Source organism: Photobacterium pectinilyticum (assembly GCF_024357955.1).
Taxonomy (GTDB): domain Bacteria; phylum Pseudomonadota; class Gammaproteobacteria; order Enterobacterales; family Vibrionaceae; genus Photobacterium; species Photobacterium pectinilyticum.
Window position 1 is genome coordinate 1 of the sequence record NZ_JANEYT010000029.1, and the last position, 57,671, is coordinate 57,671.

Below are 57,671 nucleotides of genomic sequence, written 5' to 3' on the forward strand. Positions count from 1 at the left end.
GTGGTGCTCTTTGCAAAGCCAGGTATCGATAGCCGCTTCGTCCATCCAGAACGTCAATGAGCCCCGGTTGACCAGTGCTTGATTGTACTGCTTCCAGTTAGTGATCTTGCGTTTTGACTTACCCATCGGTCTGCTCCCTTCACTGTGTCGAGGGATCAGATCATCGCGCTACCAAAAGGTTCCCAGGATTTGTTCAACAACGCCATACCATTTTGCCGTCATTTTCATATAAAAGACGTTATGAATTGGCCTCGGAAATATACTTTTCCTGCGATTGGTAAAGGTAACATTAATTATTTTGAAATATTACCACACCTTTTGAGTAAAGATATTCCTTTCAGTTTTGAAATCCCCTTGAGGATGTCTAGACAGCTGGATGCAACACCAAGCCGTTCAGAAAATTCTGTACCACTCTCTGAAATACATAGCACTTTAAAACAATCAATTGAATACTTTCGACAGTCTGTAAGTGATATAGCTGAGTGCTAATACCTGATAGTGCGTACTTTAATAAAAATTAATAAAGATTAAACGTAAACTTGTCATATATAGAGAGGCGAGAATGAAACGTTATTTAAATACCAAAATAATAATTCCATTTATAACCTTAATGTTAGGTGTTATTTGGGTTTATTTTGGTATCACCCAATTTGGTTTTTGGAAAGGTACTTCACCGGGTAGTGGATTTTTTCCTGCAATAGTCGGTGTGCTAATTTCTTTGTTAAGTATATCCACGCTGTATTATGGTTTTAGTGAAAAGTTAGCTGAATATAATAAAACCAGCTTTTACCCCGTAATAGGTATGCTAATTGCTATTGCATTTGCTTTTATGTTTGGTTTTTTTCCATCATTGTTTCTATTTGTTTTGTTATGGCTAAAAATAGTTGAGAGTAAAAGTTTATCAAAATGTGCAGTAATTGCAGCGACAAATACAGCCGCGCTTTATTGTATTTTTTCACTATGGCTATCAGTTCCTTTCCCAATAGGCTTGGCCGTTGAAATGATGTGGGGTTATTAGTATGGATACGCTAACGTTACTTTTAGGTGGATTAAATAATGCGTTAACTTTTCATAATTTGTTGGCGGCTGCCGCTGGTGCTTTGCTAGGTCTAATGGTTGGAGCTATGCCCGGTATAGGATCGTTGGCTGGAGTTGCGTTATTACTACCCATTACGTTTCAGTTCGAGCCAGTAACTGGCATTATCATGTTATCTGCAGTTTATTACTCCAACATGTATGGTGGTTCGTACAGCGCAATTTTGCTAAATATTCCTGGTGATAGTCCTGCAGTAATGACTTCGTTAGATGGTTATCCCATGGCGCAAAAAGGGCGTCCTGGTAAGGCTTTATTTACCTCTAATATCTCTTCGTTCATCGGTGGAACGGTCGGGATAATCTTCCTTACCCTGTTGGGGCCTGCAATGGCGAGGTTTGGCTTACGGTTTGGTCCTGTGGAAATGGCTGCGTTGCTGATGGTTGCGATGACATCGTTGAGCTGGCTAATGGGTGACAGCCCAACGAAAGGAGTGATCACTACGTTAATCGGGATCATGCTAGCGACGGTCGGTTTTGATATTGTTGTCGGCACACCGAGGTACCACTTTGATTCGCTTTATTTTCTTGGTGGTGTCCCCTTTATTCCGCTAGTAATTGGTATGTTTGGCTTCTCACAGGTGATGGACCTGATGGAGAAGAAAGATCAAAAGGTTGAATTTGATAAAAAGCTGACTTTAAAGGACAGTATACTCAGCGCAAGCGAAATCAAGCGAATTGTACCAACAAGCCTGCGTTCTAGTTTGCTGGGTACTTCCGTTGGCGTATTGCCGGGAGCTGGAGCAACAACTGGCTCGTTTCTTGGTTATATTGCCGAAAAAAAACTGGGTAAAAATCAGAAGGAAATGGGCAAGGGGGCCATTGAGGGTGTGGCTGCTGCTGAGGCAGCCAATAACTCGGCAGCAGCATCTGCATTTGCACCATTGCTCTCGCTAGGGATCCCCGGTTCGGGCACCGGCGCTGTGCTACTCGGCGGACTGCTTATGTACGGATTAAACCCTGGACCACTGCTATTTACCAATGAGCCAGAATTTACTTGGAGCCTTATTGCCTCTCTGTACTTAGCAAATATTATTACGCTGCTAGTGGCACTTTCAATTATTCCATTCTTGGTGAAAATATTAAAAGTGCCAGTTAATATTTTAATCCCAATTATTTCTTCAATCTGTGTTGTAGGTGCTTATTGTGCCAGTAATTCATTTTTTGGTGTCTTTGTGATGCTCGCAGCTGGTGTCGTAGGCTATTTTTTGAAGAAAAATGATTATCCAATAGCACCGCTGTTATTGGCTTTTGTCCTGGCCCCAACACTCGAAACCAATATCAGAAGGTCTTTCCTTATGTCAGAAGGAAGTCCGATGATATTTTTTGAAAAGCCGATTTCAGCAGTATTAATGACTTTCCTGCTCATAACAATCATTACACCAATGATCAGGAAATACTTGAAGAGAAGAAAAGAAAAACTCTCGGTCGTTTAAGCGTGAAACAAGAGGAACAATATAATGAGAAACATGATGAAAGCAGCATCAGCTTCGCTTCTAGTTCTACTATCAGGTGCCGCCGTTGCATCTGACTGGTCACCATCAAGGAATGTTGAGTGGGTCAATACTTCAAGCGCCGGAGGGGGAACATCTATTTTTACTCAGTCGGCTATTGAGGTAATGCGCACTAATGAGCTGGTAGAGCGAAATGTTATTGTGAACTACAAAACAGATGGTGGTGGTGCGATTGGTCGGCGTGAGGTGGCAAATGATCGCCGCAGTAGAGGCCATATGTTGTTGACATTGAACTATGGAGATCTTGAACCTTATGTCAACATTGAAGGCGGTGATATCGGTAATTTTACACCGCTGGCAGTATTGGCTTTTGATAGTCAGGTCCTATTGGCCAGAGCGGATACTAAGTATAAAGATATCGACAAGTTACTGGCGGCCATGGATGCAAATGAAAGGCTCATGGTTGGTGGGTCTAAATCAGATGATGAAGCGATATATCAAGACCTGAAAAATATTGTTGGCGGAAATGTTGAATATATCCGTTCTAGTTCAACGTCAGAAGCCTTGACTTTATTATTGGGTGGACATGTTGATATTGCCATTGCTAAACCTGCCGCTTCTTTGGATCTTGTCGCCAGTGGCGAATTGATTCCATTGGTTTCATTCGGTGAAAAGCGCTTTGATAAACCTTTTGATACGCCAACGATGAAAGAAAAGGGTTATGACATTTCTTACAATATATGGCGTGGTGTTGTTGGTCCAAAAAATATGACTGATGAAGCCGCTAAATATTGGTCAGAGATTTTGGTGAAAGTTGCTCAAAGTGATGAGTGGCGTAATAACTACATTCGTAAATTCATGTTGCAACCTGTTGCGATGGACCATCAGGAAGCGTTGGAATATATGAAGGCACAGCAGAAGGTAATGGTTCAAAACCGTTAATATGTAGGGGGAGTCGTTACCCCTAAACGACTACGTGTTAATTCAAATGAACACTGTGCCTACAGAAGCAGCCTTATTTAAGGTTGCTTCTTTTTACTCTTTATATCCAGTAAATACCTCTCTTTACCAGCTTCTTACTACTATTTTGCCTGTTCATCTGTTCATCTGTTCATCTGTTCATCTGTGTTTCGGTTCTTTGCTTATCGAGCATTCGTGTGTTTATTGGTTGTAACCCAAGGCTGTGGCTGGAATTTGGTCGTTGTCGGGTTTATTGTGATCTATATAGCGTGTTCATAAGTTTTGTGTTGTTCATATGTACACCCCTGCTATTATTCATGTGTACACTGTGTGAACAAATGTTGGAGGCGATATGAAAATTGCAATTGGCTGTGATGATGCCGCGACTGAGTTAAAAACAATCATCACACAACACCTTGAATCATTACAAATTGACGTTACTGACTATAACGAAGGTCATGAAGCGTCAGAGCCTTACGCTGATATTGCAGCGCGTGTTGCGCTGGCGGTACGAGACGGTGATCCTGAACGAGGCATTATCTTGTGCGGAACAGGTATTGGTGTTTGCATTATGGCTAATAAGATCAGTGGTATCCGTGCTGCACTTTGCCACGATACGTTTTCTGCCGAACGAGCTCAACTTAGCAACAACGCTCAGATTATTACGATGGGGTCGCGTGTCATCGGTCCGGAATTGGCGAAAAGAATTGTATCTACATGGTTATCTTGTGAATTTGTTGATGGACCGTCGACCCATAAAGTCAATCGAATCGATGAATTGGAACGAGAAAATGCCGTTAACTTAACAGAAAAAGCATGAAGTTAAGTTAGGTTTGATTATGAAATAGGCTGTCACGGTTTTTTGTACATATGAGTGATATTAATCATATGTACAGAGCATAACGATAAGGAAGTAGCAATGCGGAAGCCAAAGAAACTGATCAACGAACCACTAAACGTTGCCAAGGAACAACTTGAAGGGTTAGTCGAAGCCACTCATGGCCAGTTGGAATATGTTGAAGGTGTCAGTGCCGTAATTCGTAGCGATATGCCGCAAGGTAAAGTTGCGATCGTCACAGGTGGTGGCAGTGGCCATGAACCACTTTTTGCCGGTTATGTCGGTCATGGCCTTGCAGATGCCGCTGCATTGGGGGATATATTTGCTGCGCCTGCTCCCAATATCATCTTGAAAGCGACAGAAGTCGCTGATCAAGGCAAGGGGGTCATTTATATCTATGGTAATTATGCTGGCGATAATATGAATTTTGATATTGCTGCTGAACTTGCTGATGATGATGATATTCGTACGCACACAGTTCGCGTATGGGACGATATTGCCTCTGCGCCATTAGAGAACATAAAAGAGCGACGTGGTGTTGCGGGTGATGTGTTCGTACTTAAGATTGCTGGTGCAGCCTCTGAGTGTTATGACGACTTCGATAAAGTGGTTGCAGTAACAGAGAAGGCTAGAGATAACACTCGCTCTATCGGGGTTGCACTTTCTGCGGGTTCGGTTCCGCAAACAAATACTTTCACATTTGAACTACCAGCCGATGAGATTGAAATCGGAATGGGCCTCCATGGTGAGCCAGGTGTTGCACGACGTAAAATGAAATCGGCAGATCTTGTTGTCGATGAATTGATGCAACAGCTGCTCGATGATTTACCTTTCTCCTCTGGTGATGAAGTTTGCTTGCTTATTAATAATCTAGGTGCATCAACATATATGGAAATGCTGATCGCCAATCGCCGAGTGGCTGAGATTTGTCGCAATCAGGGTATCAAAGTTTATGACACTCTCATTGGTGGTTATTGTACGTCTCAAGAAATGTCAGGTTTGTCTATTACCATGCTCAAGCTAGACGATGAACTAAAAGCCCTTTATGACCAGCCTTGTCATTCATTTGCTTTAAGGAAATAAGTTATGAACGTGACGCAATTAGTAGAAATGATGAAATTTGTCGCCAGCGAGATGGTGAAAAGTGAGCCAATGTTGACTAAGTTCGATCAGGCTATCGGTGATGGTGATCATGGAATTGGTATGGAAAGGGGGTTTGTTGCCGTCGAGGAGCTGCTAGCATCTTCACCGGAATACGCTGATGTTTCGGAAGCGTTTAAGGCTATCGGTACAACCATGATGGCATCAATGGGGGGCGCATCAGGCGCTATCTTCGGTACGCTTTTCCGTTCTGGTGCTAAGGCGATTAAAGGCGAGAAGACGCTAACAACACCGGTGCTATTAGCATTCCTGGATGCTGGCTTGGAAGCCATCTACAAGCGTGGCGGCGCGAACCCTGGTGATAAGACCATGATTGATGCCTTGGTTCCTGCGATTGAATCACTGCGCCAGACCCAGCCTGCTGACTTTGAACAAGATCTCCAAAATGCAGCAGATGCCTCTTATCGAGGTATGCTGTCAACCAAAGATATGATTGCGACAACCGGTAAGGCAAAAACGCTGGGTGAGCGTTCCCTTGGTCACCCTGACCCTGGTGCGATGTCAATGTCCTTGATCCTGAAGTTCATGGCTGATCATTGCAATGAGGCTGTGGCAGTATGAAGAAAGTTTGGATTGGTACAAGTTGGAAAATGAACGGTAATGCTGCCCATACGGCAGCTTATCTCGAGACACTGTTAGCAAAGGTTGAGCAGTACACAGATACTATCCAACCCTTTATCATTCCGCCATTCCCATATTTACAACAGGCCAGTCAGCAAGTACAGGGATCGGCAGTAAAACTTGGTTCACAGAACGTGGCCCACCTCTCATCGGGTGCTTTTACTGGTGAAGTCGCTGCACCAATGCTGAAAGAGTTTGGTGTTAGTGTCGTGGAGATGGGTCACTCAGAGCGGCGAAGTTTATTTGGTGAAACAGATGATTTTGTCAATAAAAAAGTCCATCAGGTACTCAACCAGGGTATGCAGCCTTTAGTATGTGTTGGCGATACTGCTGATGAGAAGCGCTGGAGTGTCTCTTCCGAATCAGTTGTAAGGCAAGTTAAAATTGCGCTTCATGGTGTATCAGATGCGGATGTTAGCAAGGTGCTCATCGCCTATGAGCCGGTATGGGCCATTGGTGAGCATGGGGTACCAGCCAGCGCAGAAGAGGCCGCTGTCATTCACACCGAAATTAAGAATAGGCTCGTTGAGCAACGTCCGGGTTTATCACGCGATGCCATCACCGTGATTTATGGGGGAAGTGTCAATCATAGTAACGCCGCGGAGTTGCTGGCTAAGGATGATGTTGACGGTCTCTTTATTGGCCGCTCTGCCTGGCAAGTTGAAGGTTATCTTCAAATTTTAGATATCGCCCACCAGCGATAAGGGGGATGTATGAATACGTTTTGTGTTAGTACAGCGTCGTATTCGGGTTACTCACTACCAGAAGCCCTAGCTTCTATTGAGCGGCTAGGGGAGAGAAATGTTGAGTTTGTGGCAGATCAGCTGTTAGCCCATGGCGAGCTAGATGTGTCAGCTGATTTTGTAAAAGAGGCTTTTCTCACAACAGATCTACATTGTCACTCTGTAGCAATAACCAATGAAACATTAGATTTTAGTGGCCACGCTGAAATTCAATCTTTGGTTACTTTCAGTCAACACGTTGGTGCCAAAGTTTTAGTACTCCCAGTCCCTGCGAATGATGTCATGCCTGATCTACTTGCTAATATTCAGTTCGTTAGCGAGCAATTTCCTAATAGCATTAAAATCTTGCTTGAAAATCGCGGGGATCAAATTGAGTGCGTTGTTCGTGGCGAGCTTGAATTCGAGCGTGTTGTTGCAATGCTGGAGAAAAAGGGGGTGGCCTTTGCTTATAATCCAGCGAATCTATTCTCTAATCAGCCGGGAGTAGATCTATTGCGTCATGCTTATTCATTGGTAAAAAATGCTGATTACCTTGTTGCTCAAGATAGTGTGATCAAAAATCGCCACTACTTACCTGTGCCTGTAGGAAAAGGGATCTGTCGATATGACGAGCTATTTGAACGCTTCCCATCAATGATAGAAAGTCGTTCAATCTCTATTAGGTATCCACATCGGCTTTACCGAAATTGTCATGGTGAGTATGGTTATCGGAACGTGAATATGTCGATTCCTGAGTTGGAAAAGCAGTTAATGCAGTCTATTTCTGATATCCGAATGGATATTAGTGAGAGCAAATTGCGACATTAATACCCATCATCCTCAACACCGGGGATAGTCTACCACGACATTGTTTGTTGACTCCCCGGCGGTTGAGTTACTTATTATTGCTGTCTTTAGGACTATTTTTAAGTTCGGCTTCTTTTATACTTTCGTCACTCTCTTTTTTATCCAGTTCCTCTTTTTCTTTTTGAGCTTCTTGCTCTTCTAGAATGGCTTTAGGCGTCGACTTCTCTTTTTTTGCTATGCGGTATGCCATAGCGAGACCAAAAGAGGAATTTTCATCTGTCACCAGTTCTTCGAGTGCTTTGCTATCTACTTGATCGAATTGTCCCATATCACTGGCTGTGCGATTGGATTTTCCTATTACTTCATCGTCAGGCAGATCAATCATGATGGTGGCCGCCTCTGTAAGAGCGGTGGCATATTCTTCAGGATCGTTGAGGTCATAATCGGAGATTTCCATATGCTGGCGAATTTCAAGAGCCCAATTTAACGCCAGGAATGGAATGGTAGCTGTTTTATTGTCCTTGCCATTGGGTTTTGGTGGCGTATAGCTAATTCCATTGAGAAAATGAACCAATGAGAGGTATTTGTCGTGCTTAAGCTGTTTCATACCTATGTATTCGGGTAGGTCTTTAGTTTTTATTTTTTCGCCTTTCTCATTGACTAACCATACTTCGTTATCATTGTTCATTTCTGCCCAGAAGTCCTCACCAGAGCCGAGCAGGTTATGGTTTACTTTCACCGTAATTGGAACGCTGGTGCCGCCATTTGGCATCCCCCAGAATGTCGACAGCATGGTCAACCCTTCTGTGAGGTAGAGAATACCTTCATTAGGGCCGACGACAACGGCGCTTAGCGCATCTTTGTCCTGCGCCGTTTTACCTGAACATTGATAAGTCTCAGGGTCTGTCGGCATGGAATTTTCATCCCATTTCTGTACCGCTTTAGCACCATTTAACCGACAGAGATCGTTGTACATATTTTTCAAGTCGGCTTTGTAGCGCTGGAGGTTGGCATAGATTTGGTCATAGTCTAGGACTGCTTGGGTTGGTAGCAATTGATCAAGAGTGACAGTAATGGTGTCACCGTTTTCAAGCTCGCTGTAATTGACCTTTTCGGCGTACGTTGGAAAAGGGGTACAAATAATTGCACTAAGAATAAGAGAGCAAAAACGCTGACGATACATAAACACAGCCTCTGACCATTTTTACAACAGTTTAGCAAAGCTAAGCCGATCTATTTGTTTCATCAATGAGTGGGATAGGCACAGCAGGCGAAGTTGCCTGCTGGTATGTCGTCAATAATCTTGAGGGAACCGGTTATATGCCAAGCTCATCGAGCAGGTCTAGATCGACCTGAGCAGTTGTTGATACTTGTTTGGACGGTGTACGAGAGCTATGTTGTGTAGCCTCGATGATGAGATCGGGGTCGCACACTTCATGTTGGTCAAACTCTTCCAGTTGGATGAATTCCGTTTTGTCCATGGCCAACTCTAAGTAGAAAATATTGTTCTTCTCGGTTGTGAAGCTTACTCGTCGCGCTTGTGGACGATCAAGATTCGTATCGACTGATAACAGTACTTGTTTGTTCAGAGCCAACATTTTGGGTTGATTCTGGGTAATTGATACCTGTAATTCACGGCGGATTTTTCCGGTAAAATCACCAACAACTTGGTTCATTAGCTCACCAAGTATATCTGCAACCTCGTCTGAAGAGTGGTGGATTGCGAGATCATCCGCCGACATGCCCATTTTCAGCATATAGTCTTGATACAGTTCTAAAGCAGCCTGATGCGAAAAGTTGGTTACAACAAGCCCGGTGAAGCCACCATCAAATAGAACAAAACACCCGATATCAGGTTTTAGGCTCGTTTTATTGATCTTTTGAACCATTGCCGAGTAACTGACTGGGCTATCGGTTGCCGCTGTCAGTACGGAGGAAAAGGACTGGCAAAGTTTTAGGAGGATATCGTCGGTGGTGATGACTTTGGTTTTTTTCATTGAGCTTTCGTGTTCTTAGAGAAAGAACGAAAGTGTGACATTTAAAGCGGAGAGTTGCACTGTAAATGGCTTAAGGATTGACGTAGTTCACTTTTTTACCCATAAGCCATTAACTTTTGTGTTGTTGGAGAATGCAAATCGGTTAAGCGAAGCGCTTTTCTAGATATTGGATAATATCATTTGATTCATACATCCATGTCACTTCACCTGATTTGTTCTCAATACGCAAGCAAGGCACTTTGCGCTTACCACCACCGTTGAGTAATGTCTGCTCGTTGTCTGGCTGTTTTGCATCAACGGTTTCTAGCGGCAGGTTCATCTTTTTCGCTGCGCGGCGTACTTTGACACAAAATGGGCAAGATTCGAATTGGTATAGAGCCATTGATTCTAGTTCTTTATTTATTCGTCGCTGATCGTCATGAGCGCGTTGTTGGGGTTTCGGAGAGAAAACAGCGTTGAGCAATAGAATGAGCTTGCCAAGAAGTAGGCGAATAAATTTCATTATAATAATGTCCTTTTGAGATATCGTCCTTTTTATCATACCCGTTAATCAAAATGCAGAAAACCACACGAATGATGAGGCTAATCTGTAATGCGTTATGATTTCGCTAAATTACTGAATTTATATATATCTATCAATTTTTATAAAGTAGATCCCTGTCACTAAGTGAATAATTTAATTCAGCTAAAAAATTTAAAGTTTAGATAAAAGCGTTATCATTATCGCTGTTGGTTAGTAATCTAGGTTATATCTTTGTGTCGCATAACAAAACAGTATTAATCTGTGATGACTCACGGCTCGTACACAGAGCAATTCAGAAGTTTTTCGGTGAATTCATCGACGTTACGTTGTATTTTGCAGATAACGGGAAACAAGCATTAGATTGTTTGGCTGAGAACGATATTGATGTGATGTTTCTTGATTTGACTATGCCAGTATTGGATGGTTTTGGTGTATTACAGCAACTCCCCGTCAATCAATATCCGACAAGAACGATTGTGCTTTCTGCTGATGTACAGCAACAGGCTATAGAACGTTGTGTTGATGCCGGGGCGAATTACTTTCTGGCTAAACCATTTTCGAAACAACAGCTATCCGCCACCTTAAAGAAATTAGGGGTTGTGCTTAATAATAAAGAGCAGCCCGTGTCTTTAGCCGTTGATCAGAATTCAAACAAAACTCCCGATGAAAGTGATTACCTCTATCAGTTTAAAGAAGTCGCTAACATTGCCTTAGGTAAAGGAGCGGCCATTATTTCTGATCACTGTGGAGAGTTCATCACTATGCCATTGCCTAATGTTGCGATGTTAGGGGCTGGAGATTTGGAAATGATGATCAGCAATCAGATTCAACGCCCAGACTCAACGCCGATTGCACAGCGTTTTGTGGGGGGGGGCATTCATGGTGAAGCATTGGTGTGCCTATATGGTCAAGATATCACTTTGTTTGGCAATCGACTGGGATTTAGCACATTCAACGGCAAACACAGTGAAGTCATGACAGATATTGCTAATTTGATGGTATCTTCCTTTTTGGTTTCCTTGTCTGAGCAGATGAATATTCCTTTTTCTATTCGTCAGCCCATCTGCCTTGAAGAGTATATGGTTAGAGGGTGCAGTGAAACGGCAAATAACGATCTCTTTACCATAGAGTACAGCTATCAATCTGAAAATCTGGATATGGCCTGCGATGTATTGTTTATGATGGAGAATGAATCGACACGAGTTATTAAGCGTTTTATGGAGACCCTATCGTGAATTATCCCGAGAGTTTATCTGATTTTCATCTTACTGTGCAGCTGATAGATAATATCGATGCGGGAGTCGTGATGCTTGATAGGGAGTACCGAGTAATGACTTGGAATACTTTCATGCAGGCTTATAGTGGGATCAGTGCTGATCAAATTATGGGAGAAAGCCTTTTTGAGGCAATGCCGGATTTACCGCAGGAATGGCTACAGAATAAAATCCAGTCCACATTTAAGCTCGGCACGCGCTCATTCAGTTGTTGGGAAGATAGACCTTACATTTTTAACTTCACCAATTTCAGCCCTGTGACGGGAGGAATGGAAGCCATGTACCAAAACATGACGCTGACTCCGCTTAAGGCGCTAGACGGTGAATACCGCCATATGTGTTTAACGATTACCGATGTATCGGATATTGCGAAAAGTAAGACGCATCTAAGGGAAAGCAATGCACAGCTGACTCATTTGAGCATTACAGATAAGCTGACCCAGTTGTATAACCGTGGGTATTGGGATTCATGTTTGGCTAATGAGTTTGACCGTTGCCGCCATACTCAGAGTGCGGCGAGTTTGGTGATGTTCGATATTGATCACTTTAAAAAGGTTAATGATACCTTTGGCCATATCGCCGGTGATGCGGTGATTAAGTCTATATCCAGCTTATTGAAAAAAGCAAAACGTCAATCTGATATTGCGGGTCGATACGGTGGTGAGGAGTTTGGTGTGATCCTCCCTGGAACGACGGCTGATTTAGCTCAGTACTTTACCGACCGATTGCGAAAGCGAATAGAAGAGTCGCTAGTGAAGGTAGATGTCCGAGATATCCGAGTAACTATCAGCTTGGGTGTCTGTGAGTGGGCTCCTTGGATGAGTTCTTACGAACAGTGGCTGGAATGTGCTGATAGTGCTCTGTATCAATCAAAGCGGCAAGGGCGAAACCGCTGTACACTCTACCAGCCAACAACGGAACAATGTGCTGCTATTCGCGAAATGTCGTAGAAAATTAAGGTGAAAATCATAATTCCAGCTATATTATCAGGCTGCTTTGTCATAAGATAATCTACAAAATTTCCTTTAAGCTATTACCGATAACAAGCGTATGCTGCTTAAACGATAATTGTGAATTTTAGTCAAGAATCAATGGAAGAGTAGATAGGATTATGGTTGTAGAATCTGAGGGTTATCACGCGCTTATTGAGTACTTTACAGAACACCTTTCTTTGTTTGAAAATGCAGAAGCAGAAGGGTGTGAAGAGACGGTTGAAGACGTAGTAACAGATATGATCGCAACCAATTTAATGACCGTTTTTTCGCAAAATCCAGATCTCGACGCTGACTTCCGCTTCAAACTAATGCAAGAAGCCGATGCGGTAATGGAAGACTTAAGTGAGGTGCTTGCTGGTGCTTGGAGCCGCTGTCCAACTAATGAGCAAGTACGCTTTCTTGAAGATTATGTTGGGCTGGTCAAAAACCTTTTTGACAGTGCGATAAGCCGATAAGCCGATAAGCCGATAAGCCGATAAGTCTAAAAAAGCAGTGCCTCGCTGCTTTTTTGTGTTTTACGCCGCTGCAATTATATCCCTCCCCAGTATTAAGCGGCCTATACGGTAATGTTTACTGTTATGTCCATTGATTTTATTGACGAAACTGACAATTGAAATCTAACTGTCATATTTGTTAAGTAAGTTTGTCATCAAAATGGTTAACCCCTAGTGACATGAAATTATTACGTTTCTGTTTTGCGGTTGACATATAACACCATGATACTGGCTGAACTCAATCAGGGATATGATCAGAATGAAAAACCAGCTGCGGGGCAAATCGCGTCTCTCCATCGTTGCCTCAATTCAAATTGTCTTTGTGTTGTTGGTCGCAACTGGCGGCTTACTTTCCTACTTTGGGAATAACGGCCTAAAAAATGTCGCACGAGAATTTGAGGTGCTGAGTCATCAAGCGTTACCTGTAACAATGAATAGCAGTGTTATTGTTCGGGCCTCTTTGCAGTCAGCTCAACGACTTGGTGAAATGATCAATAGCTCATCAGTTGAAGAGCTTGATATTGCTCATCAGGCATTCAATGAAGAGCAACAAGTGATGAGCATCGCCTTGAGTGAGCTGCAGCGATTAGCCGAAGAAAATCAACTCGGTTGGTTGATCAATGATATTCGAACACTGAGTTCTCAAGCTGAGCTGACCGGGGCTGCTGCGGCCACTCTTTACCAATCTCAACAAGATATCTTAGTCAATCAAAGTAAGATTGAGTCAGACAAGGCTATGATGAACTATGCTGTGTCATCGGTAAGGGCAGAGATGAACCGTGTTGGTTCGGAGATCTTTGCCACAAATCTTGACGGCATCAATCATGTCTCCAATTTTGTCAATCATTCGTTGGAAATGGCCAGTCACTTAATGGCGTTGATGATGGAGCGAGATCTGTCGAAGGCCGAAGGGCTTGTTCATAGCCTGCAAAGTACCAATTTATCGGGTATGAATTATGCCTGGCGAGAAATGAACCGCCTTGATGCGAGTATTTCTGAGTACACCAGTATCGTTGTACCGTTCACCATGGTGAAAGCGTTGTATGAAGATTCTGGTATTGTCGCCTTGCAGCTTAATACCCTGGCCCTGCAGGAAGAGCAAGCTGCCAAAGTACAAAATGCCCAGCAACAAATAGCATCAATGGCTAACCAGATTAATACGCTAACTGATGGTGCCAATAGCTTGGTGGAACAAGGAGAAAACGGAGTAATACAAGCCAGCGAAAATGCGATGACATTGTTCATTACTTTCAGCATCGCGGGCTTGGTGGTTGCTGTGCTTTCCAGTGCTTGGATTAGTCAATCTGTGAAACGTTCACTACAAAAAATTGACCGAGTGGTTGAGGCAACGAGTAAGGGGGATCTAACCGCTAAGGCAACGCAGGATGCACCTAAAGAGTTTGCTGTATTGGGTGGCTTGCTTAATCAATCTAACTTCAACAACAGCCAAACAATCGGCCAGTTGGTCGAGAACAGCCACCAGCTAAGTACGGCCTCGGAAACCAGCCAGAAAGCAGCGTCTCAATCCCGAATTGCGATTAAAGAACAAAGTGACGAGCTGGCAGCTATCGCGACTGCTATCACTCAGCTTGAGGTATCAATTAAAGAAATTGTTGCTAGTACCCAAGAGTCAGAGCATGAAGCCAAGCAAGCTAACGATATGGCCCAGCAGGGGGTGGATATTATCGATGAAAGTACGTCTCGTCTGCGCATGCTGGATGAACGGTTTGCTGTTAACGAAACACGCATGAAAGAATTAGATAGCCACGTTGATAAAATTACCGAAGTCGTGGCGTTGATCAGTGCTATTGCAGACAATACCAATTTACTGGCGTTGAATGCTGCGATAGAAGCAGCCCGTGCGGGTGAACAGGGCAGGGGATTTGCTGTTGTTGCCGATGAAGTTCGTAAACTCGCCAGTGAAACCAATATGCAAACCGCTTCAATCCGAAACACCATTAGCGAGCTTCACCGAGCAGCGAAAGATGTAAACGATGCAATGGTCGTCAGCCGGGAAGAGATGACATCATCAATTGATTTAAGCAGTGAGGTTCAGGCTTCAATCCACCAAATAAAATCAATTGTTGCGAGTATCAGTGACAAGGTCATTGCGATTTCGGCCGCCACGCAGCAGCAAGAAAATGCATCCATTGAAGTAGGATACAGTGTTGAGCAGGTGTCGTTGCAAGCTCAAACCAATAGCCGAGAACTCAAGACGCTGGTGGAACAGGCTGGTAGGGTATCGGATGTTGCGCACAAGCAGCAGGACTTGCTATCTAAGTACCGATTACAGTCCTGAAAGTGAATTTTGAGCTAGCTTGGGTATACAAACGCCAGTAGAATGATGGCGTTTTTGGTTTTTAGGTGAAGCTTTCTATGCGTATCCATGCTGTTCATAAGTTATATGATGAGCGCCTTGCTCGTTCTACTCGTCCGTTCCTAGCCCGCGGCGGTAAAGTAGAGCGCTGCTTATTCTGTATGTTACGCAAGCATTTGTGTATTTGCTCCAGCAAGCCGGAAATTTCATCCAACGCCGCCTTTTTGTTGGTGATGTATGACGACGAGGTTCTCAAGCCAAGCAACACAGGCCGCTTGATAGCCGACTTGTTTGAAGATACCTATGCCTTCATTTGGTCACGGACTGAGCCGAACTCTGAGATGCTTGCCTTAGTGGAAGACCCACAGTGGCAGCCATATGTCGTTTTTCCTGCTGAGTATGCGGCTCCTGAGCGTGTTGCTGAGCGAGTTGAGATTGAGTCAGATAAGCGACCACTGTTTATCATGCTCGACGGCAGCTGGGCTGAAGCTAAGAAGATGTTTCGCAAGAGCCCTTACTTGAACCAGTTCCCGGTACTGTCTATCAATCCGGAGAAGCCCTCTCGCTACAAGGTACGTGAAGCCTCTAAAGAAAATCAGTTAGGGACCGCTGAAGTCGCAGCTCGTATTGTTGATCTCTATGGTGAGCAGAAAAATGCCGATGTATTGGATTTGTGGTTCGATGTGTTTCGCGAGAGCTACATGATTGGCAAGATGAACCGTGTATTACCAGACGACAATGCAATCAGCCAGTTACATGAGTACATGGGAACCTATGCATAACTGCACGTCGAATGTAAAAGAGTATTGCATTGTCTTCTAATTATGACATTTATTGATGTTTCTTTCAGCAAACGCGATAGGTAGCACCATACCACCCTGCTAAATCTGCACCTCGTCACAGTCTGTAGGTGTAGTTATGTGGATAATTTTTTCAGTTTCGTTTTTTTACTATTTTTTGGAGTGCAGGATGTACTACGGCTTTGATGTGGGTGGAACCAAAATTGAGTTTGGCGCGTTTAACGAAAAACTTGAGCGAGTAGCCACAGAGCGTGTGCCAACCCCGACTGGCGACTATGAGCTGTTAGTTGAGACTATCGCAAGTCTGGTCAATAAATACGATGCAGAGTATGGTTGCGAGGGCACTATCGGTTTAGGTCTACCAGGAATGGAAGATGCCGATGACGGTACTGTTCTCACCGTTAACGTGCCAGCAGCAAAAGGCAAGCCGCTACGTAAAGATCTTGAAGCGAAAATTGGTCGTTCGGTCAAAATTGAAAACGATGCAAACTGCTTCGCACTATCTGAAGCGTGGGATGAAGAGCTACAAGATGAGCCTTCAGTATTAGGCTTGATTTTGGGCACCGGTTTTGGTGGCGGCTTTATTTACGAAGGTAAGGTGTTCTCAGGCCGTAACCATGTTGCAGGTGAAGTAGGCCATACCCGACTCCCACTTGATGCATGGTTCCATTTAGGTGACAATGCGCCACTGCTTGGCTGTGGGTGTGACAAGAAAGGTTGTTTAGATAGTTACTTGTCTGGTCGTGGTTTCGAACTGCTGTATGCGCATTATTACGGTGAAGAAAAGAAAGCGATTGAGATCATCAAAGCCCATGCGGAAGGCGAAGCTAAAGCTGTTGAGCACGTAGAGCGTTTTATGGAGCTACTTGCTATCTGTTTTGCTAACCTATTTACTGCAACCGACCCACATGTTGTAGCACTGGGTGGTGGCCTTTCAAATTTTGAATTGATTTATGAAGAGATGCCTAAGCGCATTCCTAAGTATCTACTGTCTGTGGCGAAGTGCCCTAAGATCATCAAAGCAAAACACGGTGATTCCGGCGGTGTTCGCGGTGCTGCATTCCTGAATATTAAGTAAGATAGATACCCAAGTTAGTTGGGTAAAACGGCCGTTACTATTCGCTAATTCAAAAGCACCGCTCGGCGGTGCTTTTTTATCGTTTCACACTTCACCCGCTTTTTTGTTAAAATCCCGCCTCTTTTGAAAATTGTCGGTATTTTGCATGTCTTTCCAATCGCTGGGGTTGAATCACCAACTCGTCGAAAACGTTTCTTCACTCGGTTTTGAACAGCCAACACCAGTACAGCTTCAGGCTATCCCCGAAATATTAGCAGGTCACGATGTGTTGGCTGGTGCTCAAACGGGGACCGGAAAGACTGCTGCTTTTGGGCTTCCGTTGATCCACCGTTTACTAGAAAGTGATGTTGACACTGAAACTAAGCAGGTTAAAGCGTTGATATTGACACCTACCCGAGAACTCGCACAGCAGGTTTTTGACAGCTTATCGTTATACGCAAAAAATACACCGTTGAAGGTTGCCGTTGCTTATGGTGGAACCAGTATGAAAGTGCAGGTAAAAGCGTTGGAGTCTGGGGTTGATATTCTTGTCGCGACACCAGGGCGACTGCTTGATCATGCACATGTACGTACGGTTGATCTCAGTAAGGTCAGCTACCTGGTTCTGGATGAAGCTGATCGCATGCTGGACATGGGTTTCATTGATGACATCAAGCGTATCCTTAAGCGGATGCGTGTCGATCGCCAGACCGCGTTCTTCTCTGCGACATTTGGTAAACAAGTGAAAAAGCTCGCTTTTGATATTTTGGATGACCCTAAGCTGATCGAAGTAACGCCAAGTAACAGTACGGCGGTTACTGTTGAACAAATGGTATATCCAGTCGACAAACACCGTAAAAGCGAATTGCTGGCTTACCTCATTGGCTCTAGAAACTGGCAGCAAGTGTTAGTGTTTACTAAAACCAGACAGGGATCGGATGCACTTGCCAAAGAGCTTGGCAAAGATGGCATCAAGGCCGTGTCTATCAACGGTGATAAGAGCCAAGGGGCACGCCAGCGTGCTCTGGATGACTTTAAGTCAGGTAAAGCGAGAGTTTTGGTTGCAACGGATGTCGCAGCTCGCGGTATTGATATTGAACAGCTGGAGTATGTCATCAATTATGAGATGCCGTTCAAAGCCGAAGATTATGTACACCGAATCGGCCGTACAGGCCGAGCAGGGCAAACAGGACATGCTATCTCTCTGATGAGCCTTGATGAAGAGTGGGCACTGCGTGCTATTGAAGAGCTACTCGATACAAGATTGCCCCAGCAATGGCTAGAAGGGTATGAACCAGACCCTAGCTACGAGCCGCCTGAAAATCGCCGTCGTGGTCGTTCAAGTGATAAGCGCCGGGCTAAGGCGAAATCCCAAATCCACAAAAACCGGGGTCGTAATCGTACTCGGAATTAGCAATAGTAAGCATGTTTTTGCAACAAAAAAAGCATCACTTATAGTGGTGCTTTTTTGTGTTAGGAAGGGTACTCAATGGGCTAACGGGGTTTCTATATCCTGTACCTTGAGGTAACTTAGGTACAGAGTTACTTTTTGCAGTGTTTGATCGCGTTCTCGAGTAATTCAGTCGCTGTTTGGTGGCAATCTGGTAGCGCTATTTCCGTCTTGTGAACGGGAGTGACACGTTGCCCCCATTTAATGACTGCCGCCCCCCAAGTCAGGCCGGCACCAAATGCGGCCGATAAAATGGTATCGCCAGGTTTTATTCGTCCTTGCTCGACGGCTTCGCATAGTGCGATAGGCACAGTGCGATAGGCACAGTGGCCGCCGATGTATTACCGTATTTATGGATATTGATGAAGGCTTTGTCTTGCGGGATACCTGCATGGTCGCACAGCGCTTCAATTATGCGTTGGTTTGCCTGATGGGGAATGACAATATCAATGTCGTCTTGGGTTAAGTTCGCACGCTGTAACACGGTGTTCGCAGCGGTACCCATGCCACGTACTGCGCGTCGGAAAATTTCCCGGCCAACAAAGTTAAAGGCAAAGTGCCCTGCGTCAGGGTTGAAACGATCCATAGCCGTACCAAATTCAGGGATGGCGAGAACATCTCTTCCTTCAGGGTCACAGCCCAATTGTGCATCAAGCAGTCCTGAATGTTGCGTTGAACGGCTTAAGACTGCAGCTCCCGCTCCGTCACCAAATAATACAGCAGTGTCGCGCTGACTCCAGTCTAGATACCATGAAAGGCGTTCAGCACCAACCACCAGAACATGCTGATAGTTACCAGCCTGAATCATTTTGGTTGCCGTTTCCAGACCATAAAGAAACCCGGTGCAAGCCGCATTCATATCAAAGGCAGCCGCTTTGATTGCCCCCAGATCGAGCTGTACTTTTGAGGCGATATTCGGCACTAAAGTATCAGGAGAGCAAGTTGCAATAATGATTAAATCCAACTCAGATGCATCCACACCAGCGGCTGCAAGCGCCCGAGCGCCAGCAACACGAGCTAGATCTGAGGTATTCACATGGCTGATTCGCCTAGACTCGATACCTGTACGAGTTCGAACCCATTCATCCGATGTTTCAACGAATTGGCTAAGCTCATCATTACTGAGCTCTGTTGGAGGGAGGCATTTGCCCCATCCGGTAATTTCCGCGTAGTACATAGCGTCACTCGTCATTATTATTCGACCTAATCAAAGTAAACCATAACTGACTGTTAACACAAGACATGTAACCTGCTTACATTCAGATATTGTGGTTATGTCCGCTATGAGTATTTGTTAAACTGCTTATACCCAAGTAACGTGTTGAAGTAGCTTGGGCCTATAGCCAATAACCATAAGGATATAACCAATGATTCGTTTGGGTGTAATCGGTACAAACTGGATTACGGATCGCTTTATCAGCGCGGCATTGTCAACCGGTCACTACCAGTTGACGGCGGTTTACTCCCGAACACTGGACAAAGCGTCGGAGTTCGCCAGTAAATATGGTCAAGTTAAGTGTTATGACTCGCTAGATGATCTGGCAAATAGCGATGTTATTGATGCGGTATACATTGCCAGCCCTAATTCACTGCATGCGCCTCAGGCCAAAGTATTTATTAATGCGGGCAAACATGTGATTGGCGAAAAGCCGTTGGCATCCAATATTACCGAAGTTCAAGAGCTCGTTGCTCTTGCAGCGGAAAAACAAGTGCTATTGTTTGAAGCTATGGTTGCGACATATGTTCCTAACTTTGACGTCATTAAGAAGGCGTTACCAAAATTAGGTCGGCTACGGAAGGTATACTTTTCGTATTGCCAGTATTCATCTCGATACCAAAAGTATCTCAACGGTGAGAACCCTAACACCTTTAACCCGGTATTCTCTAATGGTTCGATAATGGACATCGGGGTTTACCCATTGAGCTGTGCTATTGCGCTTTTTGGTGAACCAGGCAGCATGACGGCACAGGGGTCTTTATTGGACTCAGGTGTTGATGCGCATGGAACTTTGGTGCTGCATTATCAAGACTTCGATGTCACTATTGCCCATTCCAAGGTGAGCGATGGCTTTATTGCAAGTGAGATACAAGGTGAGCAGGGTACGTTGTTGGTGGATTTCATTTCCCAGTGCCGTGGTGTTAAATTGTGCCGCCGAGATGAGCCTGTAGTCGACTTATCCGTTGAGCAAGATGAAAATACGATGCGTTATGAAGCCGAAGAGTTTGCCCGTTTATTTAACGCCAGTATCGTTAGTCACGAGGGGCTTATCCGCAGTCAAATAGTCAGTGCTATTACAACGCAAGCACGTGCAATTATAGGTGTGCGTTTTCCTGCAGATGAACAGTGATACCAACCTACATAAATACTTGATCAACGACTTATCCAGATTGGTATAAGATTCGTCGACTAAGTTGGTATACCCATATGTATCGAAAAGGGCGGTCCATTGACCGCCCTTGTTATATTTAGCTTTGATTACCAGAACAGGTAGGCAAGGGAAGAAAGTACCGCGATGCAAAGCACGTTCAAATATATACCAACCTTCATCATGTCGGACTGTTTGATGTGTCCAGAACCAAAAACAATGGCATTTGGAGGCGTCGCAACAGGTAACATGAATGCACAAGAAGCAGCGACGGCGATTAAGGCAGATAGAATAACAGGTGAAACGCCTAGCGCCTCGGCGACCGTTGCAAACACAGGTACTAATAGCGCTGCACTTGCGGTGTTACTGGCGAATTCGGTGAGGAAGACCACGAAGCCTGCAATGACTAAGATAGTGAAGAATAGGCCTGCTTGCTCTAGGAAACCACTTAGGCTGTGTGCCAGGAAGACGCTTGTGCCAGTGGCTTTTAATACGTTACTCAGGCAGATACCACCACCGAACAGAAGCAATACGCCCCAGTCTGTAGATTTCTCGATGTCTTTCCACTGAACCACGCGTGATGCACCAAGCATGACGATGGCTGAAAGGGCAACCAGCGTATCAAAACTTTTAATTCCACCGAGCATACCATTGATCGGTTTGCTGAGAATCCAAAGCATGACTGTGATGCCAAAAATGACTAACGTTGCCAGTTTGCTGTTATTCCATTCGACAGGTTTGTGGTCAAGTTCAAAGGTGTGGTTAAGGTTTGGCTTCAACACAAAGTAAAGCAGGGCAACCGTTATAGGTAACAACACAATAGATACGGGTAAACCAAATGCCATCCACTCCGTAAAGCTCAGGCCAACTTCCGCTGCTGCGATAGCATTAGGAGGGCTACCAACTACCGTAGCTATACCACCGATACTTGCACAGTAGGCAATACCTAGCAGTACGAATACGTAAGTACTACGTTCACTCTTGGCATTTACTTTATTTAATACGCCAAGGACAAGTGGCAGCATCATGGCTGTCGTGGCTGTGTTACTGATCCACATTGACAGCATGGCTGAAACACCAAATAACATAAATACAGCAACAGACATACGCCCTTGGGCAATAATCAGGACTTTATCCGCAATAGCCTTATCTAATTCTTGTTTATGTAGCGCGGCTGCAAGAGCAAAGCCTCCCAAGAATAGGAAGATAATTGGGTTGGCAAAATTGCTTAACGCCGCGGGGGTAGGGAATATATCAAAGCCGACGGCAAGGATGGGGACCAAAATTGCAGTAATGCTAACGTGCAGTGCTTCTGTTAGCCAAAGTACTGCAACGAAAGCAAGAATACTAAGGCCAACTACCACGTTTTTCTCAAAAGGTAGGGTGTTCAAAAGTAGAGTAAAGAGGGCTATGTCTGCCAGAAGAATAATACTGTTCCGGTCAAACAGCCACTTGCGTAGTGTCATCGTCAAGGCTGTCATCGTTGTTTCCTTTCATCTGATTATAGTTATCTAGTGCAATCTTTTGGATTAAGCTGACTCGAGATAAATGTTACCAGTTGTTTTTGTTTTGTTAATCCTGATGTGTCGATTTGTTGGTGGTTTGACGTTTTGATTGATTGAAGTGTGAGGCTGTAAAGTGGGAATGAGTATAAAGTTACCCATTTTCTGATGGAGCCACAGCCAGTAAATTGCCATGTTGACGCGGAACTGGCAGTAAGTTGCAGCAGTTTGTGATATTGCTCTAAATGACAAATAGAGGTGGTCTATGCCTATTTTCCTGCCCTTATGCTGGATGTATCATATTTCAACGAACAATGAAGAACAATTGATCTAATCTGGCAGGGAATATGAAACAGCAAGGGATTCAAAAGCGCGTTAGGCAGGATGCCCAGTTACATGTGCGCAATGTCAGGGCAAAATTTATTAAGTCGTTCGATGGACCTTCAAAAGGTAATCAGGCTCAGCCAGCGACCAAGCCATCTATAACAAAGTAAATGAACGAATAATTACTTCACCTGTCGTTACTTCGGAAGGTGAGGACCTTCAATTTCTAGCGGCTCTTTTTCTATAGGTTCTTTAGGGCCGGAAAATTTGGGTTGCATGTCAAGGATATATACATCAATAACAGCCTTGATTCTGGCAAGGACTTCCCGGGTGCGGATCTTTAATCCGGCTAGACCTTTAGGCTCTGGGACAGCAAGGCAAATAGCGTCAATATCATTACGATCTGCAATAAACAATGCTCGTTCACAGTGAAAACGTTGGGTGATAATGACAAAATGATTGGCATCGAAAACACTCTTTGCCCTTACCACAGAGTCCAACGTACGAAATCCAGCGTAATCCAGTACGATATCTTGATTGGGTATACCGGCTTTAAGTAAGTCACGCTTCATGGTCCACGGCTCATTGTATGAGCGATGGGCATTATCACCACTGAGTAACAAAATATTGATTTTCCCTTCTTTATATAACTGTTGAGCAGCATCTATGCGATACAGGTAATAGGGGTTGAGTGATTTAGCGATATATTTGCTGGTACCTAGTACTAACCCAACAGAGCGGGCAGGAGTGGCTTGAATGTTATCAAAGATACGAGGCGAGGCTTGATCGGAGAACCAGCGGTCGATCAACAAAATAGACGATACGAGTAGAATGCAGCAAATTGAAGCTAAGCGTATGATATTAAATAGCTTCATAGCGATTTGGTTATTAGGGTGATGGATAATGAGGCCAGGCATACTGTATGCTTATGGCTAACGAAAAAATACATGTGTTTGTTAAATCCCTTGTGCTTCTATGAGCGCTTAAAACAATGTAGCGATGCGCCTAATATTTGAAGATACCTTGGCTTGACATAAAAAATCAACGTAAGAGAATTTTACTCGTTATCAGGTAGGGATAGTTTAACCTAATTCATTGAATGTGTTGTGTTAAATCATCGTCAATTACAGGCTTTATTCTGAAACCGCATCGACTGTACCGTGGGCTATGGGGAGAATAAAACATTTTGGTCGGACATACTGGATTCGAACCAGCGACCCCTACTCCCCCAGAGTAGTGCGCTACCAAACTGCGCTAATGTCCGCCAAAAGGCTTTGTATTCATCATGTTAGCAATTGATAAAAGAGATTTTACAGTACAAGTTCTATAAAGTAGTAGGGTAAATGTCCAAAAATAATACCTGCCTCTCATTATTAATTAGAAACTTTACCTATACCTAAGATACTGCAAGGTGTTTGGTTCAGCGATAGTTGCTTGGATGCGAGAATGGATAAATACAAAGACGGCCTATGGATTAATTTGCTAAAGTGTTCTCTCTAGTCCACACTATCAATATGCAGTAAAACCCTGCTTTTTGCTGAATATTTGATAAATTCCTTAAATTTATGTTCACAAGGATCCTAACACGAGGTATTATCAGCGCATCTACCCTTTGTAGTTCCTAACGATTGCCACTCATTGCTTCTGACAACCTATGTGCTGCATTGACTGTGGTCCAATATGAAAAGAATTTCTTGCTCTTGATGCAAGGTAAAATCATTTGAATGTTATTTGCATATCATCATTACATTGCTTGAATAGCCCAATAATTAACGGGTGCCTTAATGCATGATATTCAATTTAAGAGGTAATATTGATGGATAACTTTGCAGCTGCTGAAAAAGCGTTATCAGCAATGCTTAATAGTGTTGAAGCGAAAACTGTAAAAGTTGATACGAAAACAGGTGTTGTAACAAAAGAAGAGCGTGTTGACTATCGACAAGTGCTTATTGATTTCGCTGATGAGGTGCCTGGACGCCAAAAGGCCGTGATTAAACGTATGCCTTTGCACAAAATTAACAACCTTATTGCTGTTCTTCATGAGTTTAAAAATGAGGCCCGTCAAGTTCGAATGATGGAAATTCTGGCTCTCATGGAAAAAGACGGTGTTGAACCGGAAGAGCTTGTTGATAAAATCGAAGAATAAAACCGCCTTTAGAATTCTTATTTGTCGACATTAACTTGCATTCAATTAGAAAGTTGCAGGGTTAATATAACGGCGTCCCAAACATAGTTTTGTTTTGGAAATGCACACTCTGATGTAATGAGAGTGGGTTTTACTATACCTCTTTAATGTGTCGATTGTTTGATTGGCACATTTTCTTTATGCCATATTCCCTCAGCAGTGTACTGTCTTAATGTCAGTAAATTCACACACTCATATCTAACCTTGTAGGTAACAAAGTGTATTAGGGCTATTGTGAACCTGATAGTATGCTTATGTAGTAATAGACAATAAGCGAAAGGTTAAATAGTGGATACGTTGGTAAATGCACACCAGCTTGGAAAAAGCTATGGTAAGTTCCGTGCTTTGATGGGGGTTAGTTTTACAATTGCACCTGGACAGGTGTTAGGCATCTTAGGGCATAACGGGGCAGGAAAGTCATCGCTTATTAAATGCTTGCTCGGCGCGCATGAATATGATGGCACATTGAGTGTTTTTGGTCATGAACCAATGAAAGAGCGGGTAGCGATTGTTCGTGACTTAGCTTACCTTTCTGACGTTGCCGTGCTGCCTGAATGGATGACAGTAAAACAAATTGTTAAATACAGTGCGGGAGTCCATCCCAATTTTGATCGTGAATTAGCCACAAAATACCTATCACAGACCGATATCCAATTATCTACGAAGATTGGCCGCCTTTCAAAAGGAATGAAGGTGCAGCTGCATTTGGCATTGATAATGTCTGCCGACGTCCGCTTACTCATTTTGGATGAACCGACTCTTGGCTTGGACTTAATGTTCAGAGAGCGTTTCTATAATCAGTTGGTCGAATGGCTCAACCAAGGTGAGCGTTCAATGATTATTGCTAGCCATGAAGTTGATGAAGTCGCTCATCTTTTAACGGATCTATTAATTTTGAAGAAAGGCAAAACGGTGATGAACGGTGCCGTTGATGAACTTAAAGGTCGTTTTCAAAAAGTCGTCGTTAGCGAAGAAAACAAGCGTAGAGCCGAAGCGGCAAGACCCCTATATATACAACAAGGGGTAAAAGATTCGGTGTATATTTTTGACAATGTAAAAGCCGAAAAGCTATCTGCTATAGGGGAAGTATGTGAACCTTCCTTGTCTGAAGTGTTCATTGCATTGCAGCAGGAGGAAGTATGAGACCTTGGCTAACACTCCTCGAGAAAGAGCTGATTGAGCACCGTATTGTGATTCGCCTACCACTTCTATTGTTGGCCTTTGCCATCATCAATTTTGTCTTTGTAATTCAAGGTGACAATGTTTCGTTTACTATGCAGTCAAGTGGCCAGGGGGTTATTGACTGGGGGATTGCACAAGGAACGTTTGCTGGATTAGTCGGGAAGCTTAACGAAGTGGTTGCCGGCATTGTGTACCTCGTCTTGTTTTTTATCTATGTTCCGAAAACGTTACGTAAAGAGAAACAAGAAGGTAGTTTGTTATTTTGGCGCTCGATGCCGGTTTCAGATTACCAGGCTATCGCGGTTAAATTGGTTTTTGCACTCGTTGTCATTCCGTTAATTGCTGCAGCCTTAATGATGGCGGCTGATATCATTGTTTGGGTAATGGCGACCTTGTGGCTGCCCCAAGATGTGATGGTGAGCTGGGGGATTTCAGTGGTGAACCTTCTGATCCATGGGGTTGAATTTCTTGGCCGCTTAGCTTTAATGAGTATTGTCCTTTTTCCTATTGGTGTGGGGCTTATGGCTTTGTCGCAGTTAACTCGATACCCGTTGCTGGCAGCGATTCTGACAGTGATCCTATTTAAAGTCGCAATGTATCAGGCTACAGGATCAAGTGAAGCTGGTGCGGTACTATCAGAAATATATGGCCTGCCATTTTCTATTCTGACGAGTTCGTCAGCGTATGCAGTCTTCGCTGAATTCGGTTTTGCTTCTCACCTAGTGATGCTCTGTATTGGCATTGGCTTGTACTGGTTGAGTAGCTGGTTAAGAGGACGCGATGATATGTTGCGTATGATGTAGCCGCTTGCCACCAAGTATCAAAAGTCACGTATAAAAAAACGGAGAATGTCACCATTCTCCGTTTTTTTCAATTTGAGCGAATTGACTACGCCGCTACTACCGTATTTAGGTATTCTACTTCACGCTTGTATTTACGTACATTGCGTGAAAGTGTACCTTTAGGTACATCGAAGCGCTTTTCAGCTTCATAGCTGGATAGGCCTTCGAAGATCACAGCCTCAACGGCAATGCGTTGATTGTCAGATTTAAAAATCCGCTGTGCGATAACTTTGTATTGTGAACGGTTCATGTGTTGTGTACTCGCTAGGCAAAAACATTCCCAGAGCAAATCTCTTAGGAATAAAAGTTAGTTCTCATTTATGATTGATGAGATTACCAGCTGAACCCTAACAGAACCTTAATCGATTAAGCGTAATCCTGTTGGTAGTGCATCACCGAATACGCGCTTAGTTTCACTCTCCGTCAAGACCTTGACGGTTGATACCATATCTATCCAACTTTCTGGCGCTTTGCTGGATTTTAGCTTCAAAATAACGTCATTTCGATCGTTTTCGTTAATGTCTAAAGTTCGGTCTCCGGTCATTCTAGACATCATTACAGCGGCAAAAGCGATGTTTGGATCCTTGCGCCAGTCGAAGTCCATCAGCTCTGGTAAGCAGTACGCGACATGTTGAGGAGTGAGCAAATTATGTGCACTACCATAGAAAGGACTACGCGTTGCAATCCGGCCAATAGCCCACCAGTGTGCTTGGGAATATTGCGGTTTCTGTAGGCGGCCGAAAATCCATTCAATAAGCTGGAGTTTTTTGTCGAATGGCAAATTTTCTAAACTCGCAGCCAATCGCACCATATCTTCGTAGCTGCGTTCTTGCAGTTCTTTGGCGAGCTTGCTGTTTCGACTGGCCGCTGGGTTGATATATTTCGCAATATCTTTGTAAATGACCAATTGCTGTTCTTGGTTTAGGCCTCCGGCGATACGACGCCAGAATGTCCACCAGTCGCTCCACGTTTGTGTGCTAGTGCTGGATTGAACACCGTGTTGGTAAAGCTGCCAAACTTGCTCCATACGCCACTCATCAGACGGGTAGCCAAAGCCAGGACGCATGGTAAAGCCTGTGAGTTTCAGCCAGTTCCTTTCATGGAGATCTGAACGACGGCGACGTTTCTTGCTATCGAGAAGTGAATTCGCTAACTCTCTTAGACAAGGCGTTTCCCAGTTGTCCCGTTTACCAAGTGTTTTCTCAAGTTGGCTACGCAAGGTTTTTATGGTGTTTGGGTTATTGTTCTTGGTACTTCCGCCATAAGCTTGTTTTACCAGCGCGATGGCATCATCCATGCGAGCAGGTAAAGCCGACTCGGCAAGGGTGGCGTTATCTCCTTCACGATGGAGTTTGGCTAAATCTTTACGGATAGCGAATTCTACTTTCCAGCGTTTATTGTCATCATGGTTGCTGACACACTCTAGCTGTAAGGTCCCCACTTCAGTAAGCTGACAGGCAAGGGTGACTTCTTCGCGGTCTTTCTGATTGGCAGCAAGCTCTGCACGATCACGATCACTGTCTAATGTAGCAATGAAAGGCGGGAGCGAAACAAAGCTTTCTTCATCTATGGTATAGATTTCACCGGCTTGGGTATGGCTATCGTCAGTGGATGAAACCAGATTAAAGCGTACGGGCTCACCGAGCGTTAGAGCAAACTTGCGGTCTTTTAAACGAATTTCGGTACTTTCATCAATACCTTTGGGCAGCAGACAGAGTCCTTGTTTTTCTCGTCTTTTGCTCTCAAGTACTAAGAAAAATGAACGAGCGGAGCCTCCACCAATTTTAAGCTGTGCACCGTGGCGGGCTTTAGCGTATGCAACAGCTCCATAAGCCACTGCCAGATCGGGGTGCGGATTGTCAAGTTGAGTGACACCGTCACCTTTCCACTGAGAGAAAGTATCGAGCACGCGATTAGACAATAGAGGACTGTTGAACACACCGCCATTAAGCAATACAGCAACAGGGATCGCAGGTTGTTCTGCTGTCGGTGCCTGGGCGGTATTTTTTAGGGACTCTCGGCACACTGAATCATGCAAGGCAATGAATTGGGCAAGGTGTTTGCTGATAGCGGGATCCGCCGCATATGGCAAACCGAACTCGATAACCGCGGCTTGGCGATGACTTGGCTGATCGCTGAAGTCTGTTTGTGGGAAGAAGCCGTCCAGTGCGATTTGATGAACCTCATCGCGAGTCATATCAATACTCTTAGCTCCGCCAATTAAACGAGAGCCACTGCCCAACATCGTTACTTTTGCGGTATTAGGGGCGTTGCCAGATAGCAGTTGCTCTTTGACTTTACGGGTTTGTTGGATGAGCTTAGATAGGCCGGAAGCACTGAGTTTCTTACTGGCACCATGAAGACGCTTTTCAGCAAGATGGGCGAGGGCAAGGTCAATGTTATCCCCACCCAGCATAAGGTGGTCACCCACGCCGATCCGATCTAGTGTGAGCTTGTCATCCTTGGTACCAACTTTGATTAAGCTCAGATCGGTGGTACCGCCACCCACATCACAGACCATTAATAACGGAATATCTTTAAGTAGCGCTTCGGCTTGATCTTTGTTTTTAGCATACCAGTCGTAACAGACCGCCTGTGGCTCTTCAAGCAGTAAAATATCGCCAAAGCCAGCCAGTTTGGCGGCTTCCAATGTTAAAGCCCGTGCCCCTTCGTCGAAAGAGGCCGGTACGGTGATCACGACCTCCTGATCTTTTAGCTTGTCACTTGGGTGGTGGTAATCCCATGCTTGGCGAACATGGTTAAGATAACTGGCACTGGCGATGACCGGTGAGACTTTTTCAACACTGTTGTTAGCCGACCAAGGGAGAATAGCTTCGGTTCTGTCGACGCCGGTATGTGATAGCCAGCTTTTAGCACTGACAACTTGGCGACCTTCAACCTTAGCGCCCATTTCCCTAGCAAGCTCACCAACAATAGCATGTTGAATATCACCATCAACAGGCTCGATATCCCATGGCAGTACCATTAAAGATGGGTCAATTTCACCAGTGGCGGGGTGGTAGCGAAATGAAGGAAGCAGAGGTTTACGTGCGACCTCGCCAGGGGCGATAAGTTGGTCTATTTCAAAAATCTCGATTGGGCTCGATTCTAGGTTATCTGAAATCGGCGTGTAGGCAACAACAGTGTGAGTTGTTCCGAGATCAATACCGACAAGGAAGCGAGGAGAGGTCATGCATTACTCCAGACGGGTTGTTTTAATACTTTTTAAGGCTTCTGATAGTATCCCAAAAGGGCATTAAGTGCATTAATGAAGGCTTTATCTTTGGGATCAAATCTTTGATTTCAATAATATATTGTTTTTTGCTAGCCAATTGTTCTCATCTAAAAAAAACGGCGCCCTTAGGCGCCGTTGTTATGATAACAATATGTTATTTCTCGCGAACGTCGAATTCGACTTGCCACTTTTGGCCACCATCAGTCGGAATGGCCTCAAGGCAAAGTGTACCTAGCTCAGTCACGCGTGAAGCAAGCCGAACCGGTACAATTTCGCCTGCTGTACGGCCATCAGAAACGGGCAGCGTTACCTGAATAGCTGGCAGCTCTTCCAGTTCCTCTGGCTGCCACCAATCAAGGTGGGTACCCGCTGGGTCATCACGGCGAACCGTGGAGCCGAAGAATTTGAATTGCACAGGCTGACCAATGACCAAGCCAAATTCGCGGCTTGGAACCTCGGCATGAGTGCCTTCTTCCATACCGAAAGGGGCAACACAGAGTGCTTCCAGTGGCGGCTCCATACCAGGGATTGCAGGCATGGCACTTTCGATACCCACATAGTAGCTACTAGCGATACCACCACGGATACGAACGCCTTTGCCTTTACGAACAGAACCGTAATAAGACGCACCGCTGGCAACTGCCAAGTCGAGATCGAGGCCTTCAAGCAGTTTTGCTTCCGGGCTGTCAGCCGTTGTTAGCCAGCTGTTGATGATGGAAAGCAAACGTTCAGATAGCAAATCTGACTTCAGTACACCACCGTTGAATAGGATAGCGGTAGGTCGGATAAACCCTTCGTGCAGTTGGTCGTATTTTTCAAACAGTTCATCAACTGCTGAAGATTGACGGCTCAGGAAGCCAGCGACATGGCGAGATACAGCCGCATCTTGAGCATATGGCAGACCCATTTGAGTCAGTGCACCACGCTGCATCTCAACTGGATGCTGCTCAATGGTGTTACGAGGGAAGAAGCCTTCAACTAGCGTTTGCTGTACTTCTTCTTGGGTCAGCTCGGTTTGAAGCGTGCCGCCAAGCAATTTTGAACCGCGGCTAGGTACAACAATGGGTACAGCTTGAAGCTCTGCGTCACCGAGTAGGGCTTCTTTGGCATCACGACAAGCATGGGTGATCGCTTGGATTTGCCAAGGCTGAAGTTGCTTGCCTTCTTGTGCCAGCTTCATCTTCAAGCGGTAGGCAAGGGCAAGGTCCATGTTATCACCACCAAGAAGGATATGATCTCCGACCGCAACTCGGTTTAGCGTTAGGTTACCTTCTTCTTCAGTCACTGCAACCAAAGATAAATCAGTGGTACCACCACCGATATCGACAACCAGAATAACGTCACCAACAGAAACTTGATCACGCCAAGTATCGTCGTTGTTTTTTAGCCAGCTGTATACAGCTGCCTGTGGCTCTTCAAGCAATGTCATGTGCTTGAAGCCGACTTCACGAGCTGCTTCTGCCGTTAAATCACGGGCTGCTGGATCGAATGATGCCGGTACGGTAATAGTAACGTCCTGCTCGAACAGCGGCGTATCTGGGTGTTGATGGTTCCATGCATCAGCAAGGTGAGCAAGGTATTGGCGGGTCGCTTCAACCGGTGAAACTTTTGCGACTTCTTCCGGGCTATTTAATGGCAGGAAGGCATCACGACGGTTCACACCACCGTGGCAGAGCCAGCTTTTCGCACTGGCGATTAAGCGAATAGGGGTTTTGCTACCAAGGCCACGGGCCATTGCGCCGACAATCGCATTTGGATGGCCAGACCATGGTAGGGCAGTATCACCCTCTGCAAGCTCAGATTCGTGAGCTTGATACATGAAGGAGGGGAGTTGGCTTTTTTCTTCAACATGGCCAGGGGTGGTAAGTTGAGGAATTGGCATGACGTTGACGCTAGCGTCTTCGTCTTGCAGATCAACATAAGATAATACGCAGTGAGTGGTACCAAGGTCGATACCAACACTATAACGGTGTTCTTGAATTTCTTGCATCACAGTTCTACCTCAGCGGCGGCAACAATTTTTGCATCGTGACCTTCAGCCAGTTTTGGCAGTTTAACGTCGGTCACTTTCCAGCCGCGGTGAATTAGGGTTCCGGTAAAAGGTGCTTCGCCAACAACATTACCTGTAAGACGAACCTCAGAAGCGTTGAAGCCTTTTGGTAATGTAATACGTGTTTCTTCTTCTTCGGCACGTACAGGGGCAAAGCTGAAGTATTCGGATAGTACTTTCTGGCCACCCTCATGAATAACACGGGCAGCAGCACCGATTTCAGCATCGCTGAAACCTTTGAGATCTTCTTGCATGAAGTCAATAAAGCGTGCTTCTTGCTGAAGCAGGGAAAGAAGTTGTAGTGCAGCATCTGGTGTCGATGTTTTAAGCTTAGGCTCGACTTCAACGATCTTTTCTACGATCTTTTCAACTTCAACAACTTTTTCGACCTCGATGATTTTCTCGACAGGTTTTTCAACCTCAACGATTTTTTCGACTTCTTTCTCAACAACTTTCTCGACTTCGACCGGTTTACCTTTCTTCGAGATATAAAGTACCAGCATAACGAGCACTAATCCGCCCAGCCAAGCATGGCCCATATCAATCGTTGTCGGCATTGCCGATAAGTCCACAGTTAGTTCAGAAAAATCAAAAGCCATATGTCGTCTTCTCTATATGAATGAGAGTTTAATTCACAAATTAGGGCAAATATTATCATAATCAAGGTGCATTACACCCAAAGGGGGGATTTTTTTGCCCACTATTAAGCATTTAGCCGTCTTGTCGCTTAATTTAGCACCAATTAACATTGACATTACTCTGTCATTTGGCCATTTGTAAAATGATAAACTGCTTTTACCTGTTATTTTGAACAATCCTATCTTTCATTTTTAGCGCAAAATGTTTCATTCAGTGAGACTATTCATGAATTTCCCATTGTTTTGCAGCACTGGATGGTGAAATCCTTTAAACTAGCGACGTAATCAAAATCAATCCTAGGTGAGAAAATGTCTTCTGATTTTTATGGAACCAGTGCGGCGTATGCTCGGCAAGAGCAAGGCTACCGAGAAAAAGCGCTGAAACTATACCCTTGGGTGTGTGGCCGTTGTAGCCGTGAGTTTGTCTATTCAAACCTGCGTGAACTAACAGTACATCATGTCGATCATGACCATACCAACAATCCAGCAGATGGTAGTAACTGGGAGTTGCTCTGCTTGTTTTGTCATGACCATGAACATGAAAAATATACTGAGCACGACAACCAGATGGGCAGTGTGGTGAAAGCGGGTGAAGATGATCACCAAGCCGCGACGTTTAATCCATTTGCAGATCTTAAAGCGATGATGGATAAGAAAAAGTAACCGCTACCAACTTGCTGTGATTATGGGTAATTCAGAACCGATTTGATTTCAGCAATATTCTCGGCGATCCACAATTTGTTGATCGCCCCCCAGTTTTCTATTTCATATCTTCCACTGCGATTGCGTTCACCTTTTGTTTGCTTGAAAGTACACACAATATCAAGCTCGGTAAGGCTCTTGATCGTATCTTGAGCTGTGCGCCGCGGCATGCCCGTATACTCAAGGATATCTGGTACGGTTGCTATCCCTGAATTAATCAGGTGTGCGACATATAGCCGTCGGTAAAAGCTTGATTTCGTTTTACTGATCGTCACTCCATAACCCCTTTTCAAACAGTGTTTATACCAAACTAAGCAATATTCTGCCTTATCACCCTAGCATCAATATTGTGCGTATTGCACTCAATAATATCCGCACAAAAAATACGAGATTTTCTCAACGAAGGTTTTTATCTCATCAAGTTATCAAATTCTCGGAAGCTAGCTAGAGTTATAAGTATTCAGACTAATTGGAGTTAATGATGAGTGATGCTAACCAGCACCGTTCTGAACTAAAGGCTTTTCTTTTTATTACCATTGTTCTGTTTCCCATTCTTGCTGTTGCCGTTGTCGGCGGCTATGGGTTTATTGTGTGGTTTTTGCAGGTATTAGCAGGCTAGTAAAAATATAAATATCAAAAGCTTGTGATTGTGAGTGTTTTTTACCGTGAAGCAATAGTTGAGTGAGATAGCAATGAAATTTTCTCGGCGTAAGTTTATAAAGGCGCAGGCTGCAGCCAGTGCCGCGGCGGCGGCTGGTATGTCGATACCAGTTGTGGCGAGCAATGTGGTTACCGATTCAGAGAAAACTAATATCACCTGGGAGAAGGCTCCCTGTCGATTTTGTGGGACTGGGTGTTCTGTCAATGTTGGGGTTAAAGATGACAAGGTGGTTGCGACCCATGGTGATATTAAATCGCCTGTAAATCGTGGACTTAATTGTGTAAAGGGCTATTTTCTGTCAAAGATTATGTACGGTGATGATCGCCTGACACAGCCGATGTTAAGAATGAAAGATGGGAAGTTTGATAAAGAGGGGGATTTTACTCCCATTAGCTGGGAGCAAGCTTTCGATATCATGGCCGAAAAATGGAAAGCGGTGCTGAAAGAAAAAGGCCCAGAAGCGATTGGCATGTTCGGTTCGGGGCAGTGGACGATTTATGAAGGCTATGCGGCATCCAAACTGATGAAGGCAGGGTTTCGCTCTAATAATATTGACCCCAATGCTCGGCATTGTATGGCCTCGGCGGTAGTCGGTTTCATGCGTACTTTCGGTATTGATGAGCCTATGGGTTGTTATGATGATATTGAAGCTGCCGATGCCTTTGTTCTGTGGGGCTCTAATATGGCAGAAATGCACCCAATACTTTGGACGAGAGTAACAGACCGCCGGCTATCAAATCCTCATGTGAAAGTGTCGGTGTTATCTACTTTTGAACATCGTAGTTTTGAGTTGGCGGATGTTCCGATCGTATTTGAGCCCCAATCTGACCTCGCAATCCTTAACTTCATTGCCAATTACATCATTACAAACGATAAAGTGAATCATAGCTTTGTTGGTAAACATGTGAACTTCCGCCGGGGTGCGACGGATATTGGTTATGGGCTCCGGCCGGAGAATCCCCTTCAGCAAAAGGCGAAAAACCCAGATAGCGGCGATTCTGAGCCGATGACATTTGATGAGTTCAAAGATTTCGTCTCTGAATACACGGTGGAGAAGGCCAGCGAGATGTCGGGCGTTCCACAAAACAGACTGATTGAATTAGCCGAACTCTATGCCGATCCCGATACCAAAGTTATGTCTTTTTGGACGATGGGATTTAACCAACATACACGTGGGGTGTGGTGTAACAACTTGGTTTATAACATCCACTTGCTGACCGGGAAAATTTCTACGCCGGGGAACAGTCCTTTTTCACTTACAGGTCAGCCGTCGGCATGCGGCACTGCGCGTGAGGTTGGTACTTTTTCTCACCGTCTTCCAGCCGATATGGTGGTCAATAATCCTGAGCACCGGAAAATTGCCGAAAAAATATGGAAACTTCCCGACGGGACTATTCCGGGTAAAGTAGGGGCACATGCAGTGCTGCAAAGCAGGATGCTTAAAGATGGAAAAATCAATGCGTATTGGATCCAGGTAAACAATAACCTGCAAGCTGCCGCCAATATCAATGAAGAAACCCTGCCGGGTTACCGAAACCCAGACAACTTTATTGTTGTGTCAGATGCCTACCCTACAGCCACTGCTCAGGCTGCCGATTTGATCTTACCGGCGGCTATGTGGGTAGAAAAGGAAGGAGGGTATGGTAATGCCGAGCGCCGGACTCAGCTTTGGCATCAAATGGTGGATGCGCCGGGAGAGGCAAAATCAGATCTATGGCAGCTAGTTGAGTTTTCAAAACGCTTTAAAACGGATGAAGTTTGGCCAAAAGAGTTGCTGGACTCCAACCCTGGCTATAAAGACAAAACCCTGTTTGATGTGTTGTTTGCCAATGATCAAGTTAATGAATTCCCACTGGAAGATATTGCTGAAGGTCACAGCAATGCCGAGTCGACTGATTATGGCTTTTATATTCAAAAAGGGTTATTTGAGGAATATGCTCAGTTCGGTCGCGGTCATGCTCATGATTTAGCCCCATTTGATGTTTACCATGAAGAGCGAGGCTTACGTTGGCCTGTTGTTGATGGCAAGGAAACCTTGTGGCGATTTAAGGAAGGTTCTGATCCTTACGCGAAACCGGGCAGTGACTTTGATTTTTATGGTAAGCCTGATGGCCGAGCAGTGATATTCGCTCTGCCATATGAGCCACCAGCAGAAAGTCCTGATGAAGAGTATGACTTGTGGCTATCTACAGGCCGTGTTTTGGAGCATTGGCATTCAGGGTCAATGACTCGGCGAGTGCCTGAGTTACACAAATCATACCCTAACGCACAGGTCTTTATGCATCCTGAAGACGCTAAATCACGCGGCATGCGGCGTGGCGATGCGGTAAAAGTGGTTTCACGACGGGGTGAAATTATTACACGGGTGGAAACGCGGGGTAGGAACAAGCCCCCTAAAGGGTTGGTGTATGTCCCGTGGTTTGATGCTAGCCAGCTGATCAACAAGGTTACATTGGATGCCACCGATCCACTTTCTAAGCAAACAGATTTTAAGAAATGTGCTGTTAAAGTGGTAAAGGCATAGGGGTACAACCATGATTAGACTATTTGCTGTACTTTTATTGTTTTTTACCGGACTGGTGATCGCGGCAACTGAGGTTATCAAGGGGGATGAATTGGCAACAACACGTCAATATCCTCTTAATGGAGAACCTGAGCCACCGCAAATGAATAAAACAATTAATAACGACAGGATCCCAAAGCGAAGCTATCCAATGCAACCGCCGTTGATCCCACATAAGATCGATAACTACCAAGTAGATTTGAATGCGAACAAATGTATGGCCTGCCACGCGCGTAGCCGGGTAGAAGATACACAAGCGAGAATGATCAGTGTCACTCACTATATGGATAGAGACGGTAACTTCCTTGCAGAGCTGTCGCCACGGCGTTATTTCTGCGAGCAGTGTCATGTGGTGCAAACCGATGCTAAGCCATTGGTTGGCACATCATTTACCGATCTCGATACGCTGCTCGATCAAGAGAAGTAAGGGAGGAAGCGTATGTGGCAATGGTTAAAAAAGTGGTGGACGCTCATCCGTTCACCCGCGAAGTATTTTAGTCTTGGTTTTTTGACATTAGGAGGCTTCATAGCCGGTGTGATTTTTTGGGGTGCGTTTAATACCGGAATGGAATTTACTAACTCAGAGCCATTTTGTGTTAGTTGCCATGAAGATAACGTGTATCAGGAGATCCAGGGTACTATCCACTTTAATAATCGTACTGGGGTAAGGGCGATTTGTTCAGACTGTCATGTTCCACACGACTGGACAGATAAAATGGCGCGAAAGATGCAGGCTTCAAAGGAAGTATGGGCATGGGTAACAGGGGCGATTTCTACCCCTGAAAAGTTCGAAGCCCGGCGTCTGCATATGGCTGAGCGTGAGTGGACACGGATGAAGAAAAATGACTCCCTTGAATGTCGGAACTGCCATGAGTTCAGCTATATGGATTTCACGCAGCAATCTCAGCGTGCATCGGTACAGCATTCGAGCTCATTAGCTGATGGGTCCAAAACGTGCATAGATTGTCATAAAGGGATCGCGCACCGTCTTCCGGATATGAGGGGAGTAGAGGGCTTTTAGAGTGAAATCTATGTAATAAAAGAGCTTAATTTCATTAATCATACTAAGCGGCTAAAAATGACACACTGATTGAAGTGTTGATATTTAGCCGCTTTCTTTTGCCAATTTGTCAATGAAAAAACATCGTTCACTTTCATTGGTTTATCATAAATTGTCTTTTTTGAATGGGGCGAACATTTAATCGTGAGTATAACATAATTTAGCTATGTTTTTGAGTGTGCTCAGCGTATGATTCAACAACATTTACGTTTTTTATAAGTTGGTAAATTTATTTAGAATTTACCTATTGCGATAATTATTTATGAGCAAATTCGCTGCACCTCGCTTCTCTTGGAAGCTACTTAGCCCACGTTACTGGCCAACCTTACTGCTGATCTTAGTCATGTATTTACTGAGTTGCCTTCCCTACGTTGTCCAGCGTCGCTTAGGGCAGGGGGTTGGCCGTTTGGCCCTAGGGCTGATGAAAAAGCGCCGTTTTACGATTGAGCGTAACCTTGATCTTTGCTTTCCAGAAATGGCTGAGCGCGAAAAGAAAGATATCATTAAAAAAAATATAGATAATACAGGTTTAGCCTTGTTCGAAACCGGTATGGCATGGTTTTGGTCGGATGCAAGGGTTAAACGCCATGTTCGTATAGAGGGCATGGAGCATATCGAAAAGCTTGAGCAAGAAGGCAAAGGTGCGCTGTTCGTTGCTGTACACTCATTGAATTTAGAACTCGCGGCACGCGCGTTTGGAATTCACAAATCAGGTACCGGGATATACCGCCCGAATAATAACCCTTGTTTTGATTTTGTTCAGTACCGAGGACGAGCCCGCTCCAACCGAACATTGATTGATCGTAAAGATGTCAAAGGGATGTTGAAGGCATTGAGCACAGGATCGCGTGTATGGTATGCACCTGATCATGACTATGGCCGCCGGCGTTCAACGTTTGCTCCTTTGTTTGCTGTTGAGAAAGCCTGTACTACGACAGGAACCAGTTTGTTAGTCGACAACAGTGGCTGCGAAGTCATGACGTTTAGAATGGTTCGCGAAAATAATTCGGGCGATTATGTGATAACTCTAGCGCCGTTGCAGGAAGAGTTCCCACGTAATGACCCAGAGCAGGCCGCTGCTGTTATTAACAGAGCGGTTGAAAGTGCTATTCTTGCCGCACCTTGTCAGTACATGTGGCTGCACCGTCGTTTTAAAACACGCCCGGAAGGCGAGCCATCTCTATACGGTAAAGAAGCGGTTGAATTACATTCAAGCACAGTGTAACCCTGCGATTCAATATACCCAAGTAGCGTCAAGGTACTTGGGTATAAACCCCTCTTGTTTATTCAAGTCACCACTTTGAGTGGTTCCAGCCATTATAATTAGGTTAGGCTACGCCAGAGCAGATTTCTTTATTTGAATAACACCAAGCTGATTTAATAGCCTTATCATTTCTGCGTCATCCCTGTCGTTTGAGACTAATTCCAATTCGTAATACATACTCTTCCGTGCATTTTTGCATGTCTGTTATCCTTATTGCTTCATCTCTGCCCTTTCGCTTAATGTAAACTGAAAATTAATGGTACAAAACTTCATCCTCTTGCATAGCCAATCGCCACGCAATAGAATGCAGCGTTCGATATAAATTCCGTATATAGTTTTTTCCGGCTTTGGATTGCTTGGAAAAGGTATATATATGAATAAAAATAGAAATGGGATATCACCGCTTATGAGTAATTTTACAGCGCCTACTTTTACAAAGTCGCTTTTACATCCACGATATTGGTTAACCCTGCTGATGGTCGGAGTGGTGTACCTCATCAGTTGGCTACCGTACTTTATACAATTTCGTATGGGGCAAGCTCTCGGGCGTTTGGCTATGCGTATTATTAAAAAGCGCAAGAAGATCATTGCACGTAACCTTGAGTTGTGTTTCCCAGACATGTCGCAAGATGAGCGCGATGTGTTGATGAAGAAGAACATTGATAATACCGGTTTGGCGATGTTTGAAACGGGTATGGCTTGGTTTTGGCCAGATATTCGCGTTGAACGCCATGTGACTTATGAAGGCATGGAGCATATTCATCAACTTGAAGCTGAAGGCAAAGGGGTGTTACTTGTTGCCGTGCACTCATTGAACCTTGAGCTTGGTGCTCGTGCATTTGGTATGAAAACGCCAGGAGTGGGTGTTTATCGACCAAATAAAAACCCTTGTTTTGATTATTTTCAGTTTACAGGTCGTATCCGCTCCAACAAATACATGATTGACCGTAAAGACGTTAAAGGCATGTTGCGTGCATTACGTAAAGGCGAGCGAGTGTGGTATGCCCCTGATCATGATTATGGTAAGCGACGTTCGACTTTTGCCCCTTTGTTTGCGGTTGAAAACGCATGTACTACAACCGGCACAAGCTTGTTGGTCGATGCGTCGCATTGTGCTGTGGTGCCTTTTGCAATGGTGCGCAATACTGATTCAGGTCGCTATACCCTAAAGGTCTTCCCGCCGTTGGATGCGTTTCCTCATAACGATCCTGATGCCGCTGCTGCTTATGTCAACAAAGCTGTTGAGCGATCTATCATGGAAGCCCCCGACCAATACATGTGGCTGCACCGCCGCTTTAAGACTCGCCCGGAAGGTGAATCATCCTTGTATGATTAAATTTCCTTTCATTAGTTGATGAATAAAGCTTCCTTGTGAAGCTTTTTTTATACCCCTCATATTCCTCTCACGCTGCAGTGGCTGTTTTGAATTTGTCTGACTCTGAATATTGTTGTTCGCTATTATGTTGAATTTATAGTCAATGACGCCTATGTTTTTTGGACATGTAAATATAAAAAGAGAGCGCAAGGATGGATTCAATAGCGAATTTCGTCTCAGCCATAAATGGCTTTGTGTGGGGAGTCCCCATGCTGGTACTTATCCTAGGGGTGGGTATTTATCTAACACTTGGCTTGAAGTTAATGCCAATTGTGAAAATAGGCGCAGGTTTCAAATTACTCTGGACAGGAAGGATCCCCGAGAAAGAAGAAGAGGCCAAAGGGGAGATAAGCCCATTTAATGCATTAATGACTTCTCTGTCTGCAACTATCGGGACTGGTAATATTGCTGGTGTGGCGACGGCTATATTTTTAGGGGGCCCGGGTGCTTTATTTTGGATGTGGTGTACTGCGCTTGTTGGAATGGCAACGAAGTTTGCCGAAGCGGTATGTGCAGTGAAATACCGTGAAACGGATGCGAATGGCAACCATGTTGGTGGCCCGATGTACTATATCAAAAACGGCTTGAGTAGTAAGTGGGCATGGCTGGGTACGGCATTTGCTATTTTTGGTGCATTAGCTGGGTTTGGTATTGGTAACACCGTTCAGTCTAATTCTGTTGCTGCCGCGGTTGAGTCGAGCTTCGGGATCTCTCCTATAATGTCAGGTTTGATCATGATGATTTTAGTCGGGCTCGTACTGATGGGGGGGATCAAACGTATCGCGGATGTTGCTGGTAAATTGGTTCCATTAATGGCTGGGTTTTACATTGCCTCTGGCTTGGTTGTTCTGATCATAAACATTTCCGACATCCCGGCGGCTTTCGGTTTGATTATTAGTAGTGCCTTTACGCCAGTTGCCGCGCAAGGAGGCTTTGCCGGGGCTGCTGTGTGGGCTGCAATCCGGTTTGGTGTGGCCCGTGGTATTTTCTCAAATGAAGCAGGGTTGGGGAGTGCCCCAATAGCTCATGCTGCGGCTCAAACTAAAAACCCGGTCGCTCAAGGCTTAGTGGCCATGCTCGGTACATTTATTGATACCATTGTTGTTTGTAGTATTACTGGTTTGGCGATTGTCGTATCAGGCAGTTGGCTCAGTGGTGAAACCGGGGCAGCCTTAACATCGATGGCATTTGCCTCTGCATTACCTGGTATTGGTAACTATGTGGTTGCCATAGCACTGTCTATCTTTGCCTTTACAACAATATTGGGCTGGAGCTTTTATAGTGAAAAATGCGTCCAATATTTATTTGGTGTGAAAGCCGTCGTGCCTTTTCGAGTGTTGTGGGTTATTGCAGTGCCGATAGGAGCAACCAGTTCGTTAGAGTTTATCTGGCTACTTGCAGATACACTTAATGCCATGATGGCAATTCCTAACTTGATAGCCCTATCACTGTTAAGTCCTGTGGTGTTCAAGTTGACGAAGGAATATTTTGCCCAACTAGCACAAGAAAACACGAAGGGATCAGATCTTGAATAGGTAATTCAACACTGTCATTTAAAGTGGCGGCTAACATTGATTATCATGATAGCCGCTATTTATTTTAAAACAGATACGTGGTGTTAAAACGGATAGGGCTTTGGGCATTCGCAAACCAAACCTTAGACTAATGTCCCTTGCTGGTAATCCTGAATTGCTTGCTCAATTTCACCCATGCTGTTCATTACAAAGGGTCCATAGTGCACGACTGGCTCGTTAATAGGATGGCCAGATAACAACAACACCCCAGCTTCATTTTCTGCAGCCATAGCTAAACTTTCCCCGTCTCCAAGCAGCGCTAGGGTACCTTGTTTGACCTTCGTCTGACCCACTTGAATCTCACCATGGTAGACGTAGATCATGGCTTGGAAGTCGGGGTTGAGGCAACTGTTAAAGGTTGCGGCTTTGCTTGTCTGCCAATCAGCAATCGTAACAGGGACACCTGTTTGTTGTAATGGACCGGCAAGTGTCGTTCCCTGGGTTGTTAAGTCACCGGCAATGACGCGGATAAGGCTGCCATCCTCTTGCTGGTATTGGGTGATAACATCAGACTGGAAATCATGATAATCCGCTGGCTGCATTTTCTTGGCTGCTGGCAAGTTAATCCAGATTTGGAATCCGTGTAGCGTGCCATCAGTCATTATCGGCATTTCACTATGGATGACACCTTTACCTGCAGACATCCATTGCGCACCACCATCCCGTAATTCACCTACGTTGCCCATATGGTCTTTATGTTGGAAGTGGCCATTGAGCATATACGTCAGAGTTTCTATACCGCGGTGTGAGCCGGAAATCCACCAATGTAGTCATCTGCGCTTTCGGATTTCAGTTCATCAATCATTAAAAAGGGTGAGAACTGCGTGTTATTAAACCCGTGGACACGCTGAATACGGACACCGTCACCATCAGAGGAAGGGTGGGCGGGAATGAGTGACTGGATTTGTCGAATTGTCATGTTTGCCTCCGAATCTGTTTTATTGTTTTAGTGTATGCCGAGTTGTGGATGACAAACAGTAGCCATTGACGAACAAGATGTTTAAAAAAATCGAATAAGAAATATAGAAAGTAAACGTGCTTACTTCTGGTTGAGGTGAATAGTATATGCAGCAACGTTAGGGGGTGGAATTTTACTTGTTATGGTGGTGAGTTGAATTACTTATTGCTGTTACTGTGGTTGGTTGTTTTTGTTGAAAATAAGATGCTGGGCGGTTTCTGTATGATTAATCAGTAGCATGATTTTATTCATTTTGTTTGTGAATATTAATGGGTGTTCTTAGTTGTAAGGAAAATACTTCGCCTGAAAGTGCTGTGATATCAATCACATTGTGATGCATTTAATATCTATAGAATTCACGAAATTTTGGTTGGTGTCACATTTCAAGGAGTATTAATGGATATAACAGCAAAGAGAAAAGTATCGCTTTCTCTTTTGTCGACAGCCATGTTGGTATCTTTTTCAAGCCATGCAGTATTAATTTACGAAGATGAGAACAGTCAAGTTGAATTATTCGGTGAGGTTTCTTTGGGTGCCTATATGGGCAATCAAAAAGAATATGCCGAATATAATTCAAACGAAGCTTTGATTGATGACACTTTTGGGACATTAGGTGTTAAAGGTCAAACCGGTAATCTTATTTATCGCTTGGAGCTTGATTTCCAGAGAGAAAATTGGAATGGCGGTACTGGTGAAATGGTGCTCGATTTTGATAAAGCCTATATGGGATATTTTATTGATTCGCAGCATTATATTGAAATTGGTATGACGGACACCGCAGTAGATGATATTGATGGTTTTGGTGACCTGACCTTTGAGTTAGGTGTTGAAATCCCTGATGCCGGCGACCAACCTCGAACGGTAAAGTACCACTTTAATTATAACGAGTTTCAAGCTGCCGCATCGTATAGTTACAAATCTGAATCATCCTCGGGTTCAGATTACGGAGATGTTGTGAGTGGCTATGCCGGTTATTTTGGTGATCGAGCCTCATTAGTACTTGGTCTTGAAAAACGTGCTGGTTCTGAGGGTTCATCTCAGTATGGTGAGGGGTATCTGTATACCCTTGGTGCTCGATACCTTGTCAATCAAGAACTTGAATTCGGTATCAATGGTTTTATCCAGAATCAAGATATCGCTCAGGAGAGAACGGTTATTACTCCACCTGAAGGTTATAAGCCAGGTGAATACCAATTCAACCAATATGAGACATTGAAAAACAGTGGTTTGTTGGTATCAGCACGTTATGCCGTGCTGTCTAATGTTGATGTGTTTGCCTCAAGTAACTACGAAAGTCGAGAAGAGTGGGATAAGTTCGGTGACTATTGGACTGGCAACGATACGCAATGGCGAGAGTGGGGTAAAGACCGCATCTGGCATACCGCGGGTCTAAGCTACCGCCCGACACATAATACTGAATTCGGTGCAGAAATCAGCTTGGGCGAGACCGCTCAAATTGGTTACGCCTCTGCAACTGTATATTTCTGATAGTTATCATTTAAATTAAGTATATTGATATGAAATCATCTTATTCTTTGCTGGCGCTGGCAATTGGCGCCAGCATGAGTGCCAGTGCGCTGGCCGATATCAGCGATATCATCATTTCGGAATATGTCGAAAATGGTGCAAACAGTACCTATACTCGAGCTGTAGAGTTGACCAACATCGGTGTTGAGTCACATACTTTTGATAGTACCTATTCTCTGTACCATAAACACGCAGCGGGTTGGACCAATGAGATCTTGGCCGCTGATGGTGCCCCAATCCTGCATGGCCTTAGCATTCAGCCAAACAGCAGTATTGTAATTCTTCACCCTGAGTCTCACTCCCGTGATGAAATTGAAGCGATTGTTGCTGCTAATGACGGTCAAGTTTATTTTTCGGGCACTTACGATCAGGTACAGAATGGCAGCCTGAACTTTACGGGTAGCAGCGCAGTTTTGATTGCTGAGAGTGGCCTGGTTGATAAAGAAGAACCAACCGATATTCAAGATATTGTTGGGTATCTTGGTCAATACAACTGGGGGGAAACCGTAACTCTTCGTCGTCAAGAGGGCGCAGTGCCTTCCAGCAGTTACAATCCAAACGATTGGACCCAGCATCCGGGTGGTACATATGATGGCTTAGGAAGCCCTGAGCTTGATGAACCTGTTGAACCGGGTCAGATCTGTTCTGATAACCCAGGCTTTGCTTATAAGTCGATCACAGAGATTCAAGGTACTGGCGATCGTTCGCCATTGGTTCCGGATGGCAGTTTCTGGAGTGATGAATCTTATCGCTTAAGTGGTATTGTTGCCCACGTTACGACCGGGAACAGTACCTGGCGCGGTGTGTACCTCCAAGACGTGGTAGAGCGAAGTGATCGCGAGGGGTCCGACGGCATTTTTGTTGAAGTTGCAGGTGTTGATGAAAGCCTAGTTGGCCAAGAAATTTGCTTTGTCGGTAAGGTACAAGAGCTATTTAATCGTACTCAGTTTGTGCCTTCTGATAGTGATTATCAAATCATGAACTCCAACTCTGTTGCACCTCGGGTGACACCACTGGAGATCATAGCCTCTGACTATAACGCTGATGGTGAGCTAGAATTCAACCGCACACTTGAGCGCCACGAAGGCATGCTGATAACTCTGCCGCAAGATGTTAATCCGGATCAAGACGGTGATCAGGACATGCGCGTTACCCGCACCTTTATGTTTGATTACTCAAGTTTTCGTAACAACATGGTGTTGAGTTACGAGCGCCCTAATTTGCACCCAAATCAGCTTTATCCTGCGGCTTCTGATGACGCAATGGCATTGCACAAGCAGAATGAAACACGACGCTTATTTGTTGAAAGTGATGAAAAAGCACCGGATGGTACTATTCCTTACTACCCGGAATTTGCTGATGCACCCAATGACCACGTTATCTTGGTAAATGACAGCGTTGTTGGTATTACTGGTGTTTTGGATTACAGCCACAGTGAATACCGATTGATCCCATCCGAAAACGTGTCAAAAGATACATTCAAACAAAATACGCCGCGAACGACTTCGCCGTCAGTCCCAATGGAATTGGAAAGCGACGAGTTTGCACTTAAGTTGGTTGCGAGTAATGTCCTGAATTACTTCAATTCACCGTTTGGTGGCGATCGTAACCGCTTTGGTGAAAACCGTGGAGCGGAAAGTTACGAAGAGTTTGAACGCCAGCAAGCGAAGATTGTTGAAGTGTTGTATCAGTTAGATGCCGATGTAGTTGGTTTGGTCGAAGTCGAAAATAATGGCTTTGGTGATTACAGCGCTATCGCTCAGTTGGTTGATGAGCTGAACAGTAAGTATACCGATGATCGCTATTCAAACCGTAACGGTAAAGATTCAATTTACAACCGTTATCGTTTTATCGGCTTTGACTCAAATGGCGATGCTATTTTGGACGCGCATGATCACGTCGGTACCGACGCCATTACTAATGGTTTGATCTACCGCCCAACTAAAGTGATGCTAGATTCTTCACGTATCATTGAGATGCCGAATCAGAATGCCCCATCAATAACAGATGAAAATGGCAATCTATATGTTGATTCGCAAGGGCGCCCGCTAAGTAGTGGCCGCGCATTCCAGCGTCATGCAGTTGCAGCAACCTTTATTGTTAATAATACAGGTAAACAGTTGACGGTTGCGGTAAACCACTTTAAGTCAAAAGGCTCAAATTGTATTGATGACTGGGATGGTTGGGAAGAATGGGAGAATTTCACACCAGGAGACTCATTACATGATGATGATTTGCAAGGGCAGTGCGAAAACTTCCGAGTAGCGGCTGCGCATCAGTTGGGTAAAGAGTTAAGTAAAATCCCAGGTGATCAGGTGATCCTTGGCGATCTTAATGCTTATGCTTATGAAGATGCAGTACTGGTTCTGACTGATAACCCGACAGGTAAAACGTTGCGTGCGGGTCAGCATACCTACATTGGTGAGCGACCACAGTTTGGTAGCGATCAATCTGGTGTTGAGATTAAAGAAACGTTTGGTTATGTTAATGCCGTTAAGTTGATGGACGATAAGTTTGGTCGTCAGCCTAGCTGGAGTTTCTCTTACAATGATACACTTGGTTCGCTAGACCATGTTCTGGTTACACCAAGCATGACATCACGTATTCGAAACGCTGCAGATTGGCATATCAATAGTACTGAATCAACGCTGTTTGACTATACCACTGGCTATAAAGGCAGTAATCCTGAAAACTTCCATGACCAGGGTATCACGCCATGGCGTTCGTCAGATCACGATCCAGTGATCACTGCTGTTGCATACCGTTACGCAGAACCGGGCACGCTTGAACGACGCTTTATTACCATTAGTAGCCGTGCTGAAATCCCTTATGTTATTCGCTCAACAGCAGAAGCCAAGGCCGGTGATAAGGTGCAATTCAGCTTGACGGCACGTGATGATCAGGACATGTCTCGTGTTACTTTGGCTGAGCCGATCTTGACCGAAGATGGTGAGCAAACTTTATTGCTTGAATTATCTGGTGTTGAATATGGTAAGTATAGATTTTCGATGATCTTGACTCGGGATGGTAAGGAAGTACCTGACTCACAAGTTACGTTTGACGGTATTATCGCTAAACCAGACAGCCTTGCACCTGAAATCAATATTCCACGATACGATAAGTCAGGCGGTAGTACTGGTTTCTTATCACTATTTGGTTTGTTGGGTCTGGTCGTTGTTCGCAAAACACGCTTACGTTTGCTAAGTCAGCGCTAATTATTAAGCACGCCTTAAAATAACCTGAGAAGTACCCCGTGTTTACGGGGTACTTTTTTTATGCGCTGTAGATCAGTTGTGTTAATAATTATTAATGATTTTAACCAGCAAGACTGATCAAATATTCATGTAGGTTGGTTTACGTATGGTTGCTGAAGACGTAAAAAAACCGCCAGCTGGCGGTTTATTTAGAGCGAAACATACCGGCTTAGTCACGGAAGTTGTCAAACTGGAATGACTGGCCCAGCTCAGCACCGCGTACAAGTGCCATAGCTGCTTGCAGGTCATCACGTTTCTTGCCTGTTACACGTACTTTATCGCCTTGGATTGAAGCCTGTACTTTAAGCTTCTCATCTTTAATCATTTTAACGATTTTTTTCGCAACAGCTGTGTCGACGCCTTGCTTGAATTCGACGTTACAAGCAAAAGATTTACCAGTGCGAGTGGTGTCTTTTTGATCCATTGACTGGGCGTCAACGTGACGCTTAGCAAGGTTGCCGCGAAGAATCGTAATTAGCTGGCCTAGCTGGTAATCTGATTCAGTCGTAATTTTTACGACTTCTTTCTCTAGTTTGAAGCTGGCTTCTACACCTCGGAAGTCAAAACGAGTTTCAAGTTCACGAGACGCATTTTCTACCGCATTTCGGATTTCAACGAAGTCTACTTCAGAAACAATATCAAAAGATGGCATGTGCGTAATCCTAATTGTTTAGTGATTTAATGATATCTTGGATTGGGGGTATGGCATTGAACTGCCATACCTCGGTCAGTTATTGTTGGCTACCTACCGCATCAGACAGCATGTCAAGCAGGGTGACTGTATCATCCCAGTTAATGCACGGGTCAGTAATAGACTGGCCATAAGTTAGTGCATCTAGATCGTTTGTATCGACAGGTTGGTTACCTTCAACGATAAAACTTTCCGCCATAATACCAGCAACAAACTGGCTGCCTGATTTAATTTGTTGGCAAATTTCGGCAGCGACATCAAGTTGACGTTTATGCTGCTTCTGGCAGTTTCCATGACTGAAATCGACGACCAAGCGGGTTGGTAAATCGAATGAAGCTAATGTGTCGCAAGATGCTTGAATATCTTCTGCATGGTAATTTGGCATCTTACCACCGCGAAGAATTACGTGGCCATGAGGATTACCGGATGTACGGTAAATGGTCATTTCACCATTTTTAGCGGGTGAACAAAACACATGAGACTCGCGTGTGGCACGAATCGCATCGATTGCAATCTTAATATTGCCATCGGTGCCATTTTTGAACCCAACCGGGCAGGATAGTGCAGATGCCATTTCACGGTGAATCTGAGATTCGGTTGTACGCGCACCGATAGCGCCCCAGCTGATCAAGTCAGCCAAATATTGGCCAGTGATCATATCAAGGAACTCTGTTGCTGTAGGCATGCCGAGCGCATTGATATCAACAAGCAGCTTACGGGCAGTGTGAAGACCCTTGGCTAAATCCAAGCTGCCATCGAGGTTAGGATCGGAAACCAAACCTTTCCAGCCCACGACAGTGCGCGGTTTTTCAAAATAAGTACGCATTACAATAAATAGCGTATCTTTGTATTTTTCCTGAACAGCTTGAAGGCGTTTAGCATAGTCGATGGCAGCATCAGGATCATGGACAGAACAAGGACCAACGATAACAAGAAGACGTGAGTCCTTGCCCGTGAGAATAGCTTCAACTTGACGACGAGAGTGGGCGATATGCTCCGCAATTCCATCTGTGATTGGGTAAGCAGCTTCTACCGCAGCTGGCGTTGGCATTAGCCCAAGACTGACGGTGCGGAGTTCATCTGTTTTCATTGGCATAGTGTTGCCTATCTCGGTATTACAAAAATTATTGACGCGTAAAGATAGCCCAAAAGTTGGCAGGAATAAACCAAACTTGTGATATCACTTAGATTTTTATTCTAGATCTTTCTTTGTTACTTCGCTTTTTATCAAAATAGGTCAATGCAAGCTGCCTTTTTGTGCAACTGAAATAGTTCATCTCCATCTAGCATTAAATGCCTCATGTCTGTGAATAGCTCAGAATCTTGTACTTAACGAAGTGATAGATGATTAAAACTTTCTGTATAGCTACTTGCGTCAGATGGCATGAATCAGTATGTTGGGTCTATATGAATATCTACCCATGTTGCGTGGGTAAAAATGGAAGTCGATATACGAAAGGAATCACAGGCCTAGGCGCTATGATCTGTCTAATATATGTTCTTCCTAGAAACCAAGATAAAGTAGTTATGGTGGCTTATGACAAACAGCGCTCAGTCAGGTTTACAGTTTTCTGAAATTCTTAAATCCTCGTCGCAATTATCAAGTATGCAAGCGGATATTGGCCTGCTTTCGATTGATGATATCTTATTAGAAGTCGGTGTTCATCCTCTGGCAGCGGCTTACCCTGCCGACTTACCCTCAGACGTGCAGCAGCAGTTGTTGACACAAACAGAGGGGAACCCAGCCGAATATTTTGTCTCTGCATTGGCAGAGAAGCTCATTGCCGCGGCACAAAAAGCGGGGGACAACCCTCTTAAAGTACGTCTTGCTGGTGCTGACTCATACCAAAGGCAGTCATTACTGGGCTCAGAGCTTGAAAGCAAAGAGGTGAATCCACTGATTGGCCAGCGAGGAGTTTCTCGTTGGGCAAACAAGGCGATCCGTAAAGCTTTTGAACTGGAATGCGAAGCCGTTAAGCGCGCCAGAATTGCTGAAGGTATGGTGAATATCGAACTTGTTATTCCATTTGTTAGAACTTTCAGTGAGGCGGCAACAGCCATTGATTTATTGGCAGAGCAAGGGTTATGCCGAGGAGCGCAGGGGCTTAAGGTCCATCTGATGGCTGAACTACCAGCCAATGCACTGATGGCAGAAAAGTTTTTGCAATACTTTGATGGTTTGGTCATTGATATCGATCAGCTTGCGCAGTTTGCGCTTGGATTGGATCAAACCCATCCGTCATTGGAGTATTTGCATGACGATCAAAATGAGGCGGTATTAGCACTCATCGACCATGCATTGAAGGCTACAACGGTAGCGAAAAAACCATGTGACATGCTGAGCCATTACATCAACAAAGCGCCTAACCTCCAGTTGTGGTTAATGGAGCATGGAGTCTCTAAAGTGATCACGCAATAGAGAACAAATGTTGAAACGAAGAGCCCGGCGGATGTCTAACTCTGCCGGGTTCTTTTTTTATGCTGGTTCATACCTTAGCAGGACACTTCGCAGTGGTGTTGGTACGGCAAATCGACTGAGTTGGTTAATGAGAAGCCGTAACCAAGGTTCGCCCGACTAAAAAAACACCCCTATCAAATTTGATGGGAATAATTACTCAAAAATCGAATGATGTAATGAACCGTGAACTATGTCTCAACGCTTCCCTAAGAAGAACAACTGATCTCCAGTGTTTTCCCCCACTCAGGCGGTTGCTCTGCAAAAGTGGCAAACCCTGGGTGTTCATCAAATGGGTTTTGCAATACTTTCAAGAGTTGTTCCACCAGAGTGAAGTCACCTTTCTCCGCTTGTTCGATAGCTTGCTGAGCGAGGTAGTTCCTCAAAATAAACTTAGGGTTGGATGCGCGCATCAGCGCGAGGCGATCGGTGTCACTCAAGGAGTCTTTTTCCAGCCTATCAGCATACAGGGATAGCCATACTTCCAGTGGGGCAAGATTTTTGAACAAAGGTTGGAAGTGGTGACTGGATGTCTTCAATTCTGCATGAGGAATTGACGACAAAGTACGGAAAAATAAGGTGTAGTCGACAGCTTGTTTTTTCATCAAATCAAACAAATTGGCAAACAGCGGGGTATCTTGTTCTCGTTTTTCTTTTAGACCGAGCTTGTTGCGCATATTCTTGCTATAGGCTTGTTGTAGCAAAATTTGATAGCTTTCTAAGGCATGATCAATGTCATCTTTCTCTAGCAGAGGGGTGAGTGCATAGCCGAGTGCTGATAAGTTCCACAAGGCGATGTTGGGTTGCTGGTTGAATGCATATCGTCCGGAGTAATCGGAATGGTTGCAGATAAAACCGGGGTCATAGTCATCTAGAAAGCCATAAGGGCCATAGTCAAACGTCAGACCGAGAACTGACATGTTGTCGGTATTCATCACGCCATGGGCGAAACCAACCGCTTGCCAGTCGGCAATCAATTGGGCGGTTAAAAAGACGATAGTATTGAACATCTGGCGATAACGTGTGGCATCGTCGGCTTTGCTGTCAATATCTGCAAAGTGGTTGCTGATTAAATAATCAGCCAACAACTTTAGTTCGCTATGTTGCTGGGTATAAAAAAGGTATTCAAAGTGACCGAACCTGAGGTGGCTCTCGGCAACACGGATTAGCGTCGCGCCACGCTCGACCGTTTCACGAAAGACTGGCGTATTACTCGAAAGTACCGCAAGAGCATGGGTTGTTTTGATGCCTAATCCATCCATTGCTGCGCTAGCAAGGTACTCACGAATACTGGAACGTAAAACAGCTCGGCCATCGCCTTGGCGAGAATAGGGGGTAAGACCGGATCCTTTAAGGTGGATATCCCATTTTTGTCCGTATGATGTCAGTACTTCACCGAGTAACAACCCCCGTCCATCTCCTAACTCAGGGTTATATTGACCAAACTGATGACCGGTGTACTTCATGGCAAGAGGGGCCATTGCTGAGTGCTGATCATTGCCCGTGAAGAGGTTAATAAAGTACTCAGTACTGGTTTGAACCGGGTCCAGTTCAAGCAATTCGCATACCTTAGGGTTTGCGCTAACCAGAAAAGGATCATCAAGCGGCTGGGGTTTGATTGGCGTACCAAACACAGCTGGAAGATGGCTGAATGTGTTGTTGAAAATGAGCTCGGACAGTTTTTTCATATAGGGATCATCAAAATGGCTTCCCTTTAAGCGTATCAACTGCTGGCGAGGTTACAACGGAGAGAGTGTAGGGGTATTACCTCTCCCGGTTGTATTTCGTGCATGCGGTGGGGGTTAATTGCTTTCTATCGGTTCGATATCGATAATCTTTGAGCGATTCATAATGACCTTCCAGCGCTGGACACAGATGGTTTTCTCATCGACCATTTCCCGGGTCACTAGATTGACCAAGTGACGTTTTTCTACGGTTTCCTTCGACACTTGACCGTCTTTTAATTGGTAGATTTTTTGCGACCCTTTTTCCATTAGTCGGGTAATTGTACGCAGATCGAGCATTATGGACTCACGGGTTTGCTCATAGCCTGTCAGAAACTTGGTGGGCGACATGCGCGTCGTGCTTTTGTAGTGCAATACCGTCTCTTCATGCTGTGAAACCTTGTGTTTGCGAACCTTTCTGATTTCTTTATCTAAATCTTTAAAAGCGCAATATTCCATCCATTCTAACTGGCGTCCGATCAACTGGTTAGAGTTAACGTCAAAAAATTGTTTACGCCACTTAGGTTTGCCTTTTCGTACCATGCGCCAAAGGATGGTTTTTAAGTCATCCTTAAACACTTCGCGTGCGGCATAGATGAAAGATAGAACCAGAATAAATGAAGCGGTAATATCACCGAGAACACCTCGAGCTTCAATCAGCATCAAGGTAACGAAAATCATTACAAAACCGGCTGCAAACCCAGTAACCACTTTGCGGGTGTTCTGGCCCAGCTCAGTCGTTTTTTCTTTCATGGTAACCGGGTATTCTATCAAACGACGCAGTAGGCGCATTTTGTTGGACATCCGGGTCGGATCTTCCATTGCTTTGGATGAGTTGTAGTCATGCTTGTAGCGGTGTTCCGACTCTTTTTCACAAACCTCAAGTAGCAGTGATTTGATGTTGCTGTAATCACTGCTTCTAGGCAGGTGTGCAACAAGCTCAAGTAATCGCTGTTCTGTGTACCATGAAAGATAGTTATCGACATTTTCGTAATACTTGTGCAGTTTTTTGTCAGTAGGCACATTACGGCGGAGTCGTTTTAAAATCCGTTGAGTTAATTGGGCGACCTCTTCGACTTCCTCAAGCGATCGCTCTTCTTTGTCATCGAGTAGTTGCTGAGCGGTCTTCTCAAGTGCTAAGGCATATTGATACGCGTAAAGGCTTAAGCTTAAACGATACTGTTCAGTAGAAAGTTTACCGCGACTAGCAAGTCGGCTATGAACCAGTGGCAAGTGGTTTACATCACTGTAGTAGGTACGTTTACCTTGAATCGCATTGTGGAAAAATTCATCTTCAGCAATGATATTGCTATTTAATCCAAGTTCGCCGGGAACGAAAATATAGAGGTCCAGTTGTCGGTTGGTTGTTTCAGGAATGACATGGGAAATTTTGAGTTTATGCCCGTCTTTTTTTTCAACTGTGATCACTCTACTACACTACCTCACTATGGTTGGGTGATATGAATATGCGACGTTGAATAATCAAGCCACTTAGCTACTAACATAACGTTAAGTTTGGGAAGCAAGGTTAATTTTAGATGAATTAGTTAGTTAATAGCAGTGTTATTTAGTGTTTCACTCTTTATTAGCGTGGAAAGTAAGCAAATAATGAAAGATAGGTCAGGCGCATTGGATTAACATCACGTATAATGCCCCGCCTGATGTTAAGATGAAGCATGACAGAGCGTCGCATGCTGTCGGCTGTTTGTTACACAGGCCGTTTAATTTATCCAGAGAGTGTCGAAAGAATGATTAGAATTGGACAATACAACACGTTAGAGGTAGTCAAGTTAGTAGATTTTGGCGTATTCCTTGATGGTGGTGATGACTTTGGCAATATCCTACTGCCTAAAGCCTCTGTTCCTGCCGGCACTCAGCTGGGGGACCAGTTGGAAGTCTTTGTTTATTTCGATTCTGAAGATGAAATCATTGCGACGACCAAACAGCCATATGCTGTGGTTGGTGACTTTGCTTTGCTGCGTGTCGTCGGCATTTGTGGTGTTGGTGCATTTGTTGACTGGGGTTTGGAAAAAGACTTATTAGTTCCATTCAGTGAGCAGCGCCGCCGTCTTGAAGAAGGTCAAGACATCATGGTTCGTGTTTACACCGATAAAGCATCGGGCCGTATTGTAGGTTCAACCAAGTTCAACCGTTTCTTGGATAAAACACCAGCTGAATACAAAGTGGGTGAAGAAGTTCAGGTTCAGATCGCTGAAACCAGCGAACTGGGTTATAAAGCCGTAATCGAAGATAAGCATTGGGGCCTTCTATTCAAGACAGAATCTTTTGGTAAGTTGTTCCCGGGCAAAAAGCTGAAAGCTTACATTAAAGAAATTCGCCCAGACGGTAAGATCAACCTGTCACTGCAAAAAGCTGGTAAGGCAAAGGTTGACGACTTGGCTGATAAAATTCTAACGACACTTGAGCGTAAGGGCGGCTTTGTTCCACTAAGTGATAAGTCGTCACCAGATGCAATTTTCAAAGAGTTTCGTACCAGTAAAGCGACCTTCAAGAAAACCATTGGTGGTCTGTATAAGAAAGGTCTAATTATTATCGATAAAGATGGCATTCGCCTGAACGATAATTAATCATAAATTGGTTTCATGATTGTCTTAAAAGCCGGTATTTATTACCGGCTTTTTTTATCTAGGTATTTGATTTAACAACTCTCTTGCATCATGTACTCCTTGGATCCCCATTTGCATACCAATGACTGTTAAGATTAATCCCATCAGCCTAGTGACAATACTGATTCCGTTTTCCCCTAGTAAGCTGACTAGCTTTTGACCGTAAATAAAACAAACCAGGCTGATGAGGCACAGCAAGGCAAAGGCTGAAATAGTAATGACAATATTTAATGCACCGCCGGCGGCCGAGTAGTTCATAGCCGTTGCAATAGTCCCTGGTCCCGCTAGTATCGGCAGGGCCAGCGGGGAAATAGCGACATCTGGCTCACTATTGCTCTCTTCTTTATTTTCAATTGGTTGGTGGCTGTGCATTGATGAACTACTTCCTTGTAGCATGTGATAGCCAACTAAAAAAACCAAGATACCCCCTGAGATTCTTAATGCAGGTAGAGTAATGCCAAAAACTTGAAATATCCCTTTTCCGAGTAAGCTGAAAGCCGCCACAATGCAAAATGCGGTAAATAGGGCTTTGAAGGCGGTGGCTTTCTGTTGCTGGTGGGTTTGATTGCTGGTTAAGCCGATGAAGACAGCGGTGTTAGCTATAGGGTTCATGATGGCAAAGAACCCCATAAATACCGTTACGCTAACAGTCAGTAAATCATGCATTGGGTTACCCTTTAACTATCTGTTTTGATGAAGCTTAGTTGCTATGACTGAGGGGGGTAAAAAGCGTTGGTGATAAATGAGAGGTGATTATCACTTCCGAGAAGAAAGCCGGTGATAATTTACCGGCTTGGGGGAGGTATTACGATCTCACATCGACGCTGTTTAAAACAAAGTCGGACTCGTATACCGAAAGATTTCTTTCGGTTGGTTTTTCGTTCATACCAATAACTTCAACCATTACGGTAGTTTCTGTAATCGTGCTGCCGGTGCCATACAGAAAGTCATTACTGGAATATCCTATGCCTGATGTGCTGCCGGTTTGATCTCGGAAGTTCTGCTCGCCTCGAAGCGCAAAGTAAGGATAGCCAGCGCCTTTGGCTAATTCTGCTGCTTTGTGGAGTAGGTAGTTTCTGGCAAGAGTGCGATCGGTGTTTTCATTACCGATAAAGCTTATTTGCCAAGTGTCCTGAGCAAGGGGAGTGACTTCGAAACCTTTACCGAAAGACCAGAACGAGTCGCGGTCGGTATCATATGGGGTAGCACAGCCTGCAAGAAGTAATGCGCTTAAACCAAACGCGATAAGTCTACTATTTTTCATTATATCTGCCCTATAAAACACTGTTCATTACAGTGTTTGATAGTAGCATTAATTTAATGTCATTCATCGGTTTGATGTGTGATCCGTACAAAAGCATACAATTGGTGAATGTGCCTTGGGGGGATATTCGGTTTAGGGAAGGCTTCCCGAGGGTACTTCAATGCTATATCGACAGACACCATACAAAAGGAAGCATCGCTTCCTTTTGTCTATGCATTAACCACAAATTGTGCAACTAGGCTGCTTGGCCAATACCATTTCCCGCCAGCTCATCGTCATCGCATCAAGCATCAGTATCTTACCGGTCAGAGGTTGTCCCATCTTGGCGGCCACTTTAATGGCTTCCATGGCTTGGACGGCACCCACAATACCCACAACCGGTGACATGATCCCTGCTTCTACGCAGGTCAGAGCTTGCTGGCCAAATAAGGCACTTAGGCACTGGTAGCATGGCTCATTGTCTTGGTAGGTGTAGACGCTGATTTGTCCTTCCATACGAATAGCGGCACCAGAAATCAATGGTGTTTTGGTTTCAAAACACAATCTGTTTAGTTGGTTTCGGGTATCAACGTTATCGCAGCAATCCAACACGATATCATGTTGCTCGATAAGCGCTTTCAACGATACGTCATCAAGGCGCTCAGCAACGGTTTCAATGGTGGTGTTCGGGTTGATGGTTTGCAGGGCTTGGCGTGCTGACTCGACCTTTAGCATGCCGACAGTGCTATCGTTGTGCAGTACCTGACGCTGAAGGTTGGAAACCTCCACTTTATCGTCATCGATGATGGTCATTTTGCCTACACCGGCCGCTGCTAGGTATTGGGTTGAAGCGCAACCCAATCCTCCAGCCCCCAAAACCAGCATAGAGGAGGCTTTAAGTGCTTCTTGGCCATCAAAATCAAATTGCTTGAGAATAATTTGGCGGTTGTAGCGCAGCATTTCTGCGTCGGTAAGTTCTACCACGGTGTGTTCCTGTCGTGTTCTGCAGGCAGTTGTCACAAAAATGCGCCGTAAAAGATAGCGGCGCACTCGTCACTGCGTAATTAGTACATGGCTATAGCCGTTTTAGTACATAGTTTGTTTAGT

49 protein-coding genes, 1 tRNA gene and 3 pseudogenes (1 of these 53 running past the window's edge) are annotated in these 57,671 nt (G+C 44.6%); 31 read left to right on the plus strand and 22 right to left on the minus strand.

What is annotated here, in order from left to right:
- A pseudogene (locus tag NHN17_RS13445) lies at positions 1-126 on the minus strand (IS5/IS1182 family transposase); the annotation flags it as partial.
- A 436-nt stretch (positions 127-562) separates the two neighbouring features.
- Between NHN17_RS13445 and NHN17_RS13450 the strand changes: the two are divergent.
- From NHN17_RS13450 to NHN17_RS13485, 8 genes are all read left to right on the plus strand, one after another.
- The gene (locus tag NHN17_RS13450) at positions 563-1,018 is read left to right on the plus strand and encodes a tripartite tricarboxylate transporter TctB family protein (protein WP_255043081.1); all 456 of its coding nucleotides are present in this window, start codon (positions 563-565) and stop codon (positions 1,016-1,018) included.
- Position 1,019: 1 nt separating this feature from the next.
- Positions 1,020-2,528 (plus strand): tripartite tricarboxylate transporter permease, encoded by a 1,509-nt coding sequence (locus NHN17_RS13455; RefSeq protein WP_255043082.1) that lies wholly within the window; start codon positions 1,020-1,022, stop codon positions 2,526-2,528.
- Positions 2,529-2,561: 33 nt separating this feature from the next.
- On the plus strand, positions 2,562-3,488 hold the full coding sequence (locus tag NHN17_RS13460) for a tripartite tricarboxylate transporter substrate-binding protein (RefSeq protein ID WP_255043083.1): 927 nt from the start codon (positions 2,562-2,564) through the stop codon (positions 3,486-3,488).
- A 370-nt stretch (positions 3,489-3,858) separates the two neighbouring features.
- Positions 3,859-4,326, plus strand: coding sequence for an RpiB/LacA/LacB family sugar-phosphate isomerase (locus tag NHN17_RS13465; protein ID WP_255043084.1), 468 nt, complete (start codon positions 3,859-3,861; stop codon positions 4,324-4,326).
- Positions 4,327-4,425: 99 nt separating this feature from the next.
- Complete coding sequence (locus NHN17_RS13470) at positions 4,426-5,427, plus strand: dihydroxyacetone kinase subunit DhaK (protein WP_255043085.1); 1,002 nt, start codon at positions 4,426-4,428, stop codon at positions 5,425-5,427.
- A 3-nt stretch (positions 5,428-5,430) separates the two neighbouring features.
- Positions 5,431-6,066, plus strand: a complete 636-nt coding sequence (dhaL, locus tag NHN17_RS13475; protein ID WP_255043086.1) for a dihydroxyacetone kinase subunit DhaL — start codon at positions 5,431-5,433, stop codon at positions 6,064-6,066.
- Entirely contained in the window at positions 6,063-6,830 is a 768-nt protein-coding gene (locus NHN17_RS13480) for a triose-phosphate isomerase (RefSeq protein ID WP_255043087.1), read from the plus strand. Before dhaL ends, NHN17_RS13480 begins: the two co-directional genes overlap by 4 nt.
- Positions 6,831-6,839: 9 nt before the next feature.
- Positions 6,840-7,676 (plus strand): IolE/MocC family protein, encoded by an 837-nt coding sequence (locus NHN17_RS13485; RefSeq protein ID WP_255043089.1) that lies wholly within the window; start codon positions 6,840-6,842, stop codon positions 7,674-7,676.
- A gap of 67 nt (positions 7,677-7,743) precedes the next feature.
- Here NHN17_RS13485 and NHN17_RS13490 read toward each other — a convergent pair whose 3' ends face one another.
- The 3 genes from NHN17_RS13490 to NHN17_RS13500 all read right to left on the minus strand — a co-directional run bounded on the left by NHN17_RS13490 (position 7,744) and on the right by NHN17_RS13500 (position 10,154).
- Positions 7,744-8,838 (minus strand): ParB/Srx family N-terminal domain-containing protein, encoded by a 1,095-nt coding sequence (locus NHN17_RS13490; RefSeq protein ID WP_255043090.1) that lies wholly within the window; start codon positions 8,836-8,838, stop codon positions 7,744-7,746.
- Between the two features lie 133 nt (positions 8,839-8,971).
- Positions 8,972-9,652, minus strand: coding sequence for a DUF3334 family protein (locus NHN17_RS13495; protein WP_255043091.1), 681 nt, complete (start codon positions 9,650-9,652; stop codon positions 8,972-8,974).
- A gap of 142 nt (positions 9,653-9,794) precedes the next feature.
- Complete coding sequence (locus NHN17_RS13500) at positions 9,795-10,154, minus strand: glutathione S-transferase N-terminal domain-containing protein (RefSeq protein ID WP_255043092.1); 360 nt, start codon at positions 10,152-10,154, stop codon at positions 9,795-9,797.
- A 254-nt stretch (positions 10,155-10,408) separates the two neighbouring features.
- Here NHN17_RS13500 and NHN17_RS13505 point away from each other — a divergent pair, with 254 nt between their 5' ends.
- The 7 genes from NHN17_RS13505 (at position 10,409) to NHN17_RS13535 (ending at position 18,526) form a co-directional block, all read left to right on the plus strand.
- Entirely contained in the window at positions 10,409-11,410 is a 1,002-nt protein-coding gene (locus NHN17_RS13505) for a response regulator (RefSeq protein ID WP_255043093.1), read from the plus strand.
- A complete protein-coding gene (locus NHN17_RS13510; RefSeq protein ID WP_255043095.1) occupies positions 11,407-12,399 on the plus strand; it encodes a sensor domain-containing diguanylate cyclase in 993 nt (330 codons plus the stop codon). The genes NHN17_RS13505 and NHN17_RS13510 overlap by 4 nt, the downstream gene beginning before the upstream one ends.
- Positions 12,400-12,560: 161 nt before the next feature.
- Positions 12,561-12,899 carry a DUF3802 family protein gene (locus NHN17_RS13515; RefSeq protein ID WP_255043096.1) on the plus strand — a complete coding sequence of 113 codons (339 nt, stop codon included), beginning with the start codon at positions 12,561-12,563 and terminating at the stop codon, positions 12,897-12,899.
- Positions 12,900-13,197: 298 nt separating this feature from the next.
- Positions 13,198-15,237, plus strand: a complete 2,040-nt coding sequence (locus tag NHN17_RS13520) for a methyl-accepting chemotaxis protein (protein ID WP_255043097.1) — start codon at positions 13,198-13,200, stop codon at positions 15,235-15,237.
- A gap of 77 nt (positions 15,238-15,314) precedes the next feature.
- The gene (locus NHN17_RS13525) at positions 15,315-16,037 is read left to right on the plus strand and encodes a tRNA-uridine aminocarboxypropyltransferase (RefSeq protein WP_255043098.1); all 723 of its coding nucleotides are present in this window, start codon (positions 15,315-15,317) and stop codon (positions 16,035-16,037) included.
- A gap of 187 nt (positions 16,038-16,224) precedes the next feature.
- Entirely contained in the window at positions 16,225-17,133 is a 909-nt protein-coding gene (nagK, locus tag NHN17_RS13530) for an N-acetylglucosamine kinase (protein WP_255043099.1), read from the plus strand.
- Positions 17,134-17,278: 145 nt separating this feature from the next.
- Complete coding sequence (locus NHN17_RS13535) at positions 17,279-18,526, plus strand: DEAD/DEAH box helicase (RefSeq protein ID WP_255043100.1); 1,248 nt, start codon at positions 17,279-17,281, stop codon at positions 18,524-18,526.
- 128 nt (positions 18,527-18,654) lie between these two features.
- Here NHN17_RS13535 and NHN17_RS13540 read toward each other — a convergent pair.
- Positions 18,655-19,739, minus strand: a pseudogene (locus tag NHN17_RS13540) (ketoacyl-ACP synthase III).
- Positions 19,740-19,929: 190 nt separating this feature from the next.
- Here NHN17_RS13540 and NHN17_RS13545 point away from each other — a divergent pair.
- Positions 19,930-20,910, plus strand: a complete 981-nt coding sequence (locus tag NHN17_RS13545) for a Gfo/Idh/MocA family protein (RefSeq protein WP_255043101.1) — start codon at positions 19,930-19,932, stop codon at positions 20,908-20,910.
- Positions 20,911-21,038: 128 nt separating this feature from the next.
- Here the strand turns inward: NHN17_RS13545 and NHN17_RS13550 are convergent, their stop codons facing one another.
- From NHN17_RS13550 to NHN17_RS13560, 3 genes are all read right to left on the minus strand, one after another.
- Positions 21,039-22,409: an SLC13 family permease gene (locus NHN17_RS13550; protein WP_255043102.1), complete on the minus strand. Its 1,371-nt coding sequence runs from the start codon at positions 22,407-22,409 to the stop codon at positions 21,039-21,041.
- A 542-nt stretch (positions 22,410-22,951) separates the two neighbouring features.
- Positions 22,952-23,629, minus strand: coding sequence for a SanA/YdcF family protein (locus tag NHN17_RS13555; RefSeq protein WP_255043133.1), 678 nt, complete (start codon positions 23,627-23,629; stop codon positions 22,952-22,954).
- A 312-nt stretch (positions 23,630-23,941) separates the two neighbouring features.
- Positions 23,942-24,018: transfer RNA gene (locus tag NHN17_RS13560), tRNA-Pro, on the minus strand.
- Between the two features lie 552 nt (positions 24,019-24,570).
- Here NHN17_RS13560 and NHN17_RS13565 point away from each other — a divergent pair.
- The 3 genes from NHN17_RS13565 to NHN17_RS13575 all read left to right on the plus strand — a co-directional run bounded on the left by NHN17_RS13565 (position 24,571) and on the right by NHN17_RS13575 (position 26,924).
- On the plus strand, positions 24,571-24,900 hold the full coding sequence (locus NHN17_RS13565; RefSeq protein ID WP_255043103.1) for a hypothetical protein: 330 nt from the start codon (positions 24,571-24,573) through the stop codon (positions 24,898-24,900).
- 327 nt (positions 24,901-25,227) lie between these two features.
- Positions 25,228-26,082, plus strand: coding sequence for an ABC transporter ATP-binding protein (locus tag NHN17_RS13570; RefSeq protein WP_255043104.1), 855 nt, complete (start codon positions 25,228-25,230; stop codon positions 26,080-26,082).
- Positions 26,079-26,924, plus strand: a complete 846-nt coding sequence (locus NHN17_RS13575; protein WP_255043105.1) for an ABC transporter — start codon at positions 26,079-26,081, stop codon at positions 26,922-26,924. The genes NHN17_RS13570 and NHN17_RS13575 overlap by 4 nt, the downstream gene beginning before the upstream one ends.
- Before the next feature lie 85 nt (positions 26,925-27,009).
- Here NHN17_RS13575 and NHN17_RS13580 read toward each other — a convergent pair whose 3' ends face one another.
- The 4 genes from NHN17_RS13580 to NHN17_RS13595 form a co-directional block, all read right to left on the minus strand.
- Positions 27,010-27,213, minus strand: coding sequence for a helix-turn-helix domain-containing protein (locus NHN17_RS13580; RefSeq protein WP_255043106.1), 204 nt, complete (start codon positions 27,211-27,213; stop codon positions 27,010-27,012).
- A gap of 108 nt (positions 27,214-27,321) precedes the next feature.
- Positions 27,322-30,156, minus strand: a complete 2,835-nt coding sequence (locus tag NHN17_RS13585) for an Hsp70 family protein (RefSeq protein ID WP_255043107.1) — start codon at positions 30,154-30,156, stop codon at positions 27,322-27,324.
- 196 nt (positions 30,157-30,352) lie between these two features.
- Positions 30,353-32,188: an Hsp70 family protein gene (locus NHN17_RS13590; protein ID WP_255043108.1), complete on the minus strand. Its 1,836-nt coding sequence runs from the start codon at positions 32,186-32,188 to the stop codon at positions 30,353-30,355.
- Positions 32,188-32,847, minus strand: a complete 660-nt coding sequence (locus tag NHN17_RS13595) for a DUF2760 domain-containing protein (protein ID WP_255043109.1) — start codon at positions 32,845-32,847, stop codon at positions 32,188-32,190. Before NHN17_RS13595 ends, NHN17_RS13590 begins: the two co-directional genes overlap by 1 nt.
- Positions 32,848-33,195: 348 nt before the next feature.
- On the opposite strand from NHN17_RS13595, the gene NHN17_RS13600 reads away from it, so the two are divergent.
- On the plus strand, positions 33,196-33,549 hold the full coding sequence (locus NHN17_RS13600; RefSeq protein ID WP_107348817.1) for a YajD family HNH nuclease: 354 nt from the start codon (positions 33,196-33,198) through the stop codon (positions 33,547-33,549).
- A gap of 20 nt (positions 33,550-33,569) precedes the next feature.
- Here NHN17_RS13600 and NHN17_RS13605 read toward each other — a convergent pair whose 3' ends face one another.
- The gene (locus tag NHN17_RS13605; protein ID WP_255043110.1) at positions 33,570-33,863 is read right to left on the minus strand and encodes a winged helix-turn-helix domain-containing protein; all 294 of its coding nucleotides are present in this window, start codon (positions 33,861-33,863) and stop codon (positions 33,570-33,572) included.
- A 206-nt stretch (positions 33,864-34,069) separates the two neighbouring features.
- Here NHN17_RS13605 and NHN17_RS13610 point away from each other — a divergent pair, with 206 nt between their 5' ends.
- The 7 genes from NHN17_RS13610 (at position 34,070) to NHN17_RS13640 (ending at position 42,046) form a co-directional block, all read left to right on the plus strand.
- Positions 34,070-34,207 carry a periplasmic nitrate reductase, NapE protein gene (locus NHN17_RS13610; RefSeq protein ID WP_255043111.1) on the plus strand — a complete coding sequence of 46 codons (138 nt, stop codon included), beginning with the start codon at positions 34,070-34,072 and terminating at the stop codon, positions 34,205-34,207.
- Between the two features lie 73 nt (positions 34,208-34,280).
- Entirely contained in the window at positions 34,281-36,773 is a 2,493-nt protein-coding gene (napA, locus tag NHN17_RS13615) for a nitrate reductase catalytic subunit NapA (RefSeq protein WP_255043112.1), read from the plus strand.
- A gap of 10 nt (positions 36,774-36,783) precedes the next feature.
- A complete protein-coding gene (locus tag NHN17_RS13620; protein WP_255043113.1) occupies positions 36,784-37,239 on the plus strand; it encodes a nitrate reductase cytochrome c-type subunit in 456 nt (151 codons plus the stop codon).
- Positions 37,240-37,251: 12 nt separating this feature from the next.
- On the plus strand, positions 37,252-37,833 hold the full coding sequence (locus tag NHN17_RS13625) for a NapC/NirT family cytochrome c (protein ID WP_255043115.1): 582 nt from the start codon (positions 37,252-37,254) through the stop codon (positions 37,831-37,833).
- Positions 37,834-38,134: 301 nt separating this feature from the next.
- The gene (lpxL, locus tag NHN17_RS13630; protein ID WP_255043116.1) at positions 38,135-39,097 is read left to right on the plus strand and encodes an LpxL/LpxP family Kdo(2)-lipid IV(A) lauroyl/palmitoleoyl acyltransferase; all 963 of its coding nucleotides are present in this window, start codon (positions 38,135-38,137) and stop codon (positions 39,095-39,097) included.
- Between the two features lie 445 nt (positions 39,098-39,542).
- Complete coding sequence (gene lpxL / locus NHN17_RS13635) at positions 39,543-40,472, plus strand: LpxL/LpxP family Kdo(2)-lipid IV(A) lauroyl/palmitoleoyl acyltransferase (protein ID WP_255043117.1); 930 nt, start codon at positions 39,543-39,545, stop codon at positions 40,470-40,472.
- Between the two features lie 191 nt (positions 40,473-40,663).
- Positions 40,664-42,046 carry an alanine/glycine:cation symporter family protein gene (locus tag NHN17_RS13640; RefSeq protein ID WP_444964451.1) on the plus strand — a complete coding sequence of 461 codons (1,383 nt, stop codon included), beginning with the start codon at positions 40,664-40,666 and terminating at the stop codon, positions 42,044-42,046.
- A 122-nt stretch (positions 42,047-42,168) separates the two neighbouring features.
- Here the strand turns inward: NHN17_RS13640 and NHN17_RS13645 are convergent.
- Positions 42,169-43,004 (minus strand): annotated as a pseudogene (locus NHN17_RS13645) (pirin family protein).
- 435 nt (positions 43,005-43,439) lie between these two features.
- Here NHN17_RS13645 and NHN17_RS13650 point away from each other — a divergent pair.
- Both NHN17_RS13650 and NHN17_RS13655 read left to right on the plus strand, forming a co-directional pair.
- On the plus strand, positions 43,440-44,531 hold the full coding sequence (locus NHN17_RS13650) for a porin (protein ID WP_255043119.1): 1,092 nt from the start codon (positions 43,440-43,442) through the stop codon (positions 44,529-44,531).
- A 29-nt stretch (positions 44,532-44,560) separates the two neighbouring features.
- Positions 44,561-47,785, plus strand: coding sequence for an ExeM/NucH family extracellular endonuclease (locus tag NHN17_RS13655; protein WP_255043120.1), 3,225 nt, complete (start codon positions 44,561-44,563; stop codon positions 47,783-47,785).
- 208 nt (positions 47,786-47,993) lie between these two features.
- On the opposite strand, the gene NHN17_RS13660 is transcribed toward NHN17_RS13655, so the two are convergent.
- Together NHN17_RS13660 and NHN17_RS13665 are read right to left on the minus strand one after the other, a co-directional pair.
- Entirely contained in the window at positions 47,994-48,476 is a 483-nt protein-coding gene (locus tag NHN17_RS13660) for a YajQ family cyclic di-GMP-binding protein (protein ID WP_107348828.1), read from the minus strand.
- A 79-nt stretch (positions 48,477-48,555) separates the two neighbouring features.
- Positions 48,556-49,611, minus strand: coding sequence for a 3-deoxy-7-phosphoheptulonate synthase (locus tag NHN17_RS13665; RefSeq protein ID WP_255043121.1), 1,056 nt, complete (start codon positions 49,609-49,611; stop codon positions 48,556-48,558).
- Positions 49,612-50,052: 441 nt separating this feature from the next.
- On the opposite strand from NHN17_RS13665, the gene NHN17_RS13670 reads away from it, so the two are divergent.
- Positions 50,053-50,934 (plus strand): putative PEP-binding protein, encoded by an 882-nt coding sequence (locus tag NHN17_RS13670; protein WP_255043122.1) that lies wholly within the window; start codon positions 50,053-50,055, stop codon positions 50,932-50,934.
- Positions 50,935-51,179: 245 nt separating this feature from the next.
- Here the strand turns inward: NHN17_RS13670 and NHN17_RS13675 are convergent, their stop codons facing one another.
- Both NHN17_RS13675 and NHN17_RS13680 read right to left on the minus strand, forming a co-directional pair.
- Positions 51,180-52,658: a protein adenylyltransferase SelO gene (locus tag NHN17_RS13675; protein WP_255043123.1), complete on the minus strand. Its 1,479-nt coding sequence runs from the start codon at positions 52,656-52,658 to the stop codon at positions 51,180-51,182.
- 114 nt (positions 52,659-52,772) lie between these two features.
- Positions 52,773-54,122, minus strand: coding sequence for a hypothetical protein (locus NHN17_RS13680; RefSeq protein ID WP_255043124.1), 1,350 nt, complete (start codon positions 54,120-54,122; stop codon positions 52,773-52,775).
- A 320-nt stretch (positions 54,123-54,442) separates the two neighbouring features.
- Here NHN17_RS13680 and NHN17_RS13685 point away from each other — a divergent pair, with 320 nt between their 5' ends.
- Positions 54,443-55,282 carry a CvfB family protein gene (locus tag NHN17_RS13685; protein WP_255043134.1) on the plus strand — a complete coding sequence of 280 codons (840 nt, stop codon included), beginning with the start codon at positions 54,443-54,445 and terminating at the stop codon, positions 55,280-55,282.
- Between the two features lie 54 nt (positions 55,283-55,336).
- Here the strand turns inward: NHN17_RS13685 and NHN17_RS13690 are convergent, their stop codons facing one another.
- The 4 genes from NHN17_RS13690 to moeA all read right to left on the minus strand — a co-directional run.
- Positions 55,337-55,987, minus strand: coding sequence for a MarC family protein (locus NHN17_RS13690; RefSeq protein ID WP_255043125.1), 651 nt, complete (start codon positions 55,985-55,987; stop codon positions 55,337-55,339).
- 139 nt (positions 55,988-56,126) lie between these two features.
- Positions 56,127-56,585: a CC0125/CC1285 family lipoprotein gene (locus tag NHN17_RS13695; RefSeq protein WP_255043126.1), complete on the minus strand. Its 459-nt coding sequence runs from the start codon at positions 56,583-56,585 to the stop codon at positions 56,127-56,129.
- A gap of 216 nt (positions 56,586-56,801) precedes the next feature.
- Positions 56,802-57,548 carry a molybdopterin-synthase adenylyltransferase MoeB gene (moeB, locus tag NHN17_RS13700; RefSeq protein ID WP_255043127.1) on the minus strand — a complete coding sequence of 249 codons (747 nt, stop codon included), beginning with the start codon at positions 57,546-57,548 and terminating at the stop codon, positions 56,802-56,804.
- Positions 57,549-57,666: 118 nt separating this feature from the next.
- Positions 57,667-57,671: the end of a molybdopterin molybdotransferase MoeA gene (gene moeA / locus NHN17_RS13705; protein ID WP_255043128.1), read on the minus strand. It continues 1,228 nt past the right edge of the window; 5 of the gene's 1,233 nt are visible here — the last part of the coding sequence; its start codon lies beyond the right edge, outside the window — the gene reads right to left on this strand; the stop codon is at positions 57,667-57,669.

Excerpts from the sequence above, each read along its gene's own strand:
- NHN17_RS13665 (WP_255043121.1), bottom strand. The coding sequence starts at position 49,611 with ATGCCAATGAAAACAGATGAACTCCGCACCGTCAGTCTTGGGCTAATG.
- NHN17_RS13455 (WP_255043082.1), top strand. The coding sequence starts at position 1,020 with ATGGATACGCTAACGTTACTTTTAGGTGGATTAAATAATGCGTTAACT.
- NHN17_RS13585 (WP_255043107.1), bottom strand. The coding sequence starts at position 30,156 with ATGACCTCTCCTCGCTTCCTTGTCGGTATTGATCTCGGAACAACTCAC.
- NHN17_RS13470 (WP_255043085.1), top strand. The coding sequence starts at position 4,426 with ATGCGGAAGCCAAAGAAACTGATCAACGAACCACTAAACGTTGCCAAG.
- NHN17_RS13495 (WP_255043091.1), bottom strand. The coding sequence starts at position 9,652 with ATGAAAAAAACCAAAGTCATCACCACCGACGATATCCTCCTAAAACTT.
- dhaL (WP_255043086.1), top strand. The coding sequence starts at position 5,431 with ATGAACGTGACGCAATTAGTAGAAATGATGAAATTTGTCGCCAGCGAG.
- NHN17_RS13485 (WP_255043089.1), top strand. The coding sequence starts at position 6,840 with ATGAATACGTTTTGTGTTAGTACAGCGTCGTATTCGGGTTACTCACTA.
- NHN17_RS13600 (WP_107348817.1), top strand. The coding sequence starts at position 33,196 with ATGTCTTCTGATTTTTATGGAACCAGTGCGGCGTATGCTCGGCAAGAG.
- NHN17_RS13500 (WP_255043092.1), bottom strand. The coding sequence starts at position 10,154 with ATGAAATTTATTCGCCTACTTCTTGGCAAGCTCATTCTATTGCTCAAC.
- NHN17_RS13480 (WP_255043087.1), top strand. The coding sequence starts at position 6,063 with ATGAAGAAAGTTTGGATTGGTACAAGTTGGAAAATGAACGGTAATGCT.
- NHN17_RS13555 (WP_255043133.1), bottom strand. The coding sequence starts at position 23,629 with ATGAAGCTATTTAATATCATACGCTTAGCTTCAATTTGCTGCATTCTA.
- NHN17_RS13640 (WP_444964451.1), top strand. The coding sequence starts at position 40,664 with ATGGATTCAATAGCGAATTTCGTCTCAGCCATAAATGGCTTTGTGTGG.
- NHN17_RS13610 (WP_255043111.1), top strand. The coding sequence starts at position 34,070 with ATGAGTGATGCTAACCAGCACCGTTCTGAACTAAAGGCTTTTCTTTTT.
- NHN17_RS13695 (WP_255043126.1), bottom strand. The coding sequence starts at position 56,585 with ATGAAAAATAGTAGACTTATCGCGTTTGGTTTAAGCGCATTACTTCTT.
- NHN17_RS13460 (WP_255043083.1), top strand. The coding sequence starts at position 2,562 with ATGATGAAAGCAGCATCAGCTTCGCTTCTAGTTCTACTATCAGGTGCC.
- NHN17_RS13685 (WP_255043134.1), top strand. The coding sequence starts at position 54,443 with ATGATTAGAATTGGACAATACAACACGTTAGAGGTAGTCAAGTTAGTA.
- NHN17_RS13450 (WP_255043081.1), top strand. The coding sequence starts at position 563 with ATGAAACGTTATTTAAATACCAAAATAATAATTCCATTTATAACCTTA.
- NHN17_RS13670 (WP_255043122.1), top strand. The coding sequence starts at position 50,053 with ATGACAAACAGCGCTCAGTCAGGTTTACAGTTTTCTGAAATTCTTAAA.
- NHN17_RS13675 (WP_255043123.1), bottom strand. The coding sequence starts at position 52,658 with ATGAAAAAACTGTCCGAGCTCATTTTCAACAACACATTCAGCCATCTT.
- NHN17_RS13625 (WP_255043115.1), top strand. The coding sequence starts at position 37,252 with ATGTGGCAATGGTTAAAAAAGTGGTGGACGCTCATCCGTTCACCCGCG.
- NHN17_RS13650 (WP_255043119.1), top strand. The coding sequence starts at position 43,440 with ATGGATATAACAGCAAAGAGAAAAGTATCGCTTTCTCTTTTGTCGACA.
- NHN17_RS13565 (WP_255043103.1), top strand. The coding sequence starts at position 24,571 with ATGGATAACTTTGCAGCTGCTGAAAAAGCGTTATCAGCAATGCTTAAT.
- NHN17_RS13575 (WP_255043105.1), top strand. The coding sequence starts at position 26,079 with ATGAGACCTTGGCTAACACTCCTCGAGAAAGAGCTGATTGAGCACCGT.
- NHN17_RS13525 (WP_255043098.1), top strand. The coding sequence starts at position 15,315 with ATGCGTATCCATGCTGTTCATAAGTTATATGATGAGCGCCTTGCTCGT.
- nagK (WP_255043099.1), top strand. The coding sequence starts at position 16,225 with ATGTACTACGGCTTTGATGTGGGTGGAACCAAAATTGAGTTTGGCGCG.
- NHN17_RS13520 (WP_255043097.1), top strand. The coding sequence starts at position 13,198 with ATGAAAAACCAGCTGCGGGGCAAATCGCGTCTCTCCATCGTTGCCTCA.
- lpxL (WP_255043116.1), top strand. The coding sequence starts at position 38,135 with ATGAGCAAATTCGCTGCACCTCGCTTCTCTTGGAAGCTACTTAGCCCA.
- NHN17_RS13550 (WP_255043102.1), bottom strand. The coding sequence starts at position 22,409 with ATGACAGCCTTGACGATGACACTACGCAAGTGGCTGTTTGACCGGAAC.
- NHN17_RS13515 (WP_255043096.1), top strand. The coding sequence starts at position 12,561 with ATGGTTGTAGAATCTGAGGGTTATCACGCGCTTATTGAGTACTTTACA.
- NHN17_RS13490 (WP_255043090.1), bottom strand. The coding sequence starts at position 8,838 with ATGTATCGTCAGCGTTTTTGCTCTCTTATTCTTAGTGCAATTATTTGT.
- NHN17_RS13655 (WP_255043120.1), top strand. The coding sequence starts at position 44,561 with ATGAAATCATCTTATTCTTTGCTGGCGCTGGCAATTGGCGCCAGCATG.
- lpxL (WP_255043117.1), top strand. The coding sequence starts at position 39,543 with ATGAGTAATTTTACAGCGCCTACTTTTACAAAGTCGCTTTTACATCCA.
- NHN17_RS13580 (WP_255043106.1), bottom strand. The coding sequence starts at position 27,213 with ATGAACCGTTCACAATACAAAGTTATCGCACAGCGGATTTTTAAATCT.
- NHN17_RS13690 (WP_255043125.1), bottom strand. The coding sequence starts at position 55,987 with ATGCATGATTTACTGACTGTTAGCGTAACGGTATTTATGGGGTTCTTT.
- NHN17_RS13595 (WP_255043109.1), bottom strand. The coding sequence starts at position 32,847 with ATGGCTTTTGATTTTTCTGAACTAACTGTGGACTTATCGGCAATGCCG.
- NHN17_RS13465 (WP_255043084.1), top strand. The coding sequence starts at position 3,859 with ATGAAAATTGCAATTGGCTGTGATGATGCCGCGACTGAGTTAAAAACA.
- NHN17_RS13535 (WP_255043100.1), top strand. The coding sequence starts at position 17,279 with ATGTCTTTCCAATCGCTGGGGTTGAATCACCAACTCGTCGAAAACGTT.
- NHN17_RS13620 (WP_255043113.1), top strand. The coding sequence starts at position 36,784 with ATGATTAGACTATTTGCTGTACTTTTATTGTTTTTTACCGGACTGGTG.
- NHN17_RS13590 (WP_255043108.1), bottom strand. The coding sequence starts at position 32,188 with ATGCAAGAAATTCAAGAACACCGTTATAGTGTTGGTATCGACCTTGGT.
- napA (WP_255043112.1), top strand. The coding sequence starts at position 34,281 with ATGAAATTTTCTCGGCGTAAGTTTATAAAGGCGCAGGCTGCAGCCAGT.
- NHN17_RS13545 (WP_255043101.1), top strand. The coding sequence starts at position 19,930 with ATGATTCGTTTGGGTGTAATCGGTACAAACTGGATTACGGATCGCTTT.
- NHN17_RS13660 (WP_107348828.1), bottom strand. The coding sequence starts at position 48,476 with ATGCCATCTTTTGATATTGTTTCTGAAGTAGACTTCGTTGAAATCCGA.